Annotated in this window: 53 protein-coding genes and 3 pseudogenes (1 of these 56 only partly in view); 23 read left to right on the top strand and 33 right to left on the bottom strand. The window is 59.3% G+C overall.

Annotation, left to right across the window (positions count from 1 at the left end):
* Positions 1-246: 246 nt before the first annotated feature.
* From phnP to BW686_RS27530, 15 genes and pseudogenes are all read right to left on the bottom strand, one after another.
* The gene (phnP, locus tag BW686_RS12745; protein WP_084917146.1) at positions 247-996 is read right to left on the bottom strand and encodes a phosphonate metabolism protein PhnP; all 750 of its coding nucleotides are present in this window, start codon (positions 994-996) and stop codon (positions 247-249) included.
* On the bottom strand, positions 987-1,553 hold the full coding sequence (gene phnN / locus BW686_RS12740; protein ID WP_084917144.1) for a phosphonate metabolism protein/1,5-bisphosphokinase (PRPP-forming) PhnN: 567 nt from the start codon (positions 1,551-1,553) through the stop codon (positions 987-989). The genes phnP and phnN overlap by 10 nt, the downstream gene beginning before the upstream one ends.
* Complete coding sequence (locus BW686_RS12735) at positions 1,553-2,698, bottom strand: alpha-D-ribose 1-methylphosphonate 5-triphosphate diphosphatase (protein ID WP_084917141.1); 1,146 nt, start codon at positions 2,696-2,698, stop codon at positions 1,553-1,555. The genes phnN and BW686_RS12735 overlap by 1 nt, the downstream gene beginning before the upstream one ends.
* Positions 2,692-3,408 carry a phosphonate C-P lyase system protein PhnL gene (gene phnL, locus BW686_RS12730; protein ID WP_084917138.1) on the bottom strand — a complete coding sequence of 239 codons (717 nt, stop codon included), beginning with the start codon at positions 3,406-3,408 and terminating at the stop codon, positions 2,692-2,694. Before phnL ends, BW686_RS12735 begins: the two co-directional genes overlap by 7 nt.
* Before the next feature lie 32 nt (positions 3,409-3,440).
* Positions 3,441-4,262, bottom strand: coding sequence for a phosphonate C-P lyase system protein PhnK (gene phnK, locus BW686_RS12725; RefSeq protein ID WP_084917136.1), 822 nt, complete (start codon positions 4,260-4,262; stop codon positions 3,441-3,443).
* The gene (locus BW686_RS12720; protein ID WP_084917133.1) at positions 4,259-5,131 is read right to left on the bottom strand and encodes an alpha-D-ribose 1-methylphosphonate 5-phosphate C-P-lyase PhnJ; all 873 of its coding nucleotides are present in this window, start codon (positions 5,129-5,131) and stop codon (positions 4,259-4,261) included. Before BW686_RS12720 ends, phnK begins: the two co-directional genes overlap by 4 nt.
* A complete protein-coding gene (locus BW686_RS12715) occupies positions 5,128-6,207 on the bottom strand; it encodes a carbon-phosphorus lyase complex subunit PhnI (protein ID WP_084917130.1) in 1,080 nt (359 codons plus the stop codon). The genes BW686_RS12720 and BW686_RS12715 overlap by 4 nt, the downstream gene beginning before the upstream one ends.
* Positions 6,207-6,803 (bottom strand): phosphonate C-P lyase system protein PhnH, encoded by a 597-nt coding sequence (gene phnH, locus BW686_RS12710; RefSeq protein WP_084917128.1) that lies wholly within the window; start codon positions 6,801-6,803, stop codon positions 6,207-6,209. Before phnH ends, BW686_RS12715 begins: the two co-directional genes overlap by 1 nt.
* A complete protein-coding gene (gene phnG, locus BW686_RS12705; protein WP_084917125.1) occupies positions 6,803-7,267 on the bottom strand; it encodes a phosphonate C-P lyase system protein PhnG in 465 nt (154 codons plus the stop codon). The genes phnH and phnG overlap by 1 nt, the downstream gene beginning before the upstream one ends.
* Before the next feature lie 14 nt (positions 7,268-7,281).
* Positions 7,282-8,013: a phosphonate metabolism transcriptional regulator PhnF gene (gene phnF / locus BW686_RS12700; protein WP_084917122.1), complete on the bottom strand. Its 732-nt coding sequence runs from the start codon at positions 8,011-8,013 to the stop codon at positions 7,282-7,284.
* 37 nt (positions 8,014-8,050) lie between these two features.
* Positions 8,051-8,839: a phosphonate ABC transporter, permease protein PhnE gene (gene phnE, locus BW686_RS12695; protein WP_084917120.1), complete on the bottom strand. Its 789-nt coding sequence runs from the start codon at positions 8,837-8,839 to the stop codon at positions 8,051-8,053.
* A gap of 26 nt (positions 8,840-8,865) precedes the next feature.
* A complete protein-coding gene (phnD, locus tag BW686_RS12690) occupies positions 8,866-9,873 on the bottom strand; it encodes a phosphonate ABC transporter substrate-binding protein (protein ID WP_084917118.1) in 1,008 nt (335 codons plus the stop codon).
* Between the two features lie 52 nt (positions 9,874-9,925).
* The gene (gene phnC, locus BW686_RS12685) at positions 9,926-10,759 is read right to left on the bottom strand and encodes a phosphonate ABC transporter ATP-binding protein (RefSeq protein ID WP_084917116.1); all 834 of its coding nucleotides are present in this window, start codon (positions 10,757-10,759) and stop codon (positions 9,926-9,928) included.
* 243 nt (positions 10,760-11,002) lie between these two features.
* A complete protein-coding gene (locus BW686_RS27535; protein WP_373271019.1) occupies positions 11,003-11,767 on the bottom strand; it encodes a methyl-accepting chemotaxis protein in 765 nt (254 codons plus the stop codon).
* A gap of 90 nt (positions 11,768-11,857) precedes the next feature.
* Positions 11,858-12,892 (bottom strand): annotated as a pseudogene (locus BW686_RS27530) (HAMP domain-containing protein); the annotation flags it as partial.
* 334 nt (positions 12,893-13,226) lie between these two features.
* Between BW686_RS27530 and BW686_RS12675 the strand changes: the two are divergent.
* From BW686_RS12675 to BW686_RS12665, 3 genes are all read left to right on the top strand, one after another.
* Positions 13,227-14,054: an HDOD domain-containing protein gene (locus BW686_RS12675; RefSeq protein WP_084917114.1), complete on the top strand. Its 828-nt coding sequence runs from the start codon at positions 13,227-13,229 to the stop codon at positions 14,052-14,054.
* A 183-nt stretch (positions 14,055-14,237) separates the two neighbouring features.
* Complete coding sequence (locus BW686_RS12670; RefSeq protein WP_084917113.1) at positions 14,238-16,211, top strand: DNA topoisomerase III; 1,974 nt, start codon at positions 14,238-14,240, stop codon at positions 16,209-16,211.
* Positions 16,212-16,329: 118 nt separating this feature from the next.
* Positions 16,330-16,728, top strand: a complete 399-nt coding sequence (locus tag BW686_RS12665) for a RidA family protein (protein WP_084917112.1) — start codon at positions 16,330-16,332, stop codon at positions 16,726-16,728.
* 8 nt (positions 16,729-16,736) lie between these two features.
* Here BW686_RS12665 and BW686_RS12660 read toward each other — a convergent pair whose 3' ends face one another.
* On the bottom strand, positions 16,737-17,042 hold the full coding sequence (locus BW686_RS12660; RefSeq protein WP_084917111.1) for a DUF6482 family protein: 306 nt from the start codon (positions 17,040-17,042) through the stop codon (positions 16,737-16,739).
* Positions 17,043-17,255: 213 nt separating this feature from the next.
* On the opposite strand from BW686_RS12660, the gene BW686_RS12655 reads away from it, so the two are divergent.
* Positions 17,256-17,627 carry a PH domain-containing protein gene (locus tag BW686_RS12655; protein WP_084917110.1) on the top strand — a complete coding sequence of 124 codons (372 nt, stop codon included), beginning with the start codon at positions 17,256-17,258 and terminating at the stop codon, positions 17,625-17,627.
* A gap of 53 nt (positions 17,628-17,680) precedes the next feature.
* Here the strand turns inward: BW686_RS12655 and BW686_RS12650 are convergent, their stop codons facing one another.
* The 3 genes and pseudogenes from BW686_RS12650 to BW686_RS27520 form a co-directional block, all read right to left on the bottom strand.
* Entirely contained in the window at positions 17,681-19,477 is a 1,797-nt protein-coding gene (locus tag BW686_RS12650; protein WP_084917109.1) for a methyl-accepting chemotaxis protein, read from the bottom strand.
* A gap of 142 nt (positions 19,478-19,619) precedes the next feature.
* Positions 19,620-20,345, bottom strand: coding sequence for a methyl-accepting chemotaxis protein (locus tag BW686_RS27525; protein WP_373271018.1), 726 nt, complete (start codon positions 20,343-20,345; stop codon positions 19,620-19,622).
* 132 nt (positions 20,346-20,477) lie between these two features.
* Positions 20,478-20,678: pseudogene (locus BW686_RS27520) on the bottom strand (HAMP domain-containing protein); the annotation flags it as partial.
* Positions 20,679-21,443: 765 nt separating this feature from the next.
* On the opposite strand from BW686_RS27520, the gene BW686_RS12640 reads away from it, so the two are divergent.
* Complete coding sequence (locus BW686_RS12640; RefSeq protein WP_084917107.1) at positions 21,444-22,388, top strand: DNA/RNA non-specific endonuclease; 945 nt, start codon at positions 21,444-21,446, stop codon at positions 22,386-22,388.
* 270 nt (positions 22,389-22,658) lie between these two features.
* Here the strand turns inward: BW686_RS12640 and BW686_RS12635 are convergent, their stop codons facing one another.
* Together BW686_RS12635 and BW686_RS12630 are read right to left on the bottom strand one after the other, a co-directional pair.
* Positions 22,659-23,492 carry a DUF1206 domain-containing protein gene (locus BW686_RS12635; RefSeq protein WP_084917106.1) on the bottom strand — a complete coding sequence of 278 codons (834 nt, stop codon included), beginning with the start codon at positions 23,490-23,492 and terminating at the stop codon, positions 22,659-22,661.
* Positions 23,493-23,599: 107 nt separating this feature from the next.
* Positions 23,600-24,691, bottom strand: a complete 1,092-nt coding sequence (locus tag BW686_RS12630) for an SMP-30/gluconolactonase/LRE family protein (RefSeq protein ID WP_084917105.1) — start codon at positions 24,689-24,691, stop codon at positions 23,600-23,602.
* A 190-nt stretch (positions 24,692-24,881) separates the two neighbouring features.
* Here BW686_RS12630 and BW686_RS12625 point away from each other — a divergent pair, with 190 nt between their 5' ends.
* The 3 genes from BW686_RS12625 to BW686_RS12615 all read left to right on the top strand — a co-directional run bounded on the left by BW686_RS12625 (position 24,882) and on the right by BW686_RS12615 (position 26,797).
* Entirely contained in the window at positions 24,882-25,271 is a 390-nt protein-coding gene (locus BW686_RS12625; RefSeq protein WP_084917104.1) for a hypothetical protein, read from the top strand.
* Positions 25,255-25,437, top strand: coding sequence for a DUF1289 domain-containing protein (locus BW686_RS12620; RefSeq protein ID WP_054985364.1), 183 nt, complete (start codon positions 25,255-25,257; stop codon positions 25,435-25,437). The genes BW686_RS12625 and BW686_RS12620 overlap by 17 nt, the downstream gene beginning before the upstream one ends.
* Positions 25,438-25,543: 106 nt before the next feature.
* Positions 25,544-26,797, top strand: a complete 1,254-nt coding sequence (locus tag BW686_RS12615; protein ID WP_084917103.1) for an MFS transporter — start codon at positions 25,544-25,546, stop codon at positions 26,795-26,797.
* 6 nt (positions 26,798-26,803) lie between these two features.
* Here the strand turns inward: BW686_RS12615 and BW686_RS12610 are convergent, their stop codons facing one another.
* Positions 26,804-27,553, bottom strand: a complete 750-nt coding sequence (locus BW686_RS12610; RefSeq protein WP_084917165.1) for a carbon-nitrogen hydrolase family protein — start codon at positions 27,551-27,553, stop codon at positions 26,804-26,806.
* 347 nt (positions 27,554-27,900) lie between these two features.
* Between BW686_RS12610 and BW686_RS12605 the strand changes: the two genes are divergently transcribed.
* From BW686_RS12605 to BW686_RS27510, 12 genes and pseudogenes are all read left to right on the top strand, one after another.
* Positions 27,901-29,202: an Nramp family divalent metal transporter gene (locus BW686_RS12605; protein WP_084917102.1), complete on the top strand. Its 1,302-nt coding sequence runs from the start codon at positions 27,901-27,903 to the stop codon at positions 29,200-29,202.
* 254 nt (positions 29,203-29,456) lie between these two features.
* Positions 29,457-29,864 (top strand): hypothetical protein, encoded by a 408-nt coding sequence (locus BW686_RS12600; RefSeq protein ID WP_084917101.1) that lies wholly within the window; start codon positions 29,457-29,459, stop codon positions 29,862-29,864.
* Positions 29,865-30,145: 281 nt separating this feature from the next.
* The gene (locus BW686_RS12595; protein WP_084917100.1) at positions 30,146-32,257 is read left to right on the top strand and encodes a TonB-dependent siderophore receptor; all 2,112 of its coding nucleotides are present in this window, start codon (positions 30,146-30,148) and stop codon (positions 32,255-32,257) included.
* Positions 32,258-32,295: 38 nt separating this feature from the next.
* Positions 32,296-33,024, top strand: a complete 729-nt coding sequence (locus tag BW686_RS12590) for a DUF4198 domain-containing protein (protein ID WP_084917099.1) — start codon at positions 32,296-32,298, stop codon at positions 33,022-33,024.
* A gap of 287 nt (positions 33,025-33,311) precedes the next feature.
* The gene (gene purU / locus BW686_RS12585) at positions 33,312-34,178 is read left to right on the top strand and encodes a formyltetrahydrofolate deformylase (RefSeq protein ID WP_084917098.1); all 867 of its coding nucleotides are present in this window, start codon (positions 33,312-33,314) and stop codon (positions 34,176-34,178) included.
* A complete protein-coding gene (folD, locus tag BW686_RS12580) occupies positions 34,175-35,077 on the top strand; it encodes a bifunctional methylenetetrahydrofolate dehydrogenase/methenyltetrahydrofolate cyclohydrolase FolD (protein WP_084917097.1) in 903 nt (300 codons plus the stop codon). The genes purU and folD overlap by 4 nt, the downstream gene beginning before the upstream one ends.
* Positions 35,059-36,300 carry an FAD-dependent oxidoreductase gene (locus BW686_RS12575; RefSeq protein WP_084917096.1) on the top strand — a complete coding sequence of 414 codons (1,242 nt, stop codon included), beginning with the start codon at positions 35,059-35,061 and terminating at the stop codon, positions 36,298-36,300. The genes folD and BW686_RS12575 overlap by 19 nt, the downstream gene beginning before the upstream one ends.
* A 13-nt stretch (positions 36,301-36,313) precedes the next feature.
* Entirely contained in the window at positions 36,314-36,619 is a 306-nt protein-coding gene (locus tag BW686_RS12570) for a sarcosine oxidase subunit delta (RefSeq protein WP_084917095.1), read from the top strand.
* Positions 36,616-39,522, top strand: a complete 2,907-nt coding sequence (locus tag BW686_RS12565; protein ID WP_084917094.1) for a 2Fe-2S iron-sulfur cluster-binding protein — start codon at positions 36,616-36,618, stop codon at positions 39,520-39,522. Before BW686_RS12570 ends, BW686_RS12565 begins: the two co-directional genes overlap by 4 nt.
* Positions 39,523-39,525: 3 nt before the next feature.
* Complete coding sequence (locus BW686_RS12560; protein WP_084917093.1) at positions 39,526-40,089, top strand: sarcosine oxidase subunit gamma; 564 nt, start codon at positions 39,526-39,528, stop codon at positions 40,087-40,089.
* A gap of 97 nt (positions 40,090-40,186) precedes the next feature.
* Positions 40,187-41,362, top strand: a pseudogene (locus BW686_RS27515) (HAMP domain-containing protein); the annotation flags it as partial.
* Between the two features lie 90 nt (positions 41,363-41,452).
* Positions 41,453-42,220: a methyl-accepting chemotaxis protein gene (locus BW686_RS27510; protein WP_373271017.1), complete on the top strand. Its 768-nt coding sequence runs from the start codon at positions 41,453-41,455 to the stop codon at positions 42,218-42,220.
* A gap of 80 nt (positions 42,221-42,300) precedes the next feature.
* On the opposite strand, the gene BW686_RS12550 is transcribed toward BW686_RS27510, so the two are convergent.
* Positions 42,301-43,185 (bottom strand): LysR family transcriptional regulator, encoded by an 885-nt coding sequence (locus BW686_RS12550; protein ID WP_084917091.1) that lies wholly within the window; start codon positions 43,183-43,185, stop codon positions 42,301-42,303.
* A 110-nt stretch (positions 43,186-43,295) separates the two neighbouring features.
* Here BW686_RS12550 and BW686_RS12545 point away from each other — a divergent pair, with 110 nt between their 5' ends.
* Both BW686_RS12545 and BW686_RS12540 read left to right on the top strand, forming a co-directional pair.
* Positions 43,296-44,171: an MBL fold metallo-hydrolase gene (locus tag BW686_RS12545; protein ID WP_084917090.1), complete on the top strand. Its 876-nt coding sequence runs from the start codon at positions 43,296-43,298 to the stop codon at positions 44,169-44,171.
* A gap of 53 nt (positions 44,172-44,224) precedes the next feature.
* Positions 44,225-44,623 carry a hypothetical protein gene (locus tag BW686_RS12540; RefSeq protein WP_084917089.1) on the top strand — a complete coding sequence of 133 codons (399 nt, stop codon included), beginning with the start codon at positions 44,225-44,227 and terminating at the stop codon, positions 44,621-44,623.
* Positions 44,624-44,743: 120 nt separating this feature from the next.
* Here BW686_RS12540 and BW686_RS12535 read toward each other — a convergent pair whose 3' ends face one another.
* From BW686_RS12535 to BW686_RS12520, 4 genes are all read right to left on the bottom strand, one after another.
* The gene (locus tag BW686_RS12535) at positions 44,744-44,899 is read right to left on the bottom strand and encodes a hypothetical protein (RefSeq protein WP_179149248.1); all 156 of its coding nucleotides are present in this window, start codon (positions 44,897-44,899) and stop codon (positions 44,744-44,746) included.
* Positions 44,900-44,924: 25 nt separating this feature from the next.
* Entirely contained in the window at positions 44,925-46,415 is a 1,491-nt protein-coding gene (locus BW686_RS12530; protein WP_084917088.1) for a chemotaxis protein CheW, read from the bottom strand.
* Positions 46,412-48,544 carry a methyl-accepting chemotaxis protein gene (locus BW686_RS12525; RefSeq protein WP_084917087.1) on the bottom strand — a complete coding sequence of 711 codons (2,133 nt, stop codon included), beginning with the start codon at positions 48,542-48,544 and terminating at the stop codon, positions 46,412-46,414. The genes BW686_RS12530 and BW686_RS12525 overlap by 4 nt, the downstream gene beginning before the upstream one ends.
* 854 nt (positions 48,545-49,398) lie before the next feature.
* On the bottom strand, positions 49,399-50,490 hold the full coding sequence (locus BW686_RS12520) for an NADH:flavin oxidoreductase/NADH oxidase (protein ID WP_084917086.1): 1,092 nt from the start codon (positions 50,488-50,490) through the stop codon (positions 49,399-49,401).
* Between the two features lie 94 nt (positions 50,491-50,584).
* On the opposite strand from BW686_RS12520, the gene BW686_RS12515 reads away from it, so the two are divergent.
* On the top strand, positions 50,585-50,884 hold the full coding sequence (locus BW686_RS12515) for an ArsR/SmtB family transcription factor (RefSeq protein WP_084917085.1): 300 nt from the start codon (positions 50,585-50,587) through the stop codon (positions 50,882-50,884).
* 12 nt (positions 50,885-50,896) lie between these two features.
* On the opposite strand, the gene BW686_RS12510 is transcribed toward BW686_RS12515, so the two are convergent.
* The 6 genes from BW686_RS12510 to BW686_RS12485 form a co-directional block, all read right to left on the bottom strand.
* On the bottom strand, positions 50,897-51,217 hold the full coding sequence (locus tag BW686_RS12510) for a DUF6891 domain-containing protein (protein ID WP_373271016.1): 321 nt from the start codon (positions 51,215-51,217) through the stop codon (positions 50,897-50,899).
* Positions 51,218-51,369: 152 nt separating this feature from the next.
* Positions 51,370-52,992, bottom strand: coding sequence for a methyl-accepting chemotaxis protein (locus tag BW686_RS12505; protein WP_084917084.1), 1,623 nt, complete (start codon positions 52,990-52,992; stop codon positions 51,370-51,372).
* Positions 52,993-53,526: 534 nt separating this feature from the next.
* Positions 53,527-54,849, bottom strand: coding sequence for an MFS transporter (locus tag BW686_RS12500; RefSeq protein ID WP_084917083.1), 1,323 nt, complete (start codon positions 54,847-54,849; stop codon positions 53,527-53,529).
* Between the two features lie 81 nt (positions 54,850-54,930).
* Positions 54,931-55,809 (bottom strand): SMP-30/gluconolactonase/LRE family protein, encoded by an 879-nt coding sequence (locus BW686_RS12495; RefSeq protein ID WP_084917082.1) that lies wholly within the window; start codon positions 55,807-55,809, stop codon positions 54,931-54,933.
* Between the two features lie 104 nt (positions 55,810-55,913).
* Complete coding sequence (locus BW686_RS12490; protein ID WP_084917081.1) at positions 55,914-56,846, bottom strand: 3-keto-5-aminohexanoate cleavage protein; 933 nt, start codon at positions 56,844-56,846, stop codon at positions 55,914-55,916.
* A gap of 90 nt (positions 56,847-56,936) precedes the next feature.
* Positions 56,937-57,671, bottom strand: partial view of an SDR family oxidoreductase gene (locus BW686_RS12485; protein ID WP_084917080.1) — the 3' portion only. The gene runs 54 nt beyond the window's last position; only the last 735 of its 789 coding nucleotides appear in the window; its start codon lies off the right edge, out of view — the gene reads right to left on this strand; the stop codon is at positions 56,937-56,939.

Genomic DNA, 57,671 nt, shown 5'->3' with positions numbered 1-57,671 from the left:
AATGGACCGTCTATTGAGCCACCGATCAAGGAACAGGCCACAGCAAAATAATGACACCACACCAACTCGCTATTCTAGCCAAGCAGTTCACAAACAAATCATTCGAACTGGCCATCGAAAACAGCTAACTGATTTAGACTCGGGACCATAACTTTTACGGCCCCTCTGCCTTAGCTTTCTTGAATTAACGCTATCAGCCTAATCGTTACGGCCAATCGGCGACCCGTTTTTGCGCTTGTATTTGCATTACAGCGACATGCCGTCCCGGCCTATCAAAACATGATCTGGCAGCCGCTGCGTCGACTCCATCAACCACGCATCCAGCGTATGGCCAATGTGCGTCAACACCGCCTTGCCCGGTCGCAGTTGGTCAATGGTTTCCAGTGCCAGGGTCAGGTCATTGTGATTTCGCGGCGGTTGGGGGTGTGGGGGCATGGAGCAGTCGAGGATCAGCACGTCCAACGGCTGGCGTTGCAGAAACTCGCAGGTCGCGTCGGGCAGGCCGACGGTGTCGGTCAGGTACGCCACGCGTTGCCCGTCGCCTTCGAACAGGTAACCAAAGGTGGGCTTTGAGTGCGTCAGCGGCAGCGCTGTAACCTTCAACGCGCCTAAGGCGCGGGTTTCGAAGGCGGCAAACGGCTGGCTGAAGTCAAGAATGCCGGGGTGTTTGTAGAGGTCGGCCAGGCCTTCCGGGTCCGCCGGGCCGTGAACCGGAATGATCAAGCCGTGACCCCAGCGAAGATGCAGCAAGCCCTGCGCATGGTCGGCGTGGTAGTGGGTCTGCAGAATACCGCTCAGGCTGTGCGGCGGAAAACGCTCGGTGAGGTCAGTCAGGCCGGTGTCGATCAACCAGCGCTGGTCGGCACATTCGATCAGCGCGCTACAGGGCAAGCGTCGCAGGTCATGATTGGCCCGCGCTGCCAGGCACGCCACGCACCGGCAACCGTAAACCGGCACCTGGCGCGCATCACCGGTGCCCAGCAGCGTCAGGCGCATGCGTGACGCTTGTCCAGCAAGCCGATCAGGGTGGCGACGGTCTGTTGCAGATCGCCGGAGTTGTCCAGCGGAAACACCTGCGGACTGGTGGCCAGCAGGTCACCGGTAAAGCGCGTATTGCGCTCCAGCCGTTCCTCGATCTCCGGGAGGGTTTCGCGATTGCGCGCCAGCAGGCGCTGACGCAACACGTCCTGCTTGACCGTCAGCAACACGGCCAGCAGGTTCGGATAGCGCATTTGCGCCTTTTGCAGGTGCGCCCGGGAACCGTTGATCAGCACGTCATGGCCTTCCAGCAGCCATTGATCGATCTCGATGGGAATCCCGTAGTGCAGGCCATTGGCTTGCCAGCTCAACGCGAACGAACCCCGCTCACGCATCTGCTCGAACTGTTCGACAGTCACCGCCTGCGCCGCCTCGCCCACCGCTTCGGCGGAGCGTGTGATTACCCGTCGAACCACCCGGCAACCGCGTCGCGCCAGGGTTTCCCGGGCAGCATCCAGCAGGCTGTCCTTGCCTGAACCGGATGGCCCGATGAGATAGATCAACCTGCCAACCATCAAAACACCCTCTTGCCTTGTCGCCAGACCTTGTCGATAACCGGCAGGTTTCCATGAGTGCGCGCCTTAATCAGATCGGCGCGCAGACCGACACGAATTTCACCGCGATCCGCCAGCCCGGCTGCATTGGCCGGGGTGCGGCTGACCATGTTGACCGCCTGCGGCAAGTCGCACGCATTGTCTTGCTCGGCCAGCATGAATGCCGCCTGCAGAAGACTGGCCGGATAATAATCGCTGGAAAGAATGTCCAGCAGCCCTTCCCTCGCCAGCGACGCTGCCGCCACGTTACCGGAGTGCGAGCCGCCACGCACGATGTTCGGCGCACCCATCAACACACTCATGCCCAGTTGGCGACAGCCTTTGGCCGCTTCCAGAGTGGTCGGAAACTCGGCGATGTTCATGCCATACCCCGCCGATTCCTCGACGTGAGCCATCGTCGCGTCATCGTGGCTGGCAATCGACAGCCCGCGCGCCAGGCACAGCTCGACGATGGCGCGGCGGTAACGGTCAGCATATTCGATGGAATTGGCAACCTGATCGATGATGAAGCCATCCATTTCCTCATGAGTCATGTGGTATTTGCCCATGTAGTATTCACGGTACTTGGACTCCAGCGCGAACTGGCGCTGACCGGGTGCGTGGTCCATCACCGACACCAGTTGCACCAGCGGCTGGCCCACCAGATCGCGAAACACACTCAGGGTGTCGGGATGGCTGACCTCGCAACGCAGGTGCAGCAAGTGCTCGGCGCGGGTCAGCCCTGCGGCACTGGCGTCGGCAATAGCCTTCAGCATCGAGGGCAATTGCTGCATGCGCTTGCCCTTGGGATTGATGTCACCAATCGACAGCGCGTCGAAGACCGTGGTGATACCTGCGGCGACGATTTGCGCATCATGACTGATTACGGCCGACATCGACGGCCAGTCGACGCCGGGACGCGGTGCCAGGTGCTTTTCCAGGTTATCGGTGTGCAATTCCACCAGGCCCGGCAGCAGAAAATCCCCGTGCAGGTCCTGGGCCTGACTCAATTGGCTGAGCCCTGTCTGTACATCGGCAATCAGGCCATCACGGACCACGACCGTGCCGGTGAACACCTGCTCGGCAGTCACCACGCGGGCGTTACTGAAAATCTGTTCGTTCAGCATTGCAGCAACTCCTTGGCGGTGAGGTCCACCGGGGTCATGTCGAGTTGACGGTTGGCGACCGATTCACGAGCGTCTCGGTCATGAAAGATGCCAATCAAAGCCGCGCCGGCCTGTTTGGCCTCACTGATCAGTGCGAGTACAACCTGACGGTTGGCGTCATCCAGCGAAGCGGTTGGCTCGTCGAGTAACAGCACTGGCCAGGGCACCATGAACGCCCGGGCAATGTTGATACGTTGTTGCTCGCCGCCAGAGAACGTACTGGGCGCCAGCGGCCACAAGCGCTGGGGGATGTTCAGACGGGTCAGTAGCGCTTGCGCACGCTCCTGCGCCTGCTCGCGGGACCAGCCTCGCGACAGTGCAGGCTCCATCAACACATCCAGGCTGGAGACACGCGGGATGACCCGCAGAAACTGGCTGACGTAGCCCAGCGTCTTGCGGCGCACCTCCAGCACCTGGCGCGGTGTGGCGCCGACCAGCTCGACCTGTCCGCCCTCGTGCTGCACACGAATACTCCCGGCAGCGGGCAGGTAATTGCCGTACAAGGTGCGCAGCAGCGTGCTTTTGCCCGCGCCGGACTGCCCGCTGAGCACCAGGCATTCGCCACTGCGCACCGAGAAGTTGAGGCCACGCAACACATTCAGGACCACGCCGTTGTGCTGATGCAGGGTGAAGGTTTTCGACAGGTCGCGGACCTCGATCAATGTGCTCATCGGGTTCACCTCTTCTACAGGGAATGGGCGGTTCATGGCTGCAGTACCGAAGACACCAGCAGTTGCGAATACGGATGCTGCGGGTCATCGAGGATCTGATCGGTGAGCCCGCTTTCCACCACTTCCGAACGGCGCATCACCATCAATCGATCCGCCAGCAACCGCGCGACCGCCAGGTCATGGGTGACGATGACCACCGCCAGGTCCAGCTCCCGAACCAGCCCGCGCAACAGGTCGAGCAAGCGCGCCTGCACCGACACGTCCAGCCCGCCGGTAGGTTCGTCCATGAACACCAGCCTCGGGCTGGAGACCAGATTGCGGGCAATTTGCAGGCGCTGCTGCATGCCACCGGAGAACGTGCGCGGCAGGTCATCGACACGTTGCGGATCGATTTCCACCTGGGTCAGCCAGTCCACCGCCGCGCCGCGCAATTGCTGATAATTGCGCACGCCCTGAGCCATCAGGCGCTCGCCGATGTTGGCCCCGGCCGACACGCCCATGCGCAAACCATCGCGCGGGTTCTGCTCGACAAACCCCCACTCGGTGCGCAGTAATGTGCGACGCTGCGCCTCGCTGGCGCTGTACAGGTCGAGCCAGTCGCCCTGTTTGCCGCGATACCCGATGCTGCCGCGATCCGGCGGGCAGCGCCCGCTCAGCAGCGACAGCAAGGTGGACTTGCCTGAGCCGGACTCGCCAACGATACCCAGCACCTCGCCGGGATACAGGTCAAAACTGACGTCCTGACAGCCCTTCTGCACACCGTACAGGCGGGTCAGCCCGCGGACCTTGAGCAGCGGCTGCGCAGGTTCGGCCTGGCGCTCACCCTCGGGACTCAATGAAAGAGCGCTGATCATCGGGCGTTCTCCTGCTGTTTGACGCGCTGGGCGCAGTAATCGGTGTCGGAACAGACAAAGCTCTGGGTGCCCGCGTCATCGAGAATCAGTTCGTCGAGGAAGGAATCGTGGCTACCGCAGATGGCGCAACACTGTTCCCAACGCTGCACTTCAAACGGGTGGTCTTCAAAGTCCAGACTCACCACCTGCGTAAACGGCGGTACGGCGTACAGGCGTTTCTCACGTCCGGCCCCGAACAGCATCAACGCCGGGCTCATGTGCAGCTTGGGGTTGTCGAATTTCGGAATCGGCGACGGGTCCATCACGTACCGCTCATCGACCATCACCGGGTAGGCGTAACTGGTGGCGATGTGGCCAAAGGTGGCGATGTCTTCGTAGAGTTTGACGTGCATGACGCCGTAATCATCCAGCGCATGCATGGTGCGGGTCTCGGTTTCCGAGGGCTCGATGAAACGCAACGGCTCGGGAATCGGCACCTGAAACACCAGAATCTGATCGGCGTGCAGGAGTGTTTCCGGAATCCGGTGGCGGGTCTGGATCACGGTGGCTTCCGGGGTGCGCTCGGTGGTGGCAATGCCCGCCGTGCGAGCGAAAAATCGCCTGATGGACACCGCATTGGTGGTGTCGTCAGCGCCCTGATCAATTACCTTGAGCACGTCATCGTCGCCGAGAATGGTGGCCGTCAATTGCATACCACCGGTGCCCCAACCATAAGGCAGCGGCATTTCGCGCCCGCCAAACGGCACCTGATAACCGGGGATCGCCACCGCCTTAAGCAGCCCACGCCGAATCATGCGTTTGGTCTGCTCGTCCAGATAAGCGAAGTTGTACGCCTCGTCTCGTGCAGGTCGTTGCTGTGTGGTGCTCATTGGTCGTTCTCCCCGTTCGGGCCGGATTTGCGCAACTTGCGGATCAGCTCCAGTTCGGACTGGAAATCCACGTAATGCGGCAGTTTCAGGTGCGAGACAAAGCCTGCGGCTTCAACGTTGTCGCAATGCGCCAGGACAAACTCTTCCTGCTGGGCGGGCGAGCGGATTTCTTCGTTGAACTCCTCGGCGCGCAATGAACGGTCCACCAGCGCCATGCCCATCGCCTTGCGCTCTGCATTGCCGAATGCCAGGCCATAACCCCGGGTAAATTGCGCCGGTTCGCTGGCCGAGCCGACAAACTGATTAACCATCTCGCACTCGGTGATGTCGATCTCGCCGATCAGGATCGGAAAGCCCAGCTCTTCGGGCTCGATCCAGACATCGACCGCGCCGATGCGGATTTCCCCGGCGAACGGGTGATTGCGGCCGTAGCCGCGCTGGGTGGAATACCCCAAGGCCAGCAGAAAACCTTCATCGCCCCGCGCCAGGGCCTGTAAACGCTGGGCACGGCTGGCGGGATATTCAAGCGGTTCGCGGGTAATGTCCGCCACGCGCTCGCCGTCATCGACTTCAGGCTTCATCAACCCTTCTTTGGCCAGCAAACCCAGCACACGCGGGCAAGGCTCTAGCGTGGCTTGCGGGTCGACGTTCGGCTGAGGATGCTCGCCTTCGGCCAGCAAGGTGAAATCCAGCAGGCGATGGGTGTAATCAAAGGTCGGCCCCAGCAATTGACCGCCCGGCAGGTCCTTGAAGGTGGCTGACAAGCGTCGGTTGAGCTGCATGTTCGAGGTGTCGATGGGCAGGCTGGCGCAGAAGCGCGTCAGGGTCGTGCGGTAGGCACGCAGCAGAAAAATCGCTTCAACCAGGTCCCCGGCCGACTGCTTGATCGCCAGCGCGGCCAGTTGCGGGTCGTACAGCGAGCCTTCGCTCATGACCCGCGCAACCGCGAGTGGCAACTGCTGAAGGACCTGCGCGACATCAAGCTCGGCAGTGTCTGTATCGCCACGGCGCCTGTTGGCCAGCAGACGGTGGGCGTTATCGATGGCCTGTTCGCCACCCTTGACGGCTACGTACATCAGACACACTCCTTCACGCGCGTACTGCGTGGCAGGCCGAGCATCTGGTTGCCCGACAGAAAGAACATATCCAGCCCGCACGGGAATTCGTTACGCGAGTCACGCGCGGCCCAGAACCCGTCGTCCAGCGGCAAGGTCACGCGGTTTTGTCGCTCGATGCCAGGGCCTGTGCAGCTCATTGACCGCCCGCCTTCGAGGCTCGGCAACTGGATCAGCAAGGTGCAGGACTGATCCGGGTAGCGGTCATTGCCAATATCGAAACCGTCGAGGTCCTGAGCCGCCGTCGCATCGAGCAGCGCAAAGCGGGCAGCTTGTCGCTCCGCCACCATCGGGCTGCCGCAATGAAAGGCGATATTGGCGCGGATCGCCGGCGTGTCGAATGCGGGCGCAAGCCAGACAGGCGTGTCCAGGTCCAGTAATGCCAGGCACAGCGCATGGGTCGCGCTGTCCAGCCCTTGCAACGCCGGGGGCTGATGCGGGGCTGGCAGGGCCTGAATCACACCGGGACCGGCCAGCGCTTTGAGCGCCACCCGGAAACTGCGTTGGGCGTCCAGTACAGGATCGGTGAAAGCAGGTTGCAGAAGAGCGGCGTTCATCAGTCTTCTCCTCGGACCAGGGTAAAGAATTCCACTTTGGTCGCAGCGGTTTCAGCATCCTTGCGTTCACGGCGCACGGCTTGCGCCTGCGCCAGCGGTTCGATCAGTTCGGTCAGCCACCAGGCCTGCTGTGCGCCCTGCAGATGCGCGTCAGCCAGAGCGGCCAGTTCGGCGTGGCGCTTGTCGCGCCCGGCCAGGTAGCTGTAACCGGTGCGACCGTCAGCCAGACGGACCACACAACGCGTGACGCTCATCTCACCCAGATTGAAAGCCGAACCGGTGCCGCCCATACGGCCGCGTACCAGCGTCATGCCGATCTCGGGCGCGCGGATCATCTGGTATTCGGTGTCACGCAGCGCCGCTTCATGAAGGTTCAACTGCGCGCGGCTCGGTTCATCGACATGGGCGCGAGCCAGTACGCTCATCCAGCGCTGACGCGCCGCTGTTTCGGGAGTTGTCTGCATGGCACACCTCGGTGTCAGGTCGTCTTGATAGGGGTCGCTAAAGGCGTCGTTACTTGGTACTGGAAGCGGTCGGCGCGGCTGACCGAGCGGGACAGCTCCACCGGCTGCCCGGACGCATCGCAGGACACGGTCAACACCGTCAGCGCAGGCATGTGCCGGGGCATCAACAGCCATCCGGCTTCTTCTCGGGACGGCAGTCGCGCGCCAATCAGGCTTTGCACACGACGCAACGGCAGCTCGCGCTCGGCCAGGTACTGACGCACCGAGCCACTGCGGTAATCGGCCAGCAACCCGCTGTACCGGGCGCTGTAGCGGTGAAAGATCAGGCTGACCGCCTGACCGTCCAGCTTGCGCAAGGTCTGTAGCTCGATCAGCGGCGCCTGCTCTTCCAGCCCCAGGTGCAACGCGTCTTCAGCGCTGGCCAGGCATTCGCGGCGCTGCAACAGAATCGCCTCTACCCCCAGCCCTTGCGCCGACCATGACTTGCTGTAGGCGCTGTCGGCCTGCATCGGATAAATCAACGGGCGCTCCAGCACTTGAGTGCCCTTGCCCTGACGGCGCAATACGCTGCCCTCGCGCACCAGTTCATCCACCGCACGGCGGATGGTGTGGCGGTTGACGCTGAAGCGCTCGGCCAGTTGAAACTCGGCGGGCAGAAAGTCGCCAGGCTGATAACGGGCCAGTTCCTCGCGCAACGTGTTGGCAAGTTCGCGGTACATCGGACCAGCTTGTCTAGACAACTGCATGGTTAAAAAAAGTGTTCATCGGAACACCCCTCTTCAGTCAGATGAATTGCTTGCGCAGGCGCTGCGACATGATGTCGATCACGCTCACCACAACAATGATGACCAGCAGCACGGCGCTGGTCTGGACGAACGCAAAGGCACGGATGTTTTCCCAGAGAATCACCCCGATGCCCCCTGCCCCGACCATACCTACCACGGTAGCCGAACGCACGTTCGATTCGAAACGGTAGAGAGCATAGGAGATCCACAGCGGCATGACCTGCGGAATCACACCGTAGATCACTTCCTGCAACGCGCTGGCCCCGGTGGCGCGAACGCCTTCGACCGGGCCGGGTTCTATCGCCTCGACGGCCTCGGCAAACAGTTTGGCCAGTACGCCGGTGGTGCTGATCCACAGCGCCAGCACCCCGGCGAACGGTCCGAGCCCTACGGCCACCACGAACAACATGGCAAAGACCATTTCGTTGATCGAGCGAAACGCGTCCATGCAGCGCCGTATCGGCAAATGCACCCACCACGGGGTAATGTTCTCGGCGCAGAGAATGCCCAGCGGGATCGAGCAGACTATCGCCAGCGCCGTGCCCCAGAGGGCGATCTGGATCGTTATCAGCATTTCCTTGAGGTAACTGCGCCACTCGCGGAAGTCGGGCGGGAAGAAATCCGAGGCGAAGGTCGCCATGTTCGACGAATCGCGCACCAGCGCCATCGGATTCATTTCCGCGCCCTGCCAGGCCCAGGTCAGCGCGACCAGTAACAGCCCCCAGCCCAGATAACGAGACCAGTTGTGCTTGCCCGCGACCTGCGCGTATGCAACTTGAACGGTCATGACGACCTCCTGTTGGCAGCCTGATATCAGCCTGCGGTACTGGCTGCGGTTTTCTGGTTCAACTCGGTGATGCGTTCCTGCAACTTGCTCAGGCTGGCGTCAATGTCCTTGAGGCGACTCGCTTTCTCCTGGGCGTCCAGTGTGGTGCTGGCCGCCACTTCAGTGCGCTGTTTGAACAGTTCGAGTTGGCGAATCGGCAGTAACTGGTCATCGCTGGACGTGAGGAACTTGCCCAGTTGCATGTTCTTGAGAACGGCTTTCTCTTCGTCGGTATTGCCGTAGCTGGCGAAGAACTCACGAATCTTTGCCTTGTTTTCGTCCGACAGTGCTTTGCTCCAGACCATTGGGTCAGCCGGAATGAGCGGCGACTTCCAGATCACCTTGAGTTCCTTGACCTTGTCCGGCTGAGTCACGGCCAGGCGATCCCAGCTTTCGGTGTTGAAAGTCGCGACATCGAGCTGGCCCTTGGCGACGCTCAGAGCATTGACTTCATGGCTGGAATTCAACGTGCGCTTGAACGCGGTCGAGGCATCCACGTGGTTCTTGGCGAACACGTAATAGCCGGGCACCAGATACCCCGAAGTGGAGTTCGGGTCGCCGTTGCCGAAGGTCAGGTTCTTGGCGTTCTTGAGCATGTCTTCGACCGAGTTGATCGGGCTGTCCTTGCGCACGATCAACAGGCTCCAGTAGCCCGGCGCGCCATCGGCGGCCGAGGTCTGAGCGAAGATTTCACCGTTGGATCGATCCACCGCTTCCAGCGCGGCCTTGTTGCCTAACCAGGCCACATCGACCTTGTTGAAGCGCATGCCCTGGATCAGACCGGCATAGTCGGAAGCGAAGGTGGCATTGACCTTGAGGCCGGTTTTTTTAGTCATGTCATCGAGAAACGGCTGCCAGATACTTTTCAGGTTCTGCGACGACTCGGTGGACATGATGCCGAAGTTGATGACTTTCTCGTCTGCGTGGGCCGTGCCCAAGGCGCAGGCAGTCAGCAAGGCGGCAGACGCAAGAACGCGACCGATACGGTTTAACATGCAAGCTCTCCAGATAATGAGTTGATGCAACGGCGATGGACAGTGAAAACCGTCAGACTTTGGCCAGCGCCAGACGCGGCTTTTGGCGGACGCGACGGCTTCGTTCGGTGATCATCAGGCTGGCATCCTCATCTGCGCCGTACAGGTCGTTGAGGAACTGCTTGCTGAGGTCTTGTGCAAGGCCGTCGTAGTGAATGCGCCCGCCCTTCAGGGCCACGGCACGCGGGCAGTAGCGCACGGCATAATCGACCTGATGCAACGTGACCACGACCGTCTTGCCATCGCGGCGATTGATGTCGGCGAGAATTTCCATGACCCGGCGGGCCGATTCGGGGTCGAGCGAGGCAATCGGTTCGTCAGCCAGAATGACTTCAGCGCGCTGGGTCAGCGCCCGGGCGATGGCGACACGTTGTTGCTGGCCGCCTGACAGGGTCGAAGCGCGCTGGCTGGCAAGATCCGCCAGCCCTACCCGATCCAGCGCGGCCAGCGCACGCTGTTTTTCCTCGCGGTTGAACAGCGCCAGGCTGCCACGCCAGCGCGGCATGCGGCCCAGGCAACCAAGCAATACGTTGTCCAGTACGCTGAGGCGGTTGACCAGATTGAACTGCTGGAAGATGTAACCGATGTCGGCGCGCAGACGCCGCACCTGGCTGTTCAGACGACCCGAGGCCTGAACCTCGCGGCCCAACACCTGAACATGGCCTCCATTGCCACGATCACAACAGGCAAGGCCTGCAAGATGGCGCAACAAGGTTGACTTGCCGGAGCCGGATGCCCCAATCAGAGCAACCATTTCACCCGGTTGTATAGACAAGGCGAGGTCCACGAGGGCACTTTTATGCGAGAACGTCTTGTTCAGGCCTTCGACATGAATTGCTGCATTCATGAGGCTTCTCGGTCTTTTCACGGCCCGGAACAGGTCGCGTTCGGTTATCAGCCAGACTGAGCGCGTGGTGTTGCAGCCTCATGAACCGCGAATGACGAGGGAATAACAGTTCATCGCAGATGTTGTTGCAATGCGAACATGGGATTGTTGTCTGCCTGACGGAATGGCGCGACGAGGGGCGTCACTGTCGTGCCGACGCTCTGCGCCCACCCCGACTCCGGAGACGGGCGCAGAGGCGCATGATCAGATCCTGAAGCTGCCCACCAGTTGCTGCAGTCGGCCGGCCTGTTCTTCCAGGGAGTTGCAGGCTTCCAGGGTCTGGCGCAGGTTGTCCACGCCCAACTGGTTGAGGGTGTTGATATGGGTGATGTCGACGTTGATCGACTCCACCACCGACGTCTGCTCTTCCGTGGCAGCGGCCACCGACTGGTTCATGCCGTTGATTTCTTCGATACGGCGCGTCACGCTGCCCAGACGCTCACCGGCCAGGTTGGCGATACCGACGCTGTCCTCGCTCTGACGCTGGCTTTCGGTCATGTTGATGACCGCTTCGCGGGCACCGACCTGCAGCTCTTCGATCATCTTCTGCACTTGCTGCGCCGAATCCTGTGTGCGGTGTGCCAGGTTGCGCACCTCGTCCGCCACAACCGCAAAACCACGGCCTGCTTCACCGGCACGCGCCGCTTCAATGGCTGCGTTGAGCGCCAACAGGTTGGTCTGCTGGGAAATACTGGTGATCACTTCAAGAATTTGCCCGATGTTGGCCGTCTTGCCGTTCAGGCTCTCGATGTTCACACAAGACTCGCTGATCTTGCCGGACAGCTCGTTCATCGCCTTGATGGTTTGCTGCACCACGCTCTGACCATCGCTGGCCAGCCCGCTGGCATCGCTGGACTGCTGCGACGTGCGCGCGGCATTCTGGGCGATTTCCTGTGCTGCGGCACCCAGTTCATTGATGGCGGCAGCCACGCTTTCAGTGCGGTGGGCCTGCTGGTCGGAGTTGCCCATCGACGCGTTGGAGACCTTGACCACCCGCGTGGCGACCTCGCCCAGTTGTGCTGCGGTAGAGGCCACTTCACGAATCGAGGCGTGAATACGCTCGACGAAATGGTTGAAGGATTCAGCCAGTGCGCCGAATTCATCCTGAGACGTAATGGCCAGACGCTTGGTCAGATCACCCTCCCCGTCAGCGATGTCCCGCATCGCACGGCCCATCTGGTGCAGCGGCTGCATCAGCACACGAATCAACAACCCCAGCAACAGGATGATCACCACCACAACCACCACCATCGCGGTGATGGCCGAGGTACGGAACTCGGACAGCATCGCGTAGGCCGTGTCCTGCTCCAGCACCAGCGCCACGTACCAGTTGGCAGACGATACGCCCTGTACCGGCGTGAACGAGATGATTTCCGGCTCATTGCCGGAGTCGATTTCGGTGACGCCAGTGGTGATTTTCGGTGTGTTGACCGGGTAGGCTTCGCTGATGTTCTTGAGGACCAGCTTGCTGTCCGGGTGTACCAGAATCTTGCCTTCGGCACTGACCAGAAACGCATACCCGTGGCCGCCAAAGTTCAGCGAGTTGATGATCTTGGTAACGTTATCCAGCGAGATGTCAGCACCGGCAACACCGACGAACTGGTTCTGGAACTTGACCGGCGTCGCCATGGTCATGACCAGCTTGCCGGAGGACGCTGCGATGTAAGGCTCGGTTACGATGGTGCCCGATGCATTCTGGGCCGCCTTGTACCAGCCGCGCGCACGCGGGTCATAGTCGGCAGGACGATTGGCCGACGGCACCGAAAACATCACGCCCTCGGTACTGCCAAAGTAGCTGAGCTGGAAGTTGTCGCTGTAGGTCGGCAGACCGATTGCGCGCTGCAATTGTGGCAACGCTTTGCCGTCCGCAGCGATTTGCTGGGACATCGACTGCAGCAACTGAATGCGGCTTTCCAGCCAGGTCTGAATATTCTGTGTGGTCAATGTGCCCAGCTGTTGCAGCTCGGACTTGACACTGGACTTGAGCGACTGACGTTGTCGGTAGTCATTGATGACAATGAACGCGCTGAACGCAACCACCACGATCAGCGCGGCAGCGAGCAGGATTTTTTTGCTGAAACCCAGACTTTTCATAGCAGTTACTTCCACGGCAAAAAACCAATTAGGACGATCTCTGGATCGTCAATCAAACGTCACCACCGCACCGTCTTTCCAACGGAGCAACTAAAGGCCGTTCAGCAACCACAGTCGACACGCCGGTGGACTGTCCGAAAAACATCAGACAGCGCCGAGCATCGACACTTAACGGAATCGCTTGTGTCGTCATATCGGCAGCGACCGAGGAGTCCTTGATTATTTTTTAATGCCGCCGTGAGATGCCTGTCCCACAATCGATGGCAAAACGTGCAGAGCGTTAAAAACTGGCTATGGTTGAAATCATCCCCGCCTTGCAGAGGATGGCCTAGCCATGTTGAGTATCGAAAAGCTGTTTGACGATTTGCACAGTCTCCCCAGTATTCCAAAAGTGGCTCAGGACCTTATGCTGCAATTCGATAACCCCTCCTCCAACCTGGAAAGCATCGCCCGCAATATCGAGAAGGACCCGGTGATCGCAGCCAAAGTGCTGCGGCTGGCCAACTCGGCGCGGTTTCGGGGTTCGCGGGAATCTTCAAGTATTGAAGACGCGGCGATGCGCCTGGGTTTCAATACCCTGCGCACCCTGGTCATGGCCTCGGCGGTCACTGGCGCGTTCAAGGCCGGACCGAGTTTCGACCTCAAGGGGTTCTGGCTCAAAAGCTTTCAGGTGGCCGGGATCTGCCGGATGCTGGCGAAACAGACGCGCGTGGACCTTGAAATTGCCTTCACCTGCGGGGTCATGCACAACATCGGCGAGCTGCTGATCCAGACCGGCGCCCCCGAGGTGGCGGAGCGCCTGAACAACGCCGCCAAGGCCGGGACGCCGGGACGCGCAGCCGGCGAAACATTGCAGTTGGGGTTCAGCTACCCGGAAGTCGGCGCTGAACTGGCCCGTCGCTGGCGTCTGCCGCTGGTTATCCATCAGGCCATCACCTATCAGGCCACCCCCCTCAAGGCGCCGGCTGACGCAACCTTGCCAAGGATCGTTGCTCAGGCGATTACCATTTCAGACGCACTGGAAGCCCACGACGGTGCTACGCCAGAAGCGCAAAAAGCGTCCGGCGGACCCTTGATGGAAGGCATTGACCTGGACGCGCTGTTTGCGGGGCTACCCGCTGTGCTGGAAGCAGACAAGGCGTTTTCGGAGCTGCTCAATTAGGCGATATGGCGCACTCGTGAAACGCCTGAAGCGTCTCCCGCCAATGGCGCTGTCATGCCCCGGACTCTCCGCATGACAGCGCCGCCGACACATTTATCTGTATATCCATACAGATAAAACTTGCTCCACACGCCCTCAACGTCCATTCTTGCAGCCTCACACCGGTAATCGACGACGGTAGTCATGCGGCTGTTTCTCTGCGAAAAACCTTCCCAGGCCAAAGACATTGCGGCTGCGCTTGGCGCTACCCGGCGTGGCGATGGCTGCTGGGTGGGAGCCAGTGCCACCGTGACCTGGTGCATCGGCCACTTGCTGGAAACCGCACCGCCCGACGCTTATGACGCGCGTTACAAACGCTGGGTGCTGGAAGACCTGCCCATTGTTCCGGAAAAATGGAAAATGCTGGTCAAGCCCAGAACCGCCAGCCAGTTCAAGGCCGTCAAGCGGCTGCTGGGCGAGGCGCAGGAACTGGTCATTGCCACCGATGCTGACCGGGAAGGTGAAATGATCGCCCGTGAACTGGTCGAGCACTGCCGCTACCGCGGGCCGATCCAGCGTCTCTGGCTGTCGGCGCTGGATGACGCCTCGATCCGCAAGGCATTGGCATCACTCAAGCCCGGTGCCGACACTTTCAGCCTGTATCACTCGGCGCTGGGGCGATCCCGCGCCGACTGGCTGATCGGCATGAACATGAGCCGTTTGTTCACACTGCTGGGTCGGCAATCCGGCTATCAGGGCGTGTTACCCGTCGGGCGTGTGCAGACCCCGACCTTGCGCCTGGTGGTGGACCGCGATCGCAGCATTGCTGATTTCGTGCCCGCGCCATTCTGGGCCATCGACGTCAAACTGCTGCACGACGATCAGGCGTTTATCGCCCAATGGCGCGCGCCGTCCGATGCGTGTGACGACCAGGATCGCTGCCTGAACCAGCCGCTGGCGCAACAGGCCGCCGACGCCATGCGCAACGCGTCCAGCGCTCAGCTCGTCAAGCTGCGCACCGAACGGATTCGCGAAGCGGCGCCTTTGCCTTTCGATCTGGGCACCTTGCAGGAAATCTGCTCGAAAAAGCTTGGGCTGGGCGCCCAGGAAACCCTCGACATTGCCCAGGCGCTCTATGAAACCCACAAGGTCATCACTTACCCGCGCAGCGATTGCGGCTTTCTGCCGAACAGCCAGCATGGCGAAGCCGCGAGCATTATTGCCGCGCTGGGCAAGGCTGACCCGGCGTTGGCCAGCCTGCTGCCGCACCTTGACCCGAGCCGTCGCTCACGTGCCTGGAACGATGCGAAGGTCACGGCCCACCACGGGATCATTCCCACGGCCGCGGTTCGCGGGGTCGAACGACTGACCGGCAAGCCCCGAGCGGTGTATACCCTGATCAGGGCACGCTATCTGGCGCAGTTCCTGCCCAACCACGAATATGACCGCACTCAGGCCGACTTCGATTGTGCAGGCCATGCGCTGCGGGCGGTCGGCAAGCAGATTGTCGAGCCTGGCTGGAAGCGTGCCATGCCAGAGGCGCTGGCCCCGGCCAAAGGCCGCGAAGCGCCCGCGCCGCAGCCACTGCCCACACTGTTTCAAGACTGCGAGTGCGCGGTGGCCGAGGTCATCCTCAAGGATCTCTGGACCCAGCCGCCCAAGCCTTTCACGGAGGGCGACCTGATCAAGGCGATGAAGAACGTCGCCAAACTGGTGGAAGATCCGCTGCTCAAGCAAAAACTGAAAGACACCACCGGCATCGGCACCGAAGCCACCCGTGCCGGGATCATTCAGGGTCTGCTGGACCGTGGCTATCTGACCAAACAGGGCAAGGCGCTGTGCGCCACACCGGCAGCGTTCAGCCTGATCGATGCGGTGCCTCGTGCCATCGCCGACCCCGGCACTACGGCAATCTGGGAACAGGCGCTGGACATGGTGCAAAGCGGCGAAATGAGCCTGGAAGAATTCGTTGCCAAGCAGGCGGCCTGGATGAGCAGGCAGGTCAGCCGCTGCGTCGGCATGCGCATGACCATCAGCGGCCCGGCCAACCCGGCGGGCGTCGCGCCGCCCTGGAAGAAAAAACGCAAGACCGCCAAGCGCAGTACGGCAGCTTCCACGGCACCTGCTGGCGCGGCCAAAAAGCCACGGCGTGTTGCCAAACCTGCCGCAAAAGGTTGAGATCACGCCGGGCATGAACGCGCAGCACCTGATCGGGCATTGCGCACTCATCAGATGCCAGGACAACCCGTTACACAGTCATCAGTACAAACCAAGGCGTTACACACAGGTGTTATCTATGTCAGATCGCGAAATCATCGTCCCGTCCACTATGCAGTCGATCATGGACCGCGCAGGCTATGCCCCCGCAGTAAGGGTGGGCGATACGCTCTACTGCGCCGGACAGGTGGGGCGTACACGGGACATGGAAGTCATCCTCAACCCGGAGGCGCAGTTTGTCGCCTGCTGGGAGAATCTGCGCACGGTCCTGGCCGAGGGCGGCTGCACGTTCGATGACATCGTCGACATGACCACCTACCACGTTGCCATGAGCGAACACATGCCGGTGTTTCGTGACGTGAAAAACCGCATCTTTCCGCGCGGGCAATGTGCCTGGACCTGTATAGGCGTCGCAGAACTGGCACACCCCGGCCTGTTGCTGGAGATCAAATGCATCGCGGTCAGACGTGCAGCCTGACTCCGCGATCAGAGGCTCGAGCGCAGCGGGATCTCATGACGCGAGGACTCAGGCTGAACGCTGTCCAGGCCTACCATCTCATCGTGGGCAACAGCCTGAGTCATGAACAGCTTTACGTCGGAGACAGAAGAAAGCACCTTGCGCGCCTCTTCTACCGAGGCAACGTGCAGGGTTTTGCCTGTCGAATCCTGTACCGGGACAGACTTGCCATCCACCAGGGCGTGGAGTACATAGGAGCCGCCTTCCATGGAAATCAGGTCGAGTTCGCGAACCTTGTCGTCTTTCACATGCTTTGTCAGGTCTTGAATGTTCAAAGGTCACACCTCCGTGGCGTTCTGGAAATCAGCGCCGTATAGAAGTTGAGCCTGTCCCCGCGCGAACGTTCCGTTGTTTCGGCTGCGCACAGCGTAATCACCGCCTGCAATCGTTGCGTGACACCTTCAGCGCAATGTTATGGTGAGCCACCACCGGGCGCGTGAACTGCGCAGGTTGTAGACCCGTTCGAATGACCATTCAAGGACAGACAAATGATTGACTTCAACAACAAGGGCTTCTTCAAACTCAAGCAGAATGACGAGTATGCAGACCGGGTCAAGGACCTGTTACTTGACGGCGAAGAGGTGATCGACGCCTATAAATCCATGCGCGACGGCGTGGTATTTACAACCAAACGCATCATTTCGGTCAATGTGCAGGGCCTGACCGGCAGCAAGAAAGACTTCACGTCACTGCCGTACAAAAACATCGTGGCATGGTCAGTTGAAACATCAGGCACCTTTGACCTGGACTCTGAGCTGGAAATCTACTTCTCGGCTATCGGCAAGGTGAAATTCGAATTCACCGGCAAGACGTCGGTGGTCCAGATATCCAGGTACATCTCCCAGCACCTGCTGGGCTAACAGCGATCTCGAGCCTGCGCCCTGCGCGCAGGCTTGTCTGCCGGCGCGACCCGTTACTTGCCCAATAACAGCGCCGCGTCGAAGCCCATCCGCATGTTGCCCCAATGGCGACCCTCGAAAAAGAACGGCACATCGATTTCAGTCATGATCTCGCCGGTATCACGCAGGTAAGTCTGTAACAGGAAGCGTTGTTTGTTACCGGCGGCACGCAGCCCTATCGGGTCGGAGAACATCCGCTTGTTGCGGCACACAGGCAGATCGACTTCACGGTTGCCGGTCGGTTTTTGCGACACCCAACTGTTGTTGACCGGGCAATAACCTTTGCTGTCCACGATAAACGTCACCTTTCCGCCTCGGGTGCCTTTGGTCAGCTTGTCGCATTCTTCCTGGCAGACTTGCGCGAAACGCTCGGTGTAGCTGGTCATGTACTGTTTGGGGTCGGTGCCGGGGATCAGTTTGTAGTTCTGATCGAACAGGTTGACGCCCTGCTTGTGCAGCTCAGCCAGGCGCACCTGCAGAATGTCACGGCACTGGCTGGCCCTGGTGATCGCAGCATCCAGCTCGCCGTGCCCGAGCACGAATCGTCCCAACAGGCTCTGGACCTGCTCGGCCACGCCGGACAGATCACGGGTCGCCGTGGCGGAGTGCTGCATGCGTTGATCAATGGCCTGGCTGTCGGAATAGATCCGCGTGACCCGTTCGTTGATCCCGGTGTTGGTGGTCGCAAACTGCTGAATATGCGTAGCGATGTCAGCCAGCTTGTCATTCGTGGATTCGAAATCGCCGATCATGCTCTCGAAATGACCGGAAGCGCGCTCCACCACCATCTGGGTTTCGCGGGCGCTGTGACTGATTTGAATGGTCTGCTCGTGGGTGGAACTGACTTCCTGAAGCATCGCGTCGATATTACGAGAGATGTCTTCGGTCGCTTTACTGACGTTCTGTGCCAGGGTGCGAACCTCGTCGGCCACCACCGCAAAGCCCCGACCGCTTTCCCCGGCGCGCGCTGCTTCAATGGCGGCATTGAGCGCCAGCAGGTTGGTCTGTGCGGAAATCTGCTGGATCAGGCCGACGATGGATTTGATGCTCGATGAGCGCTCGTTCAACCCCGATACCAGCGTACCGAACTCGTTGAGGCTGCTGGATATCTGACTGATATTGCCGGTCACCTCCAGCAGCTCGGCGTATGAATCCCGCGCCATGCTCAGGTTTTGTGCCGTGGTGCTGGAAATACCCTGGGTCTGCTGTGAGACGTCTTCAATGCTGCCCACCGCCATGTTGCTCTGGTCCATGACCTCTCGGGCGAAACGTGCCTGATCAGTGGCGCTGTCGCTGGAGTCACTGATGTTTTTCAGCGAACGGGCCGATTCGACGGCGATCTGTACGGTAAGCCCCTGGATACTGCTGATCACCTCACGCTGCTTGGCCAGAAAGCGATTACAGGTACTGGCCAATACGCGGATTTCATCATGAGTCAGCAACGGCAGGTCTTTTGACAGATCGCCCTCCCCGCTGGCGACTTCTTCAAGCGCACGCGTCATGGAAATGACTGGCCGGACGATCAAGTGCCGGAAGTACCAGACCATGAAGCTGACCATCACCAGCGTGAACAGCGTACTCAGCAAAATGGCATTGCTCAGGAGGTCAAGCCGGCTCTGGACCTGGCTCAGCACAGTGGCGTCCAGTTGTGCAGTGTGCAACTGCTGCATGATGCCGTCGCGAATGTTCAACGCCACCCAGTACAACAGCGCACTCACCAGGACCAGCAGAAAAAGGCTTGATAGCTTTTTGGTCAGTGTGTTGAAAAACTGCTTTTCAACTGACTCGTATAAAGCCTTTAACATCTGCATATCGCTGCTCCAAGGGTGCAAGGTGATTCACGTGCGAGGGTTAACGTCAGTCGCTGCCAAAGCTTTAATGCATGAAACGTCAGTCAGACAGGCTGCGGCGCTGACTGCGCCGCAGAGTACTGCAGACTTGGGCTATTTAATATCAAAGTCGAAACCGGTCAACCGATTGCGAAAGCTGCCCGGCCATCACGGACAGTTCGTCAGTGGTGCTGGCGGTCTGACCGATGATCCGGCTGTTACCTTCGGACATGCTGGCAATCATCTCCACTTGATGGGCAATTTCATTACTGGCCAGGCTCTGTTCACCAATCGTGCGCGTGATGTCGTTGACCAGTTGCGTGGTGCTCAGTGTGGCATCAAGAATATCGCTGATCGCGCGCTCTACCTCGGCAGTGACGGCCATGCCCTTGTCTACCTGAGCGACGCCGGCCTCCATGCTGGTCACTGCCTCACGGGTGCTTTGCTGAATGCGCGCAACCATTGTGGTGATTTCCTGCGTGGAAGCGCTGGTACGACCCGCCAGACTACGCACTTCGTCGGCCACCACGGCAAAACCACGGCCCTGCTCGCCGGCCCGCGCGGCTTCGATGGCGGCATTGAGCGCCAGCAGGTTGGTCTGATCGGCAATGCCCTTGATCACCTGAATAATGTTGAAAATCCCCTCGGAATCCTTGTCCAGCGTACGAATGACCTGCGCGGACTGTTGCGCGGAGCGGGCGATACTGTCCATGTCACTGACCACCTGATGAATCACCCGGCCGCCGTTCTTGGCCAGGGACTCGGCCTGACTGGCCATTTCCAGTGCGTGCCCGGCATGACGAGTGATTTCCTCGATGCTGGCGGTCATCTCGCTGGTCGCCGCCGACATGGTGCCCGCTGCCGAACTCTGCTGCCGGCTGCTGTCGGCCACGTCATGGCAACCGCTGCTGAGTTGACGGCTCATGCCACTGACGCCGTGCGCATTGGCGCGAACCACTTCGATCATGCCGCGCAGGTCGCGCTGCATGATCGCCAGGCTGCGAATCAACATGCTGGCTTCGTCACGGCTGCGAGGCTCGGCGATGGATTCGCTGAGATTGCCGTGGGCAATGCTGTCGGCTATCCGGCTGGCAGACGCGAGGGGGATCATGATGCTGCGGGTCACCCAGTGCCCCTGAGCGAGCAGCAGCAACAGGCTGATCACAAGCACCACGACCAGCATGATATTGGCGCTGCGAATCGTTTGCCGGACCCCTTCGCCGCTGGCTTTGGAGTGACTTTCGATCAGGTCGCTCAGGGTCGACATCCGGTCCTCCAGTTGAGTGAAGGCGCTGCTGAAAGTACCCAGCTCTCGCTGGGCGCTGTCCGGGCTGTCGAGGGCTAATCCGACAATGCGCTCGCCTGCGACGATATAGGCATCGAGACTGGGCTTGAGACTGTTCAACTCCGCCATGATCGCGGCGGTGACGGGAAGCTGAAGGTTGTCGCCTATCACTTTACGAAAGTGCGCGGCATGCTCGTTGAGGGAGGCCTGCACCTCGCTTCGGGTGCTGTCGCTTTTCCCCAGGCCAACCAGCATCGCTGACAGCACGTCAGCGCGCAGCGCGTCGTGCATCATGTCGGCTTCCAGATGATTGCCCAGCGCAGTCATGCTGACTTCGCTGTCGAACATAGCCGACTCCATGCGTGTATTGCCCAGGTAATTGACCAGACTGATGATCAGAACGGTCAACACGCTGGTGCCGATCAGCAAGAACAGACGTAGTTTTATCGACATCCTGGAGCCCTCTACGGTTAATGAAATAACACGAGCTGCGGATTGCTCTTATCTTGAGCTTATCGACGCACACTGCCTGTTACTTAAGCCTGTTTATGGACTTTTGCTGAATTAGTCATAGAGACCACCGTTGGCCTGACCTGACGCTGGCCTGTAACGCGGCTATGGTGAACTGTAACGAAAACCACGCCCATCGCAGGAGCAAGCACCGTGCCCGACAAAAAGTTCGCTATCGACCTCGCCCACCGCCCCCGCCTTGCCGACCTCAAGCCGCTGACCTCCATGACCGGATTGCTCGAGCCACAGACGCTCGCAGCCCCCCGCACGACCCCGGCAAGCGAATTTAAGAAGCGCAAAGGTTATGCCGATAATTTTCTCGGCGATTTCGTCGTGCCCTGGCCGTCTGCGGACGAAGAGCTGGCGCCTGATGTCTATCCACTGGATAACGCTGGCAATCGCCTCGATTACACACACTTCTCGATCACCATGTCACGCAGCCGGCGCCTGGCGCTGTATGTCGGTGTCAATATCGATGGCGCCAATAGCGTAGAGGTCAAGCGCAGCAAGGATTCATGGTCATTCGACGGCCGCTTGCCTGCCGAGGCGCAAATCGGCGAAAGCCTGTATGCCGACAATCTGCTGGATCGCGGCCATCTGGTCAGACGTCAGGACCCGAACTGGGGCAAGGACGCCGAGGTTGCCAACAGTGACACGTTTCACTTCACCAACTGCTCGCCGCAGATGGGCGCGTTCAATCAGAAGACCTGGCTGGAACTTGAGGACTACATTCTCGACAACACGCGTCGCTGGAAATCCCGGGTAACGGTATTCACCGGCCCCATATTGCGGGACGACGACCGCAGCTACCGGAACATCAGAATTCCATCGGCATTCTGGAAGGTCGTGGCGTTTCTCGGCGATGATGGCAAGCCCTCGGCCAGTGCCTACATGATCGATCAAAGCAGCGAGCTGGGTAAACTGGGCATCGTGTTCGGCCCGCTCAAAACCTGGCAACGCAGCGTTGCGCAGATCGAACAACTCACCGGCATCCGCTTTGGTGAGCTGTCCAGATACGACGGGTTCTCCAACGAAGAACGCCTGACCGGCACGCGCATCGAAGCGCAGATCCGTGGGCCGCAGGACATCAGGGTCTGAAACCTGCGCCTTGTCATGGCGCTCGATGAGCCCATAAGGCGAGGCTCAAATGCTCTTATTCAAACGCCTGGTGATTTTCCGGGCGATGAGCCTGAACAGGCCCCAGGTCACCGGAGGTGCCAGGGTTTCACCACGGGCCATGCTCAGCGCTGCGTCGACCGCACTGTTAGCCTGGCCCATCGCATCCTGCCGCCATCTCGCCTTCGGCCACGCCCACGCCAACCAGCGGCGTGCTGGCATACGCCAGACCGCTGATCAACAGGGGAGCAATCAGCGAAAATGACGCGTGACGGCTTCTGGCGCGTCGGGTACATCCATGTTGATCTTGCGCCACGCGGCCTGGGCGAAGCTGTAAACCGAAAACGCGATCAGCCCCAAGGCCACGATCAGCAGCACCAGGCCGCCCGCGGGCAGATCCTGCAGGCCGTTGAGCGCGTCCTTCATGCCAGGCGGGTGCATCGCCTGATAGCTGGAACCGCTCACGGCCAGCAAGACGGCAATCTCGATAAACGCCACGCCACGTGCGATCAGGCCGAATTGCGAGACCGGTCGGACATACTTCATGACGTCTTCGTCAGCCTCGAAATATTTCTCGAAGGACGCCTTGTAGCCTTTGATGATATGCACGATGCCTAACGCCAGAGGGACCAGCGCAACCACGTAGACCAGCAGGTTGGAGTGATCCCACGACAGAATGGACGCCAGCAGGTCCTTGGCCTGACCGCCATCGGAGCCACCGGAGCTTTTCAACCCGCTGATCAGAAGGCCCAGCGCGAAGAACGCAAGCGCGCCATACGTGAAACCGCCCACCAGCAAACCGCCACGAATCACCAGCCCTTTCAGCTCGCGGCCATGATGGTCGACGTCCCGCGTTGCCTGCAGCACTCGCCAGGCCGCGAACGCCAGAAGACCGACGACCACCAGGCCAACCAGCACATTGCCGAACGGCTGACTCAGCAACGCCTCAAGGCTGCTGTGGCTGTCAGCCGGTTGCGAAGAACCCTGAGCTGCCAGAACAGCAAACAGGCCAATAATCAGATAAACCACACCACGCGCGGCATAACCGCCTCGTGCAAGCAATACCAGTCCACGTTGCGCCGACATAAATAAACGATCCCTGAGAGTAATTACAGGAACAGACCCGGCACGTTCTCAGGGGTTCGACTCAATTGACAGCGGGCAGCCTGCACGCCTTGCCTGACGATGACGGGTCAGGCGAACGTGGCACCTCGCGCGTTCACGAACACTGAGTACAGTGAGTGACTGCTGGCCATGAACAGCCGGTTGCCCTCTCGCCCGCCAAAGCAGACATTGGCGCAGCGCTCGGGCAGGCTGATATGCCCGATGGCTTTACCCTGCGGGTTGAATACCCGCACCCCGTCGAGTTTTTCCAGGTCGGCCTTCGGGTGGCCGTTGCCGCCCCAGCCACACCAGAGGTTGCCGCTCTCGTCGCACTTGATACCGTCGATGGCTGCATATTCCAGCCCTTCGATGTGCTTGCGTCGCTCTCCAAGCGTGCCGTCTTCATTCACCGCTATCGCCCAGACGATCCCGGTCGGTTTAGCGCGCCCTTCGACCACATACAGGGTTTTCTCGTCCGGCGAAAAACACAAGCCGTTCGGGCCTGCCAGATCATCGATGACCCGACCGACCTTGCCGCTCGAAGGATCGATTCGATAAACCCCGAAAGGCTGTTCCTGCTTGACCTTGCGACCTTCGTAATCGCTGTTGGCCTGAAAGGTCGGATCGGTGAACCAGATTGAACCGTCGCGTTTGCAGACGATGTCATTGGGCGAATTGAAAGGCTTGCCGTCGAAACTGTCGGCCAGCACCGTGATGCGTCCGTTGTACTCGGTACGCGTCACCCGACGCCCTTCGCTGGTCGTGCTCGAGCCTTCACAGACCAGCAACCGGCCTTGGCGGTCGCGGCACATGCCATTGGAGAAATTGGAGTGCTCGCGGTACACAGACAGCGCCCCTGTCACCTCATCCCAGCGCATGATGCGGTTGTTGGCGATATCACTGACCAACAGATAACGACCATCCCCGATCCATACCGGCCCTTCGGCCCAACGCATGCCGGTGGCGAGTTTCTCGACGCTGGCATTGAAAATACGGATGTCCAGAAAACTGTCATCCAGCACGCCGACCAGCGGATCGGGATAGCGCTGGGTCAACGGCTCGGCAACAGACAGACGCGGCAACGAGCCAATGGCCGCGACCGTTGCCGAAACAGCCAGCGACTTTTTCAGAAAACCCCGACGGCTTTGGTCTGCGGTGGTGTTTGAGGATGAGAAATCCATGATGTGTCTCCTTGTTGTTATGTTGAACAGACTCACGACTTAACCCTGTCAAGATGTTGAGACCGCAGCAACACCAGATGAGTGCGGCTGATACGCAGCAATGACTGATCAGATTTTCGTCTTGGAGCCTGATTTGACATTCAGGTATCGTACGCAACCAACCACCCCCTCCACGGCCCGAGGCCCCCAGATGCCCTCAAGCAAACGCGAGCAGGCCCGCGCTGAACGCCAGCTTGTTACAGCGCTGACGCAGGCCTGTGAAACCGCGAAGTCAGAAATGCCCGGCTTCCGCTGGCTGACTCATGAAGTCGATTACGCGGCCTTCCCGGCCAGCCTCCAGGTGGTCTGGGTGTTCGATACGCAGGCTGAAAAGCAAGCAGCACTGGCGTGCGGACTGGGCGAGCGGATGATCGAGTTGACGGCCGCGGCGTTCGAGGAGGCGCAAGTGAGTGTGTCGAGCATCTCGGCTCACGTGCATGTCGACTGTGAAGAGCAGTGCCATTTCGAGAACGGTGGCGACTGGCAGCAGCGTATCAAACGCAAGTACGCCAGACGAGGTCGAGATGGCCAAGGACATTGAGAACCCCTGTATTTCCGTGTGCCAGCTCAGTGGTGACCTGTGCGTCAGCTGCGGGCGCACCAAAGACGACATTCGCAAATGGAAACGCATGAAGCGGCCGGAAAAGATGGCCGCTGTGCAACGTGCAGCACAACGCATGAAAAGCCTGCAAAAAAAGAGCGTATGAACCTGCAAATTTCATGTTGGGTGCGGAAACTTCTTTAAAACGCCTTGGGTCAGTATTAGCCGTGACTCGGCTACCTGGAGTCTGACGAATTACGGGAATCCCGCTCTTGGCCAGCCATACAGATCGCCGCAATACCCTTTCACTCGACAGCCTTAATTTCTTCCTCGCCGATGTGCGCGATGGGTTAGGCCCTTACCTGGCGATTTACCTGCTGGCAGTCCATAAATGGGACCCGGCCAGCATCGGCGTGGTCATGACCATTGCAGGGATTGCCGGGTTGCTGACGCAGACACCCGCTGGAGCCCTTATCGACCGCACGCCCTACAAGCGCGGAATAATCGGTGTGGCGGCGCTGCTGGTCACGCTGAGCTGTCTGATCCTGCCTTTCACCTCGTCCTTCACGGTGGTTGCCCTGACTCAGGCGTTGAGCAGCGTGGCGTCTTCGGTGTTCGCACCCGCTATCGCTGCCATTTCCCTGGGCATCACCGGGCCGAAAGCCTTTACTCGACGTACCGGGCGCAACGAGACCTTCAACCATGCGGGCAATGCCTGCGCAGCCTTGCTGGCGGGCGGTTTTGCGTATCTGTTCGGCCCGATCGCGGTGTTTTACCTGATGGCCGCGATGGCGTTGGCGAGCGTCATCGCGATCAGTTTTGTTTCGGCGGATGCAATCGATCATGACGTGGCGCGAGGGTTCGATGCGAGCCACGATGCCAGCGGTCATCAGCCTTCAGGGTTGTCCGCCCTGCTGAGCAACAAGCCGCTTTTATTGTTCGGCATCTGCTGTGCGCTGTTTCATCTGGCCAACGCTGCGATGCTGCCGCTGGTGAGCCAGAAACTGTCACTGATCAACATGCAGATGGCGACGCCATTGACCTCCGCCTGCATCGTCGCGGCGCAGCTGGTCATGGTGCCTGCTGCACTGCTGGTGGGCATGAAAGCGGATGTCTGGGGGCGCAAACCGCTACTGCTGGCCGGGTTTCTGATTCTTCCGATCCGGGGCGTGCTTTACACGCTGTCCGATGACCCGTACTGGCTGGTGGCTGTGCAGATGCTCGACGGCATCGGCGCGGGCCTTTTTGGCGCATTGTTCCCGTTGATGGTCAAAGACCTGACCCAGGGCAGCGGACGCTTCAACGTCAGCCTGGGGGCATTGTCGACACTGTTCGGTCTGGGCGCGGCGCTGAGCAACAGCCTGGCCGGTTTTGTGGTGCATACGGCTGGGTACAGTGCAGCATTTTTGACCCTTGCGGCGGTCGCGGCAGTGGCGTTCTGTCTGTTACTGGCGACAGTGCCAGAGACTCTTTCACGCCAGGACCATGCACCTGAACTCAAGCCCGCCCCTGCCGTGAACACCTGAGGCTGCTCATTCAAACGTGACGGCACGAACCTGCCAGCCCTCGCGCTGGCAAGTTGCGATAACCAGCCCGCTCCCTGCACCGTCCATCCCGCCAATCCAGCACCCCGCTTCGTCCCAAAGACCGCTGCGCCCCGCCGACTGCCAACCGCCCGTAGGCCCGCCATGATTGGCCATCAGCACAGGCAACCTGTGGCGCCGCGCATGCTCAGCGAGCAGCGCTGCATCATGCTCGTAACCCTCCGGCGAAATCAGCACGCTGGCAGCGTATAACCAGGCGCCGCCGTCCGAGAGGCGTTGCGCATGCGCTGGACGGCTGAAGTCAGCGCATACGCACAGGCCGATTCGGTGTTGATCGAGTTGCAGATAGCAGTCCTCACTCCCTGGACTGAATACCGCGTCTTCGCCGGGATGCAGGTATTGCTTGGCGTAGGCAATGATCTCGCCATGCGCCGTGAACGTCAGCGCACTGATCAGAATGCGGCCGTCGGGGCATTTGAGCGGTACGCCGACGGTGGTCATCAATTGCAACTGCATCGCCAGCGCGCGAATCGGCTCCAGGCCTGCGTCGTTTGGATAAAGCGCCAATTCACGTGCGAGATCAGGCTCATAGCCGGTCAGCGACAGCTCAGGAAACAACAGATACTCCGCCCCAACGTCAGCGGCACGCTGCATGAACGCCAGATGCCCGGCAAGATTGTGCTCAAACTCGCCTTTTGCCGAACAGAATTGCGCAGCAGCCAGCGTCGGCGGGGTCATCGAATTGTTCATAGGTCATTGAGCTCGGTGGGGCGTTCATCATAGACGGTCTTCAGCCAGCGCTGACGTCGCACTCTGCGCCATCATCATAAAAAGCGCTTTTGTGTGCAGTGATTATGGGCAAGGCATGCCGCACAGACGTAACGCAGAACGTCATCGAACGCGGAGCATGGGTACACGAATCAGTCAGGTAATCATTGTGCATTGACAGCGCACGCCGATAACGCAACCGATCCGTAAACGCTTTTACACGTAGTTACATTTGAATCCCCACGCCTGTTGTACGACGTCTTATCTTGTCCGCAAACAAGTGACGTCTCATTACAATAAAAATGGAGATCAAACGCATGTCTGGCACCCCTACGCTTGAAGAAAAGGCTGCGCCCGTGGCCGAACCGCGCCTCAAAAAGCTCGCCAAGCTGTTGGGACCCGGCATTATTGCCGTGCTGTCCTGGCTAGGCGCCGGCGACCTCATTACCTCATCTGTGGCCGGTGCCAGTTACGGCTACGCCATGATGTGGGTGCTGGCGATATCACTGCTGCTCAGGTTCCTGATTGTCAATATCATTGCCCGGTTCCAGCTCTGTAACAACCAGGGCATGACCATTCTTCAGGGATACGCGCAACTTCATCCCCTTTTTGCCTGGTTCATGCTTGGCTACGCGTTGCTCATGGGGCATTTGATCAATGCCTACATGATCAAGGGCGCTGGTGAAGCACTGGCGATGCTGCTGCACGTCAATCAGCCGCTGCTCTGCTCGGCCGCCGTGGTGATCGCCGTCTGGCTGCTGGTCGGTCGCAACATCTACACAATGATCGAAGGCGTCATGAAGGTGTTGCTGGCTATCATGACACTGGCGTTCCTGACCCTCGCAATCATGTCCGGTCCCGATGTGAGCGGCATCATCAAAGGCACCATCGGCTTCAGTATCCCGCCCGATGAAGGCGTACATGGCGCGCTGCTGGTGGCTGTGTCAGTGATCGGGGCCGTCGCAGGCTCCATCGCCAACTTCGTTCATCCCTACGTCATGCGCGAAAAAGGCTGGACGGGGCCGCAGCACAAGCGCATGCAACGTAACGATTTGTTATTCGCCGTGATCGTCGGCATCGTCATCAACCTGGCGATCTGGGTGGTGGGTGTCGAAATCCTGCGGCCTAACGGCATTCAGGTAAACACGTTGGCCGATCTGGGCAAAGCACTGGAAATATTCTTCGGCCCGCTGGGTTGGTACATCTTTTTCATCGGTGTATTTGCCACGCTGTTTGCCAGCATTTCAGGCAAAACCACCGCCTTTCCGATGCTGATCACCGATGCTTTCCAGCACATCCGCCCGAAGCGCCGCGAACGCTACGGCAAGGTTTTCCACAATGACCCGATGCACAAGTGGTTCATGCTGTTCATCCTGGTTACCCCGCTGATCTGGTCGCTGCCCGGCATGCCCGACTTCGTGACCCTGACCCTGGGCGTCAACGCGCTGAACATCATCGGCTTGCCGATCATCTCGCTCGGGCTGTTGATCATGTCCAATCAAAAGTCGCTGCTGAGCAAGGAATACCGTAACAACTGGTTCGAAAACATCGCGCTGACCTTCGCAACCGGCCTGGCGTTGTGGGTGGCGTTTCAGCTGGGGACGGAGTTGATGGCTTGATTGGCGCTGATTAAACCGTCCGCGAGTCCATTCCCTCCCATGGGAGTGGACTCGACTTTAATAACCTCCTGTTATTCAACACTCTTGACTACGAAATGCTGAGCAGTATGACACCCCGCCTCCCCCCCAAAAAACCTTCTGCATATTCAAAAACGGTCTTTAAAAAAAGCACACTACTCCACGGTTCACGTGACAACCCTCTAGGCTTTAAATGAGGCAGCAACTCACCGCATCACAACCCAGGAGCAATTGAAATGTCTGAAGATAACAAGGACGTGTCCAGCGAAGAAAAACCACTCCACCCGGCCCCTGACAAGGTCGTATTCCCAGAGGGTGAGAAGGCCTATTCGCAGTTCAAATGCGATAAAAGAAACCAGTGGGGTGAACGGGCAACCCCCAAAAACTTTACATCAATCAGCACACTAAACAATTATTCAGCCTTTGTTGTAAGAACCTACGGTGCTGCGACCTCAGGCAATTGCGCATTACGGCTGGATAATGACAACGGCGCGGACGAAACCTTTAAGCAGACCTTTAACGTCACCTCGCAGTGGACTGCATTTTATAAAAGCGATTTGCCTGAGGTTGCAAAAAACGCAAGGGGTATCTTCGCCGCAGGCCAAAGCACAGAGTTTTATTATGAAGTCGGCTATCTCGTATAACGCTGTAAAAGCGTAACGACGCACTGGCCTTGCGGTTAAAACCATAAGGGCCTGATAAAGCGAAAATTGTTCATCAGGCCTTTGTCTTGACAAATTGTCTCTCATGCCAACGTTCACGCTGGCGTGCGATTGATAATGCTCCGCGTGCTTACCGTCCGGCAGTACGCCGCAAATGGCGACAAAGGTCAGCACGTAAAAGCGCGACTCAACACGCCCTCACAAACACAAACAATTCTCAACGGAGATGTTATATTGTATCTATAACCATCAGGAAGTCTCACATGTCGTCTCGTAGAATTGCGTCTCTGGCTGGCTTGGCCATCGGGGTGTTGGGCAGCAACGGCTTTGCGGAGGAACAGCCACAGACCATCGAGCTGGAAAGCGTCAACGTCACCTCTGATTATCAATATGAAAGCGCCACCAGCCCGGTAAAGGGCTATCGCGCCACCCGTTCGGCCACGGCGACCAAAACCGATACAGCGATCCAGGATATTCCGCAGTCGATCAGCGTGGTGCCGGCTTCAGTTCTCAAGGACCTGGGCAGCAACAGCGTCGAGCGTGCGCTGGAGTTTGCCGGTGGCGTGTCGAAGCAGAATAATTTCGGCGGCCTGACGCTTTACGAGTACAGCATTCGCGGCTTCACCACTTCCGAATTCTACAAGGACGGTTTCAGTGCCAACCGCGGCTACCCGACCACGCCCGACGCCGCGAACATCGAACGTATCGAAGTGCTGAAAGGCCCGGCCGCCAGCCTGTACGGCCGTGGCGATCCGGGCGGTACGGTCAATATCGTCACCAAGAAGCCCCAGCGCGAAGCCTTCACCACCCTGCAGACCAGCGCGGGTAGCTGGGATCGCTATCGCACGGCACTGGACGTCAACACGCCGCTGGATGAACAGGGCAACCTGCTCTCGCGCGTCAATCTGGCCGTCGAGGACAACAATAGCTTTCGCGACCACGTCGAGAGCAAGCGGGTTTTCGTCGCGCCGTCGTTCAGTTGGCAGCTCAACCCCGATACCAGTCTGCTGGTGGAAACCGAGTTCGTCCGGCATACCTCGACGTTCGACCGGGGCGTGGTTGCGCCCAACAATAAATGGAGCGGCGTGTCCCGTTCGACCTTCCTCGGCGAGCCGGACGACGACATCGATAACGACAACAACATGGTCCAGTTCGCCCTGGACCACCAACTCAACGATGTGTGGTCTTTGCGTCTGGCCAGCCATTACAAGCAAGGCGAGATGTCGGGTTTTGCCAGTGAAGCGCGGCCCCTCAATGCCGATGGGCACACCGTCAATCGTCGTTATCGCGAACGCGACAACAACTGGCATGACAGCATTACTCAACTTGAACTGCGAGGCCGTTTCGATGGGCTGGGGGTCGAGCATGAGGTGCTGATCGGTACCGAATACGAGAACTACCGCAAGAACGAGCGAGTCACGACCATCGCCGGTAGCCCTTATGCCATCGACATCTATGACCCGGTGTACGGCCAGCCAAAGCCCAACGGGGCGCGCTCGGGAACCGACTTCTATGAGCACATCGAAAGCCGAGCGTTGAACCTGCAGGACCAGATTGTCTTTACCGACAAACTGCGCGGCATGATCGGCGCGCGCATCGAGCACTTCGATCAACAGGTCGACGACTTCACCACCAACGCCACCTCCGGCCAGCGTCACGATGCATTCACCCAGCGCGCCGGGCTGCTTTACCAGCTTACTCCGCAGGTGGGTCTGTTCGCTAACGCGTCCACTTCGTTCAAACCCAACAACGGCCTGGACGCAGCCGGCAAGACCTTCGACCCGGAAGAAGGCGTTGGCTATGAAGCGGGTATAAAGAGCGAGCTGTTCGATGATCGCCTGAGCACCACCCTCGCCGCGTTCCATATCGAAAAGGAAAACGTTCTGGCGCTGGACCCCGGCACCGACACCAACCGCGCCGTGGGCAAGGCCCGCAGCCAGGGTTTCGACCTGCAATTCACCGGACAGGTGACCGAGGCCGTGCGGATCATCGGGGCATTCGCCTACATCGATGCCGAAGTGACCAAGGGCGACCGCACCCTTCCCTCTGGCAGCCGCATTCTTGGCGTTGCCAAACACAGCGGCAGCCTGCTGAGTGTCTATGAGTTTCAGGAAGGCGCCTTGCGCGGCTCGGACGTGGGCGCTGCGTACACCTACGTCGGCGACCGTTCCGGACAATCCGGCACCGATTTCGAGCTGCCCGCTTACCAAACCGTGGACTTGCTGGCACATTACAAGGCCAGCGAGAACGTCACCGTGGGCCTGAACCTGAACAATATTTTCGATGAAAAATACTACGAGCGTTCTTACAGTAATTACTGGGTCGCACCCGGCGAACCGCGCAACTTTACGGTCAGCCTGACCCTCAGCCTCTGACGCCGACCACGAACGATTCACAACAATAAGGATGCACCATGCTGTCAGCAAAACCCTTTCTGGCCCTGAGTCTGCTCGGCGTATTATTCGCCACTCACGTCAGCGCCCACGGGCTGTGGACCGAACAACGACGTGGCAACATCGAAGTGATCTATGGCCACGGTGCTGAAGACAACGCGTTCAAGGCGCAGAAAGTCAGTGGCGCCTGGGCTTATGACCGTCAGGGCAAGATGATCCCGGTGACCGTGCAACGCCTTGAAGACCACGCACGGCTAGTGCCGCTCAAGCCCCCTGCCGTGATGTCCGTTGCGCTGGACAACGGCATGTGGACGCGCAATGCCGAGAAGAAATGGATCAATGAAGGCCGCAGCAAAGTGCCCAACGGCACCGACTCCATTCACACGTTCAAATACAGCGTGGCGATCTACGAAGAAGGCGCGCGTCTGCCCTCGTTCGAGAAGCTGAACTTCGTCATCGTGCCCCAGGCTGATCCTTTGAAAGTCGGTGTCGGCAAACCGCTACCGGTACGCGTACTGATCGACGGCAAACCCGCCGCCGGCATCAAGCTGATCGGCGATTACCGCAGTGCGCCAGACGTGGTCAGTGCTGAAACGGACGCCCAAGGCCTGGCCAGCGTGATCGTGCGCAACGAGGGGCTGAACATCATCGCGGCTGAGGTCACCCAACCGGTGAAGGACAACGCCGACATTGCCGAGCGCGGCCTGTTTACGTCGCTAACGTTTGTGGGTGAAGCGCACCACGACTGACACATCACGATTCACAAGAGGCGTCTGATTCGGGCGTTTCTTGTGAATCCGCTCGAACCGACTGCAATGGTCGTCTGGCGAGCGTTCTGATCACCTGCCCGCCCCAATATTCCCCGAGATAAATAAAGTTTCCAGAAACCTCTGGACGCTGCATTTTCTTTCGCCTATAAATCAGCCTTCAAGAATATTAAATTCCTGTAGAGAATTTTATTCAACACCGATAGCCCTCTGTATCTGACTTTATGCGCCCCTGTGCCGAGCTGCCGCCACCCTCCAGAGGACACGCCATGCAACACGAAAAGAACCATTTCATCCTGAAGATCAGCTGCCCGGCGACCTCCGGCATTGTCGCGGCAGTGACTTCCTACCTGGCTGGCAACAGCTGCTACATCGGTGAAATGGCCCAGTTCGACGACGAGTTCAGCGGCACCTTCTTCATGCGCGCAGTGTTTCGCTTCAACCATGGGCACGACGGCGATATCCAGCAGTTGAAAGCAGGGTTCGACGCGGTCGCCAAAGATTTTGCCATGCAGTGGGAATTGCACGACACGCGTCGGCCAATGCGTGTGCTGCTGATGGTCAGCAAGTTCGATCATTGCCTGACTGACCTGCTTTACCGTCATCACAAGGGTGAGATGGACATGACGATCACCGCGATTGTTTCCAACCATCTGGACCTGCGCCCGATGGCCGAGCGTGAAGGCATCCGGTTTATTTACCTGCCCGTCACCAAGGACACCAAGGCTGCACAGGAAGCGGCGCTGATGAAGGTGGTCGACGAAACCGGCACCGAGCTGGTGGTGCTGGCGCGTTACATGCAGATTCTCTCCGATGACCTGTGCAAGCGGCTGGCAGGCCGGGCGATCAATATTCATCACTCGTTTTTGCCCGGTTTCAAGGGCGCAAAACCGTATCACCAGGCTTATGAACGCGGCGTGAAGCTGATCGGAGCCACCGCGCATTACGTCACCAGCGACCTGGACGAAGGTCCGATCATCGAGCAGGAAGTACAGCGTGTCGATCACGTTTTTCTGCCCGATGATCTGGTCGCCGCAGGCCGTAACAACGAAACCATCGCGCTATCAAGGGCTGTCAAATACCACCTTGAACACCGAGTGTTTCTGAACACAGACAGAACGGTGATCTTTCGATGAGCGCTCGAATCATCGACGGCAAGGCCGCCGCCGCTCGCGTTCTGGAACAGGTCAGGGTTGACGTGCTGGTCCTCAAAAATGACGGCATTGAGCCGGCGCTGGCGGTCATTCTGGTGGGCGACGATCCCGCCAGCGAGGTGTATGTGCGCAACAAGGTAATGCGCGCCGAGGACGCAGGCATTCACTCACTCGAGCATCGCGTGCCCGCCGACAGCACTGAAGCGCAGGTGCTGACGCTCATCGCCGAACTCAACATGGATCACACCGTGAACGGCATTCTGCTGCAACTGCCGCTGCCGGCCCATATGGACGAAGCCAAGGCATTACAGGCCATTGCGCCAGGCAAGGATGTGGATGGTTTTCACAGTGAAAACGTCGGCGGCCTCAGCCAGGGACGCAACGTGCTGACGCCCTGCACGCCCAGCGGCTGCATGCACCTGCTCAAAGAAACCTGCGGCGACCTGAGCGGCAAGCATGCCGTGGTGATCGGTCGTTCGAATATCGTCGGCAAACCGATGGCCGCCCTGCTGCTGCAAGCGCATTGCTCGGTGACAGTGGTGCATTCGCGCAGCACCGATGCCAAGGCTTTGTGCCAGTTGGCAGACATCGTCGTCGCAGCGGTCGGTCGCCCGCGCATGATCGACGCCAGTTGGCTCAAGCCCGGCGCAGTGGTGATCGATGTCGGCATCAACCGCATCGAAGATCAAGGCCGCAGCCGCCTTGTGGGCGATGTCGATTTCGACGGTGCCCTAAGCGTGGCTTCAGCCATCACGCCGGTGCCCGGTGGCGTCGGTCCGATGACCATTGCCTTTCTGATGAAAAACACCGTGACCGCTGCCAGACAGCAAGCCCACGCACAACGCAGCCCATCGGAGGCCGTATGCCTTTCAATCTACTGAAATACGGGCTCAGCCCGGAGTACCCGGTCGAGGTGGATCTGCCTGCGCCCAAAGAACTCAAACCGTCCTATGACGTGGTGATCATCGGCGGCGGTGGTCATGGTCTGGCCACCGCGTACTACCTGTCGAAGTATCACGGTATCACCCATATCGCCGTGCTGGAAAAAGGCTATCTGGGCGGCGGCAACACAGCGCGCAACACGGCCGTCATCCGTTCCAACTACCTGACCAGCGAGGGCGTGAAGTTCTATGCCGAGTCGGTGAAGATGTTTCAGGGCCTGTCCAACGAATTCGACTTCAACATCATGTATTCCGAACGCGGACAGTTGACCCTGGCGCACACCGACGCCACCGTCCGCTCGTTCCGCCAGCGCGCCGAGGTCAACAAGCATTTCGGCGGCCGCACCGAGATGATCGACCGTCAGCAGATCCACGAACTGGTGCCGAGCCTCAACCTGGACCCCGGCCATCTGCCCGTGCTTGCAGGCCTGTGGCACATCGACGGCGCCACCGCACGGCACGACGCGGTCGCCTGGGGCTACGCCAGGCAAGCGGCCAAACGTGGTGTTGAAATCCATCAACTGACTGAAGTGCAGGAGCTGGTGATCGAAAACGGCAGCATCACGGCGGTGAAAACCAATCGCGGCACTGTCCGGTGCGGCTGCGCCGTGCAGGCGGTCGCGGGCATGAGTTCGCAGATGATGAAAAAGGCAGGGATCCGCTCACCGATTCAGACCTTCCCGCTGCAGGCGATGGTCACCCAACCGTTCAAGCCGTTCCTCGACCCGCTGGTGAGTTCGTCCGCCCTGCACTGCTACGTGCAACAGACCAGCCGTGGCGAAGTGGTTTTCGGTGGCGGTTCCGACCCATACCCGCTGTTCAACACCCGCTCGACGCTGGACCTCAAGGAAAGCCTGCTGGCCCACGCCATCGAAATGTTTCCGTTTCTGGCCAACGCCAAGCTGATGCGTCAGTGGGCCGGGATCACCGACATGACCCCGGATTACAGCCCGATCATGGGCCTGTCGCCGGTCAAGAATTACTACCTGGACGCCGGCTGGGGCACATGGGGCTTCAAGGCCACGCCGATCTGCGGCAAGACCATGGCCGAGCTGGTGGCCAGCGGCGGCAAAGTGCCGGAACTGATCAGGCCGTTCGGTCTGGAACGCTTCTCGACCTTCCAGCAAGTCAACGAAATGGGCGCGACAGCGGCCAGCCACTGACGGAGAGCGACAGATGAAAATCATGACCTGCCCGCTCAACGGGCCGCGCAACATCAGCGAGTTCACCTACGGCGGCGAATTCAAACCGATGCCCGATCCGCAGGCCTGCAGCGACGCCGAATGGGCCGACTACGTGTTCAACAGTGAAGACACGCTGGGCGTGGTCCGCGAGTGGTGGATGCACACCCCGTCCAGCTACTGGTTTTTGGCCGAACGCCACACCGGCAGCGACGAGATCATTCGCACCTTCGACCCGCGAGAACTGTTCACCACCCGTATCGACTTCACACCGGCCCCCTCCAAGGAGATCGCAGGATGACCCCCCTCGCCCGTCTGCCCGCGCCCATGGGGCTGTTGATCGATCGTAATCAGCCGCTCACGTTCAGTTTCGATGGCCGCACCTATCAGGGCCTGCAAGGCGACAGCATTGCCAGCGCGCTGTTGGCCAATGGCCGCTTTCTGCTTTCGCGTTCGTTCAAATACCACCGCCCGCGCGGCCCGCTGACCATGGCCGGGCAGGACGCCAACAGTTTGGTCCAGTTGCCTCAAGAGCCCAACGTGCTGGCCGACACCTTCGCCCTGCGGGAAGGTTTGCAGGCCACCGGGCAGAACTTCAACGGCTCGCTGGATAACGACAAGGACGCGTATCTGGGCAAGTTTTCGAAGTTCATGCCGGTGGGCTTTTATTACCGCGCGTTCTATAAGCCCAAAGGCATGTGGAAAGTCTGGGAACCGATCATCCGCAAAAAGGCGGGCCTCGGCGTGCTGGACCTGAGTTTCCAGCCGGAGTATTACGACAAGGCCTATCTGTTTACCGACCTGGCAATCATCGGCGCGGGGCCTGCCGGTTTACAGGCGGCGCTGACAGCTGCCAACGCCGGGGCCAAGGTGTTGCTGATCGAGCTGCAGCCCATTCTCGGTGGTTCGCTGACCTACGCGCGCTTCGACATCGACGGCCTGCACGCCGAGCAACTGCGGCGCGAACTGGTCGCTGCGGTCGAAGCCCACGCCCATATTCAAGTGCTCAAACAGGCCACCTGCAACGCCTGGTTCACCGACAACTACCTGCCGGTGATTCAGGGCAAGCGCCTGTACAAAGTGCGCGCTACGCAATGCCTGGTGTGCAGCGGTTCGTTCGATCAGCCGGTGATTTTTCGTAACAACGATTTGCCCGGCGTCATGCTGACCAGCGCCGTGCAGCGCCTGATGAAACTGTACGCGGTCAAGCCCGGCAAACGCGCCGTGGTGCTGACGGGCAACGATGACGGCTACCTCGCAGCACTGGACTTGCACGATCAGGGAGTCGAAGTGGTCGCGGTTGTCGATATGCGCGCTAATCCGTCGAATCGGGAGTTGCAGGTTGCGCTGGAGCAACGCGGCATCGTCTGCCACATGAGCACGACCGTGTATGAAGCACTGCACGAGAAAGGCATGCGTCACGTAAGCGGGGCCGAGCTGCGCAAGATCACCGGTCAAGGCCAGGTGGCCAACCACGGTTTGAGTGTCGAGTGCGACCTGCTGTGCATGTCCGGCGGTTACATGCCGGCTTATCAACTGCTCTGCCAGGCGGGCGGCAAGCTGGCCTACGACGACCAACAGGCTGAATTCGCCCTCAGTGGTCTGCCGCAGAACCTCGGCATTGCAGGCTCGGTGAATGGCTATCACGCGCTGGATAACGTGCTGGCCGATGCGGCCAATGCCGCTGCCGGAATGGCGTCGGCGTTGGGCCTGGAATCAGAAGGAAGCCCCGCGACGCTGCGCAGTGAAGCAACGGTCAATTTCGCCTGGCCGATCTTCCCGCACCCCAAGGGCAAGGACTTTGTCGATTTCGATGAAGACCTGCAGGTGCGCGACATCGTCAACGCCACGCGCATCGGCTACCGGGACATTCAACTGGTCAAACGCTACTCCACGGTCGGCATGGGGCCTTCGCAAGGTCGCCACTCAGCGCTGCCGACCGCACGGCTGGTCGCGGCGTCGACCCGGCGCAGCATCAGCGAGACCGGCGTGACCACCGCGCGTCCGCCCTTCGAGGCCGAGAAACTGGCGCATGTGGCAGGCCGCGCGTTCGACCCGTACCGGCAGACGCCCATGCACCAACGTCATGTGCAGGCAGGGGCAAAAATGATGCCGGCCGGGATCTGGCAGCGTCCGGCTTTCTACGGCAAGCCATCGCAACGGGATGCCTGCATGCAGCAGGAGGCACTGCATGTGCGCAACAAGGTTGGCATCATCGACGTCTCGACCCTCGGCGGCCTGGACGTGCGCGGCCCGGACGCCGCCGAATTGCTCAATCGCCTGTACACCTTCGCGTTCCTCAAGCAGCCGGTCGGGCGCTCGCGCTATGCCTTGATGACCAACGAACAAGGCGTGGTGATCGACGATGGCGTCTGTGCGCGTTTTGCCGAACAGCATTTCTACGTGACCGCTACCACCAGCGGCGTGGACCGTCTCTACCAGCAGATGCTCAAGTGGAATGCTCAGTGGCGTCTGAACGTAGACATCACCAACGTCACGGCAGCGATTGCAGCAGTCAACGTGGCAGGCCCGGATTCACGCAAGGTGCTTGAGCGCGCGTGTACCGATCTTGACCTGTCTGCCGACGGTTTTCCCTATCTGGGTGTCCGCCAAGGCACCGTCGCGGGGATCAAGGCGCGGCTGCTGCGGGTCGGTTTCGTGGGCGAGCTGGGCTATGAAATTCACGTGGCCGCGCGTCATGCCCTCAAGCTGTGGGATGCGCTGACCGACGCGGGCAAACCGTTCGACATGCGCCCGTTCGGGGTCGAGACCCAGCGCCTGTTACGCCTGGAGAAAGGCCACGTGATCATCAGTCAGGACACCGACGGGATGACCCATCCAGCGGAGATCGACATGGGCTGGGCGGTCAGCCGTAGCAAGCCGTTCTTTGTCGGCCGTCGCTCGGTGGACATCCTCGAAGCCCTGCCGCAAACGCGCAAACTGGTGGGCTTCACGCTGCCCAAGGTCAGCCCGCTGCCGCTCGAAGGCCACCTGGTGCTCAAAGGCCCGGACATCAGCGGCAACGTGACCTCCTGCGAATACTCGTCGACCCTCGGCATGATCATCGGCATGGCCTACGCAGCGTTCGATCAGAGCACGCCCGGCCAGCAGATCCCGATTCGCGTCGAGGGCGGCGTTGTCGTTCAGGCGACCGTCGTGAAATTGCCCTTCTTCGATCCTGAAAACCAGCGCCAGGAGCTTTGACCCATGATCCGCTTTGATACGCCCCCCTCAGTCAGCCTCTGCACCCTGGAGGACCTGACCGACCTGGCACGCGCAGGCTTTCGCGGTACGCAAACGGCTGAATACCTGACCTCACGCGGTTTCAGCCTGCCCGACGCACCGAACCGGGCAGTCACCCAGCCCGATGGCAGCCACGTCGCACGCCTGTCGCAAACCGAATACCTGTTGCTGGGCAGTCGGCTCGACCAAGGACAGCGCATCGCCGATGAAGAAGCCCGCTGGGAACAGGACCACAGCGCGAATTATCTGCTGCCCCGGGAAGACAGCCATGCCTGGCTGCAACTGAGCGGATCCTGCATCGCACAAGTGATGGCCAAGTTATGTGGCGTAGACCTGCGCCCGCAGGCGTTCGGTCCCGGCTCGGTGGCGCAGACCTCGGCCGCGCGGATCAACGTGATTGTGATCAATCTCGGCGTCGAGGCAGCGCCATGCGTTCAGATCCTCTTTGATCGCGCCTCACTGGCGTACTTCAAGAGTGCAATGCTGGACGCCATGACCGAATTTGGTGGGCGCGCCCTTGAGAACTGACGCCCATCCCCCTTACCCATGAGCGACAATACGTGTCTGTTACCGCCATGAGGGCTAAAGAATGGCACCGACAAGCCGTTGCGCTCTTTGGTAGACCATGAGACGACGCTCCAGGTCATGGCCTGTGGCAAAAGACTGCACCCATGCAGCGACCAACACTTACGGTAGTAATGGACACTCCGGAGCTCAAATGAACATCAAGCAGAAATTGACAGGGGCTTTCGCAGTGATTGCGTGCTTGCCCATATTAGTCGTGGCCGCCATCGTGATCGTGAACCTGCGCGATAAGGCGACCAATGACTTTGTGGACAGCAGTGGAAGGGAGATTCGTCAGGTCGACAACGCGATGCAGTTGTTTTTCGACGGTATCACGCAGAACGTCAATTACATCGCATCGCACCCGCTGATCGCAGGGGCAGGCGATGATTTTCGTAGCTATATGGGGGCAACCGCAACCCCTCAGTCGGACAACGACAAGCAGGCAACCGAGCTGTTTGCGAGCATTGCCAAGGCTCATCCGGCTTACTCCTATGTGTCTTACGGTCTGATCAATGGCAGCTACGTCATGACGCCGGAAGACCCGAAAATGAGTAACTACGACCCGCGGGTGCGGCCGTGGTACAAGACCGCGATGGCCAGCGCCGGCAAAACCGTGCGCAGCGATGCCTACTATTGGGCCAACGACGATGCGGTGCTGGTCAGCACCATCAAGGCGATCCCCAACAAACTGGGCAACCCCGGTGGCGTGGTCAACATTGACGTATCGCTCAAGCAGCTGACCAACATCGTCAAACAGATCAAACTGGGCGAAAGCGGTTACCTGATGCTGATGGAAAAGAACGGCACGGTGCTGGTCGATCCCAAACAGCCAGAACACAATTTCAAGAAACTGAACGAGTTGGGTGACGGCTTCGCCGAGCTGGCCAAAACCGACCGCGGCCTGGTGGAAGTGACACTCAATGGCGAGCGTTACATGGCCAACGTGTACCCGTCCGAGCAATTGGGCTGGAACTTCATCGGTTTGATCAGGCAGGACGAAGTCATGGCCTCGGCCACACGGCTGACCTGGCTGATCGGTATTATCGCTGCGGTGCTGGCACTGGTGTTCGCCATCGTCGGCGCCAGTTTTGCTCGCGTTATCGTGCGTCCGATCCACAGCGTTTCCAGCGGTCTGGAAGGCATCGCCGGCGGCGAAGGCGACCTGACCCAGAACCTCGCCGTGCGCGGCAATGATGAAACCGCGCAACTGGCAGGCTGGTTCAACAAGTTTCTGACCGCGATTCGCAGCCTGATTCAGCACATCGGTCAGGCCGCCGGGAAGATTCTCGAGGCTTCGCACAGCTCCACCCGTGTCTCCAATGACATGGCCGAAGCCGCCGGGCGTCAACGCGAAGCCGTGGACATGGTGTCGACCGCGTTCCATGAAATGGTGGCCACGTCCAACGAGGTCGCGCGCTCCTGCAGCCAGGCGGCCGACTCTGCTGACAGCGGTCAGCAGCAGGCCCGTGATGGTCAGCGGCAGATCGATGATGCCGTGCGCAGTGTCGATCAGTTGAGCGAGGAACTGGCCCGCTCAGCCAGAGAGATGACACAGCTGGAAAAGGACAGCACCGGCATCCAGTCGATCCTGAACACGATTCGCTCGATTGCGGAACAGACCAACCTGCTGGCCTTGAACGCGGCCATCGAAGCGGCCCGTGCAGGCGAACAGGGCCGCGGTTTTGCCGTGGTCGCCGACGAGGTTCGCGCACTGGCCAAACGCACCGCCGACTCGACCGCCGAGATCGACAGCCTGCTGGGCAATCTGGCCAAAGGCACCGCCTCGGTCGCTCAACAGATGCACGCCAGTCTCGACGTATCTCAGCAGTCGGTCACCAAGATCGGGCAGGCTCGCAGCAGCTTCGGGCAGATTCGTGAGTCGGTGGATGTGATCCGCGACATGAACACCCAGATTGCGACTGCGGCTGAAGAGCAGCATCAGGTGGCCGAGGACATCAATCGGCACATCAGCCAGATTCACGGTGATGCACAGCTGATCGCCGACCTCTCGGATGCGGCCCGCGCCGACTCCCGAAGCCTGGAAATGCTGTCCAGCGAACTCGACGGACTGGTCCGCAAGTTCAAGACCTGATCCGCACACCTCTCATGCCCATGCTCTGCGTGGGCATGCCGTTCCGGACGCTCTGTGTCCAGTCTCAAGCAAGCGTGGCGTCACGTTCTCGCAAACCATTCGGCCAGAAAATCCAGCATCGTGCGCAAGGTCGCCGACTGGTGATGCCGTGAAGTGTAGATCGCGTATATGCCCATTGCTTTTGCCGGGTAGTCCGGCAGCAATTCGACCAGTTGGCCGTTGGCAATCAACGGCGCGGCCGAGTGGACCGGCTGCAAGGTGATGCCCGCCCCCGCCACTGCGGCCTCCAGCAATACCACGGAGTCGTTGGCGCTGAGGTTGCCACCCACGGGCACACTGAGTGGCGTTTCTTGATGGCTAAACTCCCAGAGGCTTTTGCCGAAGTAGGAATAGGTCAGGCAGTTATGCCCGTTCAAATCCTGCGGTCTGGACGGCGTGCCGCTCGCGGCGAGGTACGCCGGGGAAGCACAGACCAGCGAATCACAGTGCCCCAACGGACGCGCGATAAGGTTGGGGTCCAGTTGATTGGTGATGCGGATCGCCAGATCAATTCGTTCACTGACAAGGTCGACCGCCTGGTTACCGATCTGCAAGTCCACCGACGTACCGGCATAACGCTGCAGATAGGCCGTGACCGCAGGCGCCAGTACTGCCTGCGCAAGTGACTGGGAACAGGCAATGCGCAACATGCCGCGCGGTTCGTCGACCTGAGTGTCGGCAGCCAGTGACACTGCGTCGGCCAGCTCGAGAAGCTGCCGGCAACGCAGTAACGTCACTTGTCCGGATGCCGTCAGCCCCAGCTTGCGCGTGGTGCGGTGCAGCAATCGTGCCCCCGCCCAGCTTTCCATTTGCGCCAGGTAGCGAGTGACCATCGCCCGGGACATCTCCAGCGTCTCGGCGGCGGCAATCAGACTACCTCTCTCGTTGATCGCGACGAACACCCGCGCCGCTGTGATGCGATCCATGACTCATCCGATTTACGCAACCAATAATTGCCGATACTGAGGCTTTTGTTTCATTTAAAGCAACCTAAGATAGCGACTCCTGTTTATGCCCACTGAAAAGGTCGTGACTCATGCTCCGCAGTTCCCTGCTTGCCCTATCCCTCACTGCGCTGCTTCCGCTGGCAGCACAGGCCGCTGATCCACTGGCAATCGACGTCTATAACCCTGCCGATAAAGCCATTTTCCCGGTATCGTCCGAACTGATCACTGGCAAGCATGAAGCGGTGCTGATCGACGCCCAGTTCCAGCGCAACGATGCGCAGGCGCTGGTCGAAAAGATCAAGGCCAGTGGCAAGAAACTCACCACGGTCTACATCAGCCACAGCGATCCGGATTACTACTTCGGTCTGGACGTCATCCAGGCGGCGTTTCCCGATGCGAAGATCGTTGCCAGCGCACCCACCGTCAAAGCGATCAAAGCGTCGATGCAGGGCAAGCTGGCGTACTGGAGCCCGATCCTCAAGGACAATGCGCCAGCCCGGCTCGTTTTGCCGCAAGTGCTTGAAGGCGATCACCTGACGCTTGAAGGTCAGCCACTGCAAATCAAAGGCCTGAACGGGCCGGCCCCCGAGCGCAGCTTCGTCTGGATTCCGTCACTCAAGGCCGTTGTCGGCGGTGTTGTGGTGTCCAGCGGGATTCACGTCTGGGTCGCCGACACTCAAAGCCAGAAATCCCGTCAGGACTGGCTCGCGACACTCAAGAGCATCGAAGCACTGAAACCGGCCACCGTGATTCCGGGGCATTACCTCGGGCCGGTTCCTGCGGGCACCCAAGCCGTCACGTTTACCGCGGATTACCTGAAGTCCTTTGAGGCGTACGCCGCCAAAACCCAGGACTCAAAAGGCCTGATAGACGCCATGCAGAAAGCCTGGCCTCAACTGGCGGAGCCGAGTTCGCTGGAACTGAGCGCAAAAGTGATCAAGGGTGAAATGAAGTGGCCGAACTGATATGACGCAAGCGGGTATGGTCACAAGGCCCTATCCGTCGTTATGCTGCGTCCATGAACGCGCCTCTGCATGTCCGTAACCCCTGCCCGCCCGGCGCTTGCGACTGCAAGCGCGAACGGCTGGACGCAGAAGATGCCGATTTACGGGTTTTGCTGCTGACCCGCGACGCTGAAAAAAGCCTGATCGAGCGTTTGCAACGGATCGACAGCCTGGAAGACCTTGAGCACATGCAGCGCAAGATATTCGAACAGTTGGGCGTGCGTGTCGACGTCGCACCGGGCTTCAATGAAGTACGCACCATGCGCGGCATCAGCATCGTGGTTCAGGAAAAAGCCGGTTTGTGCCGCAAGACCCGTCAATCGATCCCGGCAGCGATTCGCCGTGCCTTGGAAGCGCGCCCACAGATCGCCTATCAATTGCTCAACGCCAACGACTTGCTGCGCGACGCGTAACTGTCGACCGACTAGAAGGCAATGGTTCACACGCGTTCGCCAACGCAGATGATTGATTGATACATCCCGCAAAAAAAAACGCCCGGCCTGACAAGACCGGGCGCTTTCAGTCACGCGCAATCAGCAGGTGCCTGGCGGAATGCCATCCTTGTTGAAATCCTTCAGGCGCTCCTTTTCTTCCGGCGTCGAGTGCGCCGGTACATCGCTCGCCGGCTCTGGTTGTTTCTCATCATTCTTTTCGGTCATGGTCGAATCCTGCGCAGGTGTATATTTCATTAAGGCCACCTGCGAGGCATTCGGTTCAGACTGATTGCGCGGCAGGCCTGCGCTGATCGACGCTGCACTCCAGTTGCCTGGCCAGCCCTTGCAGATCAAGCAGGGTGGCGCGCCAGCTGCGCTCCTGACTGCCGACACTGACCAGCGACCGCACCCGGTCATTGACCGAGATACCCTTGCCGGTATTGGCTTGCCAGCCTTGGTCCAGCATGGCCGGATCGAACTGATTGAACGCGTCGATCGCATCAACCCTGCTCACCGCAAAGCCGAAGCATGAACGCTCGCCGCGCACGATCAACACCCGGGACGCTTCGTCCTGAGACGGCGCACCTTCACCCAGCAAACTGCTCAGGCAAATCAGCGGCACCTGCTCGCCGCGCAGATTGAACTGGCCCAACAAGTGCGTTTCAGGCTGCTGCAACCCGATCAGTTGCTGCGGCACACTCATGATTTCCACGATCTGGCTCAGCGGCGCAACAAAGCGGGTCGGCGCGTCGAACAGCAGGCAGGCATGGCGCAACATGGCTTTGGTCACGTCGTGCGAGGCCTGCGCCGGTTTGACGTCATGCTGGTAAACCTGGGTGTAGCTTTTGACTTCCGGCCGCTGCAACAACATCGGGTGGTCAAGCAATAACGCCTGCTGGCCTTCCTCAAGGTTCATCACCCCGGCCAGCAACTCCGGGTGCGGTAAGCCATAAGCCGGGGCAGCCAACAGGCTGTCAGGGTCCTGACGCTGAATGGCGACCATGCGGTCGTAACCGAAACCGCACACTCGGCCATCTGGCGCCGTCAACAGCAGCAATTGCGGCTTGGACGCGTGACGCGTGTGGTCCAGGCCCAGCACTTCGGAAAGGTTGAGCGCAGGCACCTTGGTGCCACGTACTGAAGTGACGCCAAAGCAACAGTCACTGGCGAAATCAGACGCCGCGATTTCGGGGCCGTCCACCAGTTCGGTCACGACGCTGGCGTCGATGCAGAAGTTGCGACCGTCACACTCGAACACCAGGTAATGAAGCAGGCGATTCTTGGCTGCCAGCGCCTCATCCTTGAGAATCTGCGCGCTTGGGTCGGCCGCAAACAGCACGCCCGGTAAGCTGCTCAGAAAGCCCAGGTCCAGCTTGTAGACCATCCGCGACGCGTCTGCGCTCAGCAGCAGCGATGGCAACAAGCCGACACTGGTGCCGCCAGGCCCCAGCGGGCTGAACTGCGAGTCGCGAGCCTTGAGAATGTCACAGACCGCATCAATCGCCAGACCAAGGTAACCGCCGCCGTATTTCAGGATCGCAACCAGTGGCGTGGGTGACGAAACGTCGCCGCCCTCTGCCAATTGACCGCGCAGGTCCACCAACGGCACCGGCTTGCCGCGCAAGGTGAAGATCCCGCGCAATGCACCGCGAGTCAGCGGATGAGGTTGCAGATCCGCAGGCCAATGCACCGCCTCCATCAGGGCATCGGCGACCACCGCCAGGTAAACGCCGTTGATCTGCACGACACCGTAGGCATTCAGATCGCTCATGCAGGTTGTCCGACGGACACCTTGTCCAGTGTTTCGGTGTAGCCGGTGAGGTTGGCTTTGTGCAGCTCAGTGATCAACGCTTCAACTTCCTGCGCTGACAGGCGCTGTTTCTCGGTCGCGGTGTTGATCCCGTCGATGGCCTGAGTGGTCTGCATCACGCCTTCCACAATGTGCTCAAACGCCTCACCGGCGCTACGGGAGATCTCGTTGCCTGACTCGATCCGGCTCACCGTTTCAAGAATCAGCTTGTTGATTTCCTTGGTGGCCCGCGAGGACTTCTCGGCAAGCTTGCGCACTTCATCGGCAACGACCGAGAAGCCCAGACCATGCTCACCGGCTCTGGCCGCTTCAATGGCAGCGTTGAACGCCAGCATGTTGGTCTGGCTGGCGATCTCGCTGATCACCTGGATGATGTCCTGAATACCCTCAGCCGACTTGGCAATCATGCCCATTGCATCAGACGCCTTGACCAGTGTCTGCGAGCCGCTGCTGGCCTGCTCGCGCGTCAGCCTGGCCAGTTCGGTGGCCGTGTCGGTGCTCTGTGCCACATAGGAAATGGCACTCATCAATGCTTTTACCGACTCGCCCATCGCACGGGTCTTGGCTTCAATCGCCTGCTCCATCTCGACCTGACAGGTAATATCGGTGGCAAATTTGACGACCTTGAATGGCAGGCCATCGTGGTCGAAAATCGGGCTGTACGTCGCCTGAATCCAGATTTTCTGCCCATATTTACTGACACGCATGAAGCGCCCCGAGTAGAACTCGCCCTGCCCCAACCCGTGCCAGAACTCACGATAAGCAGTCCCGCGCACATACTCTTCTTCACAGAATATCCGGTGGTGCTGGCCCTTGATTTCCTGCAGGCCATAACCCAGCGCTTTGAGAAAGTTGGCGTTGGCCGCAAGAATGTTTCCGGCCATGTCGAATTCGATGACGGCCTGGGCGCGGTCGATGGCGTTGACCTTGCCCTGGTCCTCGACGCTGGTTTCCTTGGCCTCGGTCACGTCCAGGGCGAACTTGACGATCTTGTAGGGTTTGCCCTGAGCATCGAAGATCGGGTTGTAGGTCGCCTGAATCCAGATTTCCTTGCCGTCCTTACGCTTACGCTTGTACTCGTTGGCGTCGTACTCGCCACGGCCAAGTTTTTCCCAAAGCTCCCGGTAATGCAGGCTGCTGACGAATTCTTCGGAACAGAACATGCGGTGGTGTTCACCGACGACTTCGTCCAGCTCGTAGCCGAACACCGACAGGAAGTTACGGTTGGCATGCAGCACTTTGCCGGTCAGGTCGAACTCGATCACCGCCTGAGAACGCTCGATGGCGGTGACCTTGCCAGCTTGCTCGGCCTGACGGGCACGACTCTCGGTGACATCGTTGGCGAACTTCACCACTTTGTAAGGACGGCCGTCCGGATCGAATATCGGGTTGTACGTGGCACTGATCCACAGCTCGCGGCCGTTCTTGCCAACGCGCTTGTATTCGCCGGAGTCATATTCGCCACGCTCCAGCTTGGCCCAGAACGCGCGATAGGCAGGACTGTTCAGGTACTCGTCGTCGCAGAACATACGGTGGTGCTGGCCCTGTATTTCATCGAGACGATAACCCAGCACTTTGAGAAAGTTTTCGTTGGCATTCAGCACCCGGCCGTTCAGGTCGAACTCGATGATGCCCTGCGAACGATCAATCGCAGCGACCTTGCCCTCGTACTCGGCGTTGGTCTTGCGTTGCTGTGTGACGTCAGTGGCGAACTTCACGACTTTGAACGGGTTGCCCTGCTCGTCGAAAATCGGATTGTAGGTTGCCTGCAACCAGATCTCGCGACCGTTCTTGCCCAGACGCTTGTACTGCCCTTCGTCGAAGGCACCTTTGCCGAGTTTTTCCCAGAACGTCGAATACTCGACGCTGGACGCATACTCGGGTGTACAGAACATGCGATGGTGACGCCCCTCGACTTCTTCCAGTCGATAGCCCACGCACTCCAGAAAATTACTATTGGCCCGCAGAATATTACCGTCAAGATCGAACTCGATCATCGCCTGCGACCTGTCGATGGCTTTCATCAACGAGTGAAGGTCCAGTTGCAATCCGGCCCTGTCCTTGGGGATGCTTTCTATTAAGGTCGACATGTGAAAATACTCTGCGGGTGAATATCTATGGAGTTCTTGGGGGTGAAACACCGGTCGTTGCCGGCCCTGCGCATGGGTATGCGTGGACTGTGGTGCCTTGCAAACAGGCCGGGTAATCGTCTTTTTCAATGCCCTCCATAGCTCCGGCCACTACAGAACCGAGAACAGGTCCACACGCCGAAACTGCTCAGCGGGCAGGCGATCTGTTCAGAACAGCCTGAGTCAGGCTATCTCCAGAGCCACTACTTGGCTATCACTCAATACGCAACCGTTGATCCGTCAGATCACCGGTTGGAAACGCACCTCAAATACCTAACGCCCACACTGAAAACACTCCTTGATTCAGGAGAAAAACCAGATGACGAGAAACACGGCACCGGTCCACCCCAGCGTGAGCAAAAACGAAAGTCCAGCGAGACGCGGGTCCATGAGGCTCCTGTTCCAGAACGCTTGGGCAAGCAGAGCGCTGCATACGTAGGTCTATATCGGCCGGATCACCGATAAATAAATTAATTTCGTCACCTTGAAACAGCGAGAAGGCGTTCGCATTGCGCCAGATCAATGCCGGTGACGTTGGTTGCTGCATCAGCCCCGGATATGGCGCCTGTCGACGAGGCGAAACGGGCATCCCCTGCCCCGTAAAACCGCTTCACGGGTTCGACCTGTAAACGCGTGGCGAACGAGTGCCGTTTTCCGGGCTATCAGGATTTAAAGCGGGAGGTGGGCTGTGGTTTGGGCGTGCAGCCAAGAGGTCTTGCGCCAAGCGGGCAGCGCAAGTAAGCGGTTACGTGTAAACCTGCGGCTGAATCAAAGGGGCAGACTCCGAAAGGAGCCGCCCCTTTTTCAACTGGCGATCAGCGATAACGCTCAAGCCAGTGAGCGTAAGGCGCAGGCAAGGTCCAGGCAGACTTCTCGACGCCCAGCTCTTTCGCAGCGAAATAAGCCCAATGCGGATCAGCCAGGTGCGCGCGACCTATCGAGACCAGATCGAGCTGACCTGATTTAACTGCGTCTTCCGCCAGTTTCGGCTCGCCAAAGCCCCAGGCGCTGGTCACGGGAATAGCCGCTTCGCGACGCACACGCTCGGCAATCGGGCCCATGAACGCGGGTCCCCACGGAATGTTGGCATCAGGCGTGCTGAAGCCAACGCTGACACTTAACAGATCAAGCCCACCGGCCTTGAAACGACGGGCCAGCTCGATGGACTCAGTGAGTGTTTGCTCATCGCGACCGTCGTATTCGATCACCCCGAAACGTGCCGTCAGCGGCAGGTTTTCCGGCCAGACTTCACGCACCGCAGCCAGTGTTTCAAGCAAGAAACGGCTGCGGTTGTCGAAACTGCCGCCGTATTCATCGGTACGCTGATTGGAATGTTCGGAAAAGAAGCTCTGCCCCAGGTAGCCGTGGGCAAAGTGCAGTTCGATCCATTCAAAACCGGCATCACGGGCGCGACGGGCAGCATCGACGAAGTTCTGACGAACACGAGCGATGTCTTCGAGGGTCATCGCACGCGGTACTTTGGGCAGGTTGGCACCGAAGGCAATCGCAGAGGGGGCGATGGTGTCCCAGCCACGCGAATCGGAGGCGACAATATGATCGTCGCCTTCCCACGGACGGTTGGCGCTGGCCTTACGGCCCGCGTGGGCGATCTGGATACCCGGCACGCAACCTGCGTCCTTGATGGCTTTGACAATCGGCACAAATGCCTGGGCTTGCTCGTCGTTCCAGATACCGGTGCAACCAGGGGTGATCCGCCCTTCCGGTGCAACGGCGGTGGCTTCAACCACCAGCAAACCCGCACCACCACGCGCCATGCTGGCAAGGTGGACGTGGTGCCAGTCATTGACGACCCCGTCGATTGCCGAGTATTGGCACATCGGCGGAATGGCGATTCGGTTGCGCAGCGTGACGTCTTTCAGTTTGAAGGGTTCGAACAATGCAGACATTGGAAAGCTCCCGTGGGCCAGATGACTTTGGATTTTACTTGTTCGATGGTAATCGAACTATGGCAATGAACGGAAGCCTTGATATCATGCCCCCATGCGAACCTTCCTACACCCCGAACCTGAAGACCTGACCCTTGAACGCGTGTTGTACGCCTTGAGTGACCCCGTGCGCATGGGCATTGTGCGTTGCCTGGCAGACGTGGCCGAGGCCACCTGCGGGGAGCTGGACGGCGGGCGCCCGAAGTCCAGCATGTCCCATCACTTCCGCGTGTTGCGCGACGCAGGGCTTGTACACACCCGGAACATCGGCACCACACACATGAACTCTCTGAGGACTCAGGTGCTGGAGAGCCGGTTTCCCGGGCTGCTGGGGAGTATTCTGGCGCAGCGCTGAAGCAGGAAGGCGTCAGTCCTGCTCCTGCCTGCGCTGCCACTTCATTGCATGAATCTCGATGCGCTGTTCATCCGTTTCATTCCAGGTCACCTGAAAACCGGCAGCCCTCAACGCCTCGCACACGGTCTGACCAACACCGACGCTCTGCGCGGGATCATCGTCGAGTGCGCCGAAGGCAATCATCAACTCGCCACCTTCAACCACACGCTCGACATCCTGCCCGTGATAGAAGCAGTAGCCATGATAATGGCCTTCTGGCGCTTCATGATTAGCTTCGGCAACGTCCGAATAACCGTCTGACATCGTGTAACCCGCGTTGAATAGCGCACAGATTCCAGCCTCATGCCGGCGGCCAGAACATTGCGCACGCTTGGGTAGGACTGAACCCTAACAGCGCAGACAGCAAAACGCCCGACATCAGCCTATTGCCTGATGCCGGGCGTTTTCGTTACAGCAGGTCCTGCTACCGATCCGTCTTTCGATGCTTAAAGCTGAAACTTGCTGACTTCCAGTTGCAGACTGCTGGCCAAGGCGTTCAAACCGCCACTGGTCTTGAGCAACTCCTGCACCGACATATTGTTCTGCTCCGCCATTTGCGCGGACCGTTCTACGCTGCGCGCAACGTCCTGACTGGCGACTGTCTGCTCGCGCAAGGCAAAGGATATCTGATCGACAACCTGCAGGACTTTGTTCGAACTGTCGCGGATCTCGACGATTGCGCTACCTGCGGTGCTGGCCATCTCTACACCGCTGTTCACTTCGATGACGCCACTGCGCATGCTTTCGACCGTCTCCCGTACACCCGCCTGGATTTTTTCGATCATGCCGGCGATCTCTTTGGTCGACTTGCCCGTGTTCTGCGCCAGCAGACGGACTTCGTCGGCAACCACTGCGAAACCTCGCCCTTGCTCACCAGCACGTGCCGCTTCAATGGCCGCATTGAGCGCCAACAGGTTGGTCTGGTCGGCGATGCCTTGAATCACGCTGATGATCGACGAAATGTGCTCCGAGTGCTGCCCCAGGTCGGCAACTTGCGCGGACGAATGCTGCACAGTCTTGGCAATGCCGTTCATGCTGGACAAGGTGTTTTCGATAACCAGAGCCCCTTCCTTGGATTGCTCGCCTGAACGGCTGGCAATCTGGTGGGCTTCGTCAGCATTTTCGGACACATGGTGGATGCTGACCGTCAGTTCCTCGATCGTCGCTGCCATCATCGAAGCAGAGTTGGATTGCTCCTGAATGGCCCCGGAAAGCTGCTCGGAGGCACCGGAAATCTGCTGCACGGCGAGTGCAAGTTGATTGGATGCGCGGCTGATCTGTTGAATCATCTCCCGCAGACGATTCTGCATGCGGTCGAAGGCCTTTGGCAGTTCATCATGGCTGCTGGTGTCAATCACCGTATCGAGCTTGCCATTGGCGATGGCCGTTGCGGCATCGATAGCGGCTTGCAGGCGTGCCGTGGTGCTGCGCCCCAGCGCCGTCGCCAATATGGCAGAGAGCAGTGCAGCCGCCAGGCCACCGCAAAACAGAATCATGATAGCGAGGTGCTTGGCGTCCGCCATGTTCTGGGTCCGCAGCGCCAACAGCTTATTCTCTGTACCACTGATTTCGGCCAGCAGCGCACGCATGCTGTCCATCTTGGCCTTGTCGGCACCGGATGTAATACGTGCATCCAACTCGTCATCGGGCATATTGCGTGCGGTCAAATCCCGACGCAAAGCGATGATCGGATTGATATCTTCATTGAGCCAGCGCTTCTGAGTATCCCCCAATGCGGTCAGACGACGCTGTTGCTCGGCATTATCCGCTGTCAGGCGTTTGAGCGATTCGAGCTCTTCGTTAAAACGCTTCTCACCCGCGACCAACGGCTCAAGAAATGCATCTTTCGAAGCAATGACAAAGCCTCGCATGCCCGTCTCGATATTGATCAGTTGCTCCAGAGCCAGCTGTGCGTCGCTCAGCACCTGGTAGGTATGGACGTTACTGCTGGTAGCGTCTTCGACCTGCTCAAAGCCTCTGTACGCACTTGCCACCAGCACGCCGATGAGCACGACGATAGCGACAAAACTTAGGTACAGCTTTTGCGAGATGCTGAGTTTGCTGAACATGATTGGCGATCCTGAACCGTGCCCTTCCGTGGCATGGGGTGAGCTGTGAGTCGCACTAAAGGTTTTTGGAACTATCCCGTGCGAGTGATGTCGTTTCGACACCCATGATGTCGTCCGGTCGCTGATTAACTTTAGGAGTTAACTCTAATCCCACTATCAATCAACGCAAAAATACGCATAACCCGTTGATAAAAATGGATTAATTTTTTTAAATGATGAGCAACATTAAAGGTTTAAAGACCGATAAAGTCAGACTTTAGATGCGTTATTAATACTTCATTCTTTTTGGTTAATACCTTTATACGGAAGGCCTGTACCGTTAAATCGGGGCATACAACAGGGAAGATGGAATGTCGTGAGAAAACCCCAACTAAGCGTTTACGGCGCGGCAGGGAGTGTTGTCTCTCAGATCAGACTCATCCCGCCGAGCGCGTCTGGGGTCAGGTGCCCGCGTCGTACTTCAGGTTTGCAGGCAGGCACCGACCTCGATATACACTTATCCATCGAGGCCGTGCGCAATCCTGGTCTCCGGTCTCAAACGCTCGGCTGCTCCGTCGGCAACTCGGGACGATGGGAAAACAATTGCAGAAAGGCCCCGCCCACTGCGCAGCCCGCCATCACGAAGAAGCACACAGTGTAACCGCTGAGGCTGGTCCAGCCGCCGCCCATGGATATCAGTGTGCCCATCAATACCGGCGCGATACCGCCGCCGATGAACATCGCCGTGGTGATGATGCCGTTGGCTGTCGACGTTGCAGAGGGTTGCGCAGAATCGGACGCGACGGCGTAGTAGATAGGCCAGACAGCATTGGCAACCAGACCGAAAAGCAATTGCACAGCGATAACGATCAGGATGGTGTTGGCAAAGTAAAAGGCACCGACGCTGACGGCCATCCATATCCCGCAGATGATCAACGTGATGCGCCGGCCGATGATGTCCGACAATGAGGGCCAGATCAATTGCCCAAGAATACCGGTCAACGTGAACACCACGCTCATCCCTGCCGATTCGGCCAGCGACAGGTTGAGGATGTTGTACAGGTAGGCAGGCAAGACAATGTTGACGCCCATGTACACCACTTGAGTCAGCAGGGTATTGCCGGCTGTCAGGGCGATATTGCGGTTACTCAGCGTTGCTTTGACCGACTTCCAGACCTGGCCTTTGACGTTGGTTGACGGCGTGCTGTCCGGTGGGGTCATGCCTTTGGCGGCGATGTCCACATACAGTTGAGTGATGCGCTCGGCCGTGGAATAACGCGCCCAGAAGATCATCAACGGCAGCGCAACCACGAAAGCGAAGAAGAACACATAACGCCAGTTTTCCTCACCGAACGTGGTAATCACGAAGCTGGCGACGATGCCGCTGAGCATCGCGCCGATGGGGTAGCCGGTATGGTGTGCGCCCAAGGCAAAACCGCGACGCTCTACTGGCCACCATTCAGCGGTATTGCTGACCCCGACCGGTTCGCCCCAGCCAGCCCCCAGATTCACACCCACCCGTAATGCGATGAAACTGGCAAGGCTGCCACTCAGTGCCTTGAACCCCGAAAGAAAAGACAGAGCGGTGTAGCCCAGCACCAAGGGCACCTGGAAACGCGCCCGCTTCCAGCCGCCACCGTAACGATCGCTCCAGATGGAGCCTGGAATATCGAGAACGGCCAAGGCGAGCATGACGACAGTGGCCACCGTCCCCCACTGATCCGCAGACAACTCAAAATGCTTGGAAATCGTCGGGCCGAGGCGCAATACAATCTCGCGGTCATAGGCATTCAGAATCCAGATCATCCAGCACACCAACAACGACACCCACGAAAACCGATGAATCTTGCCCAGCGATGCATTTTTGTTATTCGGCATGGGAAATCTCCAGGCGTGCCGCGCACGCCCGTACGAGAAAGGGTTCAGTCATCCTTAACGTTCAGGTTCAGTTATTGACGGTTAGCTGGCGAAACGCCGTTCAGCGATGCCTTTCACACCCAGCCCGGTGATGGCGAACAACGCACCGCGTTGCTGACCGTCCTCCGGAAAGCGCGGCAACGGCGGCTTGGCCATTGACGTGACAAACAGCGTATCGAGGTTCGGACCGCCGAAGGTCAGACTCGTCACCTTCTTCACCGGCATCTCGATAATGCGATCCACCTGCCCGTCCGGGGTATAGCGCACCAGTTTTCCGGCGTACACCAATGCTTGCCACAGGCAGCCTTCGGCATCCACGGTGCAACCATCCGCTGCGCCTCCTGCAGAGGTGTCGACATGGGCAAAAGTGCGCCTGTTGGCAACGGCACCGGTGGCGTGGTTGTAGTCGTACGCCCAGATTTCACCGGACCAGGTGTCGGCAAAATAGAACGTTTCTCCGCCCGGGCTCCAGCATGGCCCGTTGGAAACGATGATGCCTTCGTCCAGCGTGTGCAGGCTCAGGTCCGGATCGAGGCGGTACAGCCTCGCGCTGGCCTGGTCTTCCCGAGTGTCCATCGAGCCGACGATAAACCTGCCCTGCCGGTCCACCTTGCCATCATTGAGCCGATTGTTCGGCAGCCCCGGCTCGGGGTCGACGATCAGCTCGAGATCGCCGGTCGGCAGGTCAAGGTTGTACAGGCCGGACTGCAACGCGACGAGCGCCGCATCGCCGTTCTTGCGCAAGGCCATGGAACCGATTTTCTGGCCGACATCCCAGGCTCTTAACTCGCGCCCGTCCTCCGTGCAACGCAGGACACGACCGTCGAAACTATCGATCCAGTACAGGCGCTGTTGCTCGACATCCCAGACCGGGCCTTCGCCCAGCGTGGTTTTCACGTCGACAACGATTTCGATACGCATCTTTCACCTCTGTCTTGTTGTTATTGAGATGACACGTTTTGCGGTAAACAGCAGGTATCAGCCCTTCGACAGCGTACCCGCACACGACCAACAATGACGCCTGACTAAAAGTCGACCTTGTCCTGGCCTTTCAGGTCGAGAAGTTCACGGGCTTCATCCGGCGTTGCCACCCGCCCGCCCAACGCTTCGATAATCGTGCGAATACGCCTGACCTGATCGGCATTGGACGCCGCCAGCTTGCCCGGCCCGTCCCACAGCGAGTCTTCAAGGCCGACACGCACATGACTGCCCATCGACAGCCCCATAGTGCCCAGCGGAATCTGATTGCGGCCAGCCCCCAGAATCGACCATTGATAAGCATCGCCAAACAGACGGTCAGCCGTGCGACGCATGTGCGCCAGATCTTCAGGGTGCCCCCCGATGCCTCCGCGCAAACCAAATACCGACTGGATGAAAATCGGTGCCTTGAGCAAACCGCGCTGCAGAAAGTGCGCTGCGGTGTACAGATGACCGATGTCGTAGCATTCAATTTCAAAGCGCGTGCGGTTCTCGGCACAGGTATTGAGGATATGAGTGATGTCGCGGAAGGTGTTACGGAATATCCGGTCATCACTCTCGGCCAGGTAGGGCCGCTCCCAGTCGTGCTTGAATTCGCTATAGCGATCGAGCATCTCGTACAAACCGAAGTTCATGGACCCCATGTTCAGCGAGGCAAGTTCCGGCTTGAGCTGCGCCACGGGTTGCAAGCGCTCTTCCACGCCCATCGTCGGCGCACCGCCGGTGGTGATGTTGATCACCACGTCGCTCCTCGCCTTGATCTGCGGCAGGAACTGCCGAAACAGGTCGACATCCTGACTGGGACGCCCGTCAACCGGATCACGGGCATGCAAGTGGACAATGGATGCGCCGGCCTCGGCGGCACCGATGGCTGCATCGGCGATTTCCTGGGGCGTGATCGGCAAATGAGGCGACATCGACGGGGTATGGATGGCCCCCGTGACCGCGCAGGTGATGATGACCGGACGTTTTTGGGGCATGAGCATTCTCCATTCTTGTTGTTGGTGAGAAGTCTGATGTGGAACATGACTCGGGCGGTGTCCGGTCATTGATGCTATCGGGCTGAATCCTCAGAGGTACTCGACGTTGCCATCCACACTGATAGCCTGCCCTGTGATATTGCGGGCGGCAGGCGAGCATAGAAACAGCGCCATCGCGGCAACGTCTTCGGCGGTGACCATGCGCTTGAGCGAAATCTTCTTCAGGTACTCCTCGCGCATCTCGGCTTCCGGCACGTTCATCTGTTGCGCACGGGCACGAATCACACCCTCCATTCGCGGACCTTCAACGATGCCCGGCAGCAAGGCATTGACGCGGATGTCGCTTTCGCCCAGCTCGGACGCCAAGGACTTCATCAGGCCGACAATCGCCCATTTGGTCGCGGCATACGGCGTACGCCAGGCATAGCCCAGGCGACCCGCGACCGAGGCAATATGGATGAGATGCCCATTGGGCGATGCCTTGAGCAACGGTACTGCGTGATGAGCAAAGCGGTACTGCCCGGTCAGGTTGATGTCGATGGTGCGCTGCCACTCGTCCTCGGTAATGGCATCGATGCCCGCCGTAGGACCCGCGATCCCGGCGTTATTGATCAGCACATCAAGACCACCGAACTGTTCGCGCTGCACCCTGAATACCGCTTCGATCTGCGCCGGATCTGCGACGTCTGCGTGGGTGGCGACGCTGTTCGGATACCGGTCGAGAAATGCCGTAATGGCCGGCTCACTGACATCACACACATGCACCTTTGCACCTGCTTCCATATAGGCCGCGGCCAGCACTTCACCGATCCCGGCTGCACCGCC

Origin of the sequence: Pseudomonas syringae, assembly GCF_002157375.1 — a bacterium.
Lineage (GTDB): Bacteria > Pseudomonadota > Gammaproteobacteria > Pseudomonadales > Pseudomonadaceae > Aquipseudomonas > Aquipseudomonas syringae_T.
The sequence above is the reverse complement of the archived record's forward strand: the minus strand, read 5'-3'. Positions and strand labels throughout refer to the sequence as shown.

Coding starts and splice junctions, on each gene's coding strand:
- phnP (WP_084917146.1), bottom strand. CDS start 996: ATGCGCCTGACGCTGCTGGGCACCGGTGATGCGCGCCAGGTGCCGGTT.
- phnN (WP_084917144.1), bottom strand. CDS start 1,553: ATGGTTGGCAGGTTGATCTATCTCATCGGGCCATCCGGTTCAGGCAAG.
- BW686_RS12735 (WP_084917141.1), bottom strand. CDS start 2,698: ATGCTGAACGAACAGATTTTCAGTAACGCCCGCGTGGTGACTGCCGAG.
- phnL (WP_084917138.1), bottom strand. CDS start 3,408: ATGAGCACATTGATCGAGGTCCGCGACCTGTCGAAAACCTTCACCCTG.
- phnK (WP_084917136.1), bottom strand. CDS start 4,262: ATGATCAGCGCTCTTTCATTGAGTCCCGAGGGTGAGCGCCAGGCCGAA.
- BW686_RS12720 (WP_084917133.1), bottom strand. CDS start 5,131: ATGAGCACCACACAGCAACGACCTGCACGAGACGAGGCGTACAACTTC.
- BW686_RS12715 (WP_084917130.1), bottom strand. CDS start 6,207: ATGTACGTAGCCGTCAAGGGTGGCGAACAGGCCATCGATAACGCCCAC.
- phnH (WP_084917128.1), bottom strand. CDS start 6,803: ATGAACGCCGCTCTTCTGCAACCTGCTTTCACCGATCCTGTACTGGAC.
- phnG (WP_084917125.1), bottom strand. CDS start 7,267: ATGCAGACAACTCCCGAAACAGCGGCGCGTCAGCGCTGGATGAGCGTA.
- phnF (WP_084917122.1), bottom strand. CDS start 8,013: ATGCAGTTGTCTAGACAAGCTGGTCCGATGTACCGCGAACTTGCCAAC.
- phnE (WP_084917120.1), bottom strand. CDS start 8,839: ATGACCGTTCAAGTTGCATACGCGCAGGTCGCGGGCAAGCACAACTGG.
- phnD (WP_084917118.1), bottom strand. CDS start 9,873: ATGTTAAACCGTATCGGTCGCGTTCTTGCGTCTGCCGCCTTGCTGACT.
- phnC (WP_084917116.1), bottom strand. CDS start 10,759: ATGAATGCAGCAATTCATGTCGAAGGCCTGAACAAGACGTTCTCGCAT.
- BW686_RS27535 (WP_373271019.1), bottom strand. CDS start 11,767: ATGGGCAACTCCGACCAGCAGGCCCACCGCACTGAAAGCGTGGCTGCC.
- BW686_RS12675 (WP_084917114.1), top strand. CDS start 13,227: ATGTTGAGTATCGAAAAGCTGTTTGACGATTTGCACAGTCTCCCCAGT.
- BW686_RS12670 (WP_084917113.1), top strand. CDS start 14,238: ATGCGGCTGTTTCTCTGCGAAAAACCTTCCCAGGCCAAAGACATTGCG.
- BW686_RS12665 (WP_084917112.1), top strand. CDS start 16,330: ATGTCAGATCGCGAAATCATCGTCCCGTCCACTATGCAGTCGATCATG.
- BW686_RS12655 (WP_084917110.1), top strand. CDS start 17,256: ATGATTGACTTCAACAACAAGGGCTTCTTCAAACTCAAGCAGAATGAC.
- BW686_RS12650 (WP_084917109.1), bottom strand. CDS start 19,477: ATGCAGATGTTAAAGGCTTTATACGAGTCAGTTGAAAAGCAGTTTTTC.
- BW686_RS27525 (WP_373271018.1), bottom strand. CDS start 20,345: ATGTCGGCGGCGACCAGCGAGATGACCGCCAGCATCGAGGAAATCACT.
- BW686_RS12635 (WP_084917106.1), bottom strand. CDS start 23,492: ATGTCGGCGCAACGTGGACTGGTATTGCTTGCACGAGGCGGTTATGCC.
- BW686_RS12630 (WP_084917105.1), bottom strand. CDS start 24,691: ATGGATTTCTCATCCTCAAACACCACCGCAGACCAAAGCCGTCGGGGT.
- BW686_RS12625 (WP_084917104.1), top strand. CDS start 24,882: ATGCCCTCAAGCAAACGCGAGCAGGCCCGCGCTGAACGCCAGCTTGTT.
- BW686_RS12620 (WP_054985364.1), top strand. CDS start 25,255: ATGGCCAAGGACATTGAGAACCCCTGTATTTCCGTGTGCCAGCTCAGT.
- BW686_RS12610 (WP_084917165.1), bottom strand. CDS start 27,553: ATGACCCCGCCGACGCTGGCTGCTGCGCAATTCTGTTCGGCAAAAGGC.
- BW686_RS12605 (WP_084917102.1), top strand. CDS start 27,901: ATGTCTGGCACCCCTACGCTTGAAGAAAAGGCTGCGCCCGTGGCCGAA.
- BW686_RS12600 (WP_084917101.1), top strand. CDS start 29,457: ATGTCTGAAGATAACAAGGACGTGTCCAGCGAAGAAAAACCACTCCAC.
- BW686_RS12595 (WP_084917100.1), top strand. CDS start 30,146: ATGTCGTCTCGTAGAATTGCGTCTCTGGCTGGCTTGGCCATCGGGGTG.
- BW686_RS12590 (WP_084917099.1), top strand. CDS start 32,296: ATGCTGTCAGCAAAACCCTTTCTGGCCCTGAGTCTGCTCGGCGTATTA.
- purU (WP_084917098.1), top strand. CDS start 33,312: ATGCAACACGAAAAGAACCATTTCATCCTGAAGATCAGCTGCCCGGCG.
- folD (WP_084917097.1), top strand. CDS start 34,175: ATGAGCGCTCGAATCATCGACGGCAAGGCCGCCGCCGCTCGCGTTCTG.
- BW686_RS12575 (WP_084917096.1), top strand. CDS start 35,059: ATGCCTTTCAATCTACTGAAATACGGGCTCAGCCCGGAGTACCCGGTC.
- BW686_RS12570 (WP_084917095.1), top strand. CDS start 36,314: ATGAAAATCATGACCTGCCCGCTCAACGGGCCGCGCAACATCAGCGAG.
- BW686_RS12565 (WP_084917094.1), top strand. CDS start 36,616: ATGACCCCCCTCGCCCGTCTGCCCGCGCCCATGGGGCTGTTGATCGAT.
- BW686_RS12560 (WP_084917093.1), top strand. CDS start 39,526: ATGATCCGCTTTGATACGCCCCCCTCAGTCAGCCTCTGCACCCTGGAG.
- BW686_RS27510 (WP_373271017.1), top strand. CDS start 41,453: ATGGCCGAAGCCGCCGGGCGTCAACGCGAAGCCGTGGACATGGTGTCG.
- BW686_RS12550 (WP_084917091.1), bottom strand. CDS start 43,185: ATGGATCGCATCACAGCGGCGCGGGTGTTCGTCGCGATCAACGAGAGA.
- BW686_RS12545 (WP_084917090.1), top strand. CDS start 43,296: ATGCTCCGCAGTTCCCTGCTTGCCCTATCCCTCACTGCGCTGCTTCCG.
- BW686_RS12540 (WP_084917089.1), top strand. CDS start 44,225: ATGAACGCGCCTCTGCATGTCCGTAACCCCTGCCCGCCCGGCGCTTGC.
- BW686_RS12535 (WP_179149248.1), bottom strand. CDS start 44,899: ATGAAATATACACCTGCGCAGGATTCGACCATGACCGAAAAGAATGAT.
- BW686_RS12530 (WP_084917088.1), bottom strand. CDS start 46,415: ATGAGCGATCTGAATGCCTACGGTGTCGTGCAGATCAACGGCGTTTAC.
- BW686_RS12525 (WP_084917087.1), bottom strand. CDS start 48,544: ATGTCGACCTTAATAGAAAGCATCCCCAAGGACAGGGCCGGATTGCAA.
- BW686_RS12520 (WP_084917086.1), bottom strand. CDS start 50,490: ATGTCTGCATTGTTCGAACCCTTCAAACTGAAAGACGTCACGCTGCGC.
- BW686_RS12515 (WP_084917085.1), top strand. CDS start 50,585: ATGCGAACCTTCCTACACCCCGAACCTGAAGACCTGACCCTTGAACGC.
- BW686_RS12505 (WP_084917084.1), bottom strand. CDS start 52,992: ATGTTCAGCAAACTCAGCATCTCGCAAAAGCTGTACCTAAGTTTTGTC.
- BW686_RS12500 (WP_084917083.1), bottom strand. CDS start 54,849: ATGCCGAATAACAAAAATGCATCGCTGGGCAAGATTCATCGGTTTTCG.
- BW686_RS12495 (WP_084917082.1), bottom strand. CDS start 55,809: ATGCGTATCGAAATCGTTGTCGACGTGAAAACCACGCTGGGCGAAGGC.
- BW686_RS12490 (WP_084917081.1), bottom strand. CDS start 56,846: ATGCCCCAAAAACGTCCGGTCATCATCACCTGCGCGGTCACGGGGGCC.